The organism is Prochlorococcus sp. MIT 1327 (assembly GCF_047304785.1).
In the GTDB taxonomy this organism is placed as follows: Bacteria; Cyanobacteriota; Cyanobacteriia; order PCC-6307; family Cyanobiaceae; genus Prochlorococcus; species Prochlorococcus marinus_D.
The window spans coordinates 1,723,461-1,779,427 of the sequence record NZ_CP138972.1 but is presented as its reverse complement, the minus strand read 5'-3'; the positions used below and the strand labels follow the sequence as shown (position 1 = coordinate 1,779,427).

61 protein-coding genes, 1 tRNA gene and 2 pseudogenes (1 of these 64 only partly in view) are annotated in these 55,967 nt (G+C 47.3%); 34 read left to right on the top strand and 30 right to left on the bottom strand.

Annotated elements, in window-relative coordinates; translation table 11 throughout:
- Nucleotides 1-155: 155 nt before the first annotated feature.
- Entirely contained in the window at nt 156-428 is a 273-nt protein-coding gene (locus SIB80_RS08755; protein ID WP_231906008.1) for a hypothetical protein, read from the bottom strand.
- Between the two features lie 106 nt (nt 429-534).
- Here SIB80_RS08755 and SIB80_RS08750 point away from each other — a divergent pair, with 106 nt between their 5' ends.
- The gene (locus SIB80_RS08750) at nt 535-711 is read left to right on the top strand and encodes a DUF1651 domain-containing protein (protein ID WP_169246929.1); all 177 of its coding nucleotides are present in this window, start codon (nt 535-537) and stop codon (nt 709-711) included.
- A 205-nt stretch (nt 712-916) separates the two neighbouring features.
- On the opposite strand, the gene SIB80_RS08745 is transcribed toward SIB80_RS08750, so the two are convergent.
- Entirely contained in the window at nt 917-1,222 is a 306-nt protein-coding gene (locus tag SIB80_RS08745; protein WP_169246915.1) for a hypothetical protein, read from the bottom strand.
- Nucleotides 1,223-1,324: 102 nt separating this feature from the next.
- Between SIB80_RS08745 and SIB80_RS08740 the strand changes: the two genes are divergently transcribed.
- Nucleotides 1,325-1,579 carry a hypothetical protein gene (locus SIB80_RS08740; RefSeq protein WP_063418766.1) on the top strand — a complete coding sequence of 85 codons (255 nt, stop codon included), beginning with the start codon at nt 1,325-1,327 and terminating at the stop codon, nt 1,577-1,579.
- 754 nt (nt 1,580-2,333) lie between these two features.
- Nucleotides 2,334-2,456 carry a hypothetical protein gene (locus SIB80_RS08735; RefSeq protein WP_277346408.1) on the top strand — a complete coding sequence of 41 codons (123 nt, stop codon included), beginning with the start codon at nt 2,334-2,336 and terminating at the stop codon, nt 2,454-2,456.
- Nucleotides 2,457-2,507: 51 nt separating this feature from the next.
- Here SIB80_RS08735 and SIB80_RS08730 read toward each other — a convergent pair whose 3' ends face one another.
- From SIB80_RS08730 to SIB80_RS08715, 4 genes are all read right to left on the bottom strand, one after another.
- Nucleotides 2,508-4,112 carry a DUF4114 domain-containing protein gene (locus tag SIB80_RS08730; RefSeq protein ID WP_236065955.1) on the bottom strand — a complete coding sequence of 535 codons (1,605 nt, stop codon included), beginning with the start codon at nt 4,110-4,112 and terminating at the stop codon, nt 2,508-2,510.
- A 397-nt stretch (nt 4,113-4,509) separates the two neighbouring features.
- The gene (locus SIB80_RS08725; RefSeq protein ID WP_063419187.1) at nt 4,510-4,800 is read right to left on the bottom strand and encodes a SemiSWEET transporter; all 291 of its coding nucleotides are present in this window, start codon (nt 4,798-4,800) and stop codon (nt 4,510-4,512) included.
- A gap of 309 nt (nt 4,801-5,109) precedes the next feature.
- Complete coding sequence (locus SIB80_RS08720; RefSeq protein WP_063419185.1) at nt 5,110-5,310, bottom strand: hypothetical protein; 201 nt, start codon at nt 5,308-5,310, stop codon at nt 5,110-5,112.
- Nucleotides 5,297-5,431: a hypothetical protein gene (locus tag SIB80_RS08715; RefSeq protein WP_255454328.1), complete on the bottom strand. Its 135-nt coding sequence runs from the start codon at nt 5,429-5,431 to the stop codon at nt 5,297-5,299. The genes SIB80_RS08720 and SIB80_RS08715 overlap by 14 nt, the downstream gene beginning before the upstream one ends.
- Before the next feature lie 80 nt (nt 5,432-5,511).
- On the opposite strand from SIB80_RS08715, the gene SIB80_RS08710 reads away from it, so the two are divergent.
- Together SIB80_RS08710 and SIB80_RS08705 are read left to right on the top strand one after the other, a co-directional pair.
- Complete coding sequence (locus SIB80_RS08710) at nt 5,512-5,640, top strand: hypothetical protein (protein WP_255454329.1); 129 nt, start codon at nt 5,512-5,514, stop codon at nt 5,638-5,640.
- 210 nt (nt 5,641-5,850) lie between these two features.
- A complete protein-coding gene (locus tag SIB80_RS08705) occupies nt 5,851-6,129 on the top strand; it encodes a hypothetical protein (protein ID WP_063419184.1) in 279 nt (92 codons plus the stop codon).
- A gap of 409 nt (nt 6,130-6,538) precedes the next feature.
- On the opposite strand, the gene SIB80_RS08700 is transcribed toward SIB80_RS08705, so the two are convergent.
- Both SIB80_RS08700 and SIB80_RS08695 read right to left on the bottom strand, forming a co-directional pair.
- A complete protein-coding gene (locus SIB80_RS08700; protein ID WP_063419183.1) occupies nt 6,539-7,279 on the bottom strand; it encodes an amino acid ABC transporter ATP-binding protein in 741 nt (246 codons plus the stop codon).
- Nucleotides 7,276-8,304, bottom strand: coding sequence for an amino acid ABC transporter permease (locus tag SIB80_RS08695; protein ID WP_063419182.1), 1,029 nt, complete (start codon nt 8,302-8,304; stop codon nt 7,276-7,278). The genes SIB80_RS08700 and SIB80_RS08695 overlap by 4 nt, the downstream gene beginning before the upstream one ends.
- 231 nt (nt 8,305-8,535) lie before the next feature.
- On the opposite strand from SIB80_RS08695, the gene SIB80_RS08690 reads away from it, so the two are divergent.
- Complete coding sequence (locus tag SIB80_RS08690; RefSeq protein ID WP_063419181.1) at nt 8,536-8,772, top strand: DUF6868 family protein; 237 nt, start codon at nt 8,536-8,538, stop codon at nt 8,770-8,772.
- Between the two features lie 168 nt (nt 8,773-8,940).
- Here the strand turns inward: SIB80_RS08690 and SIB80_RS08685 are convergent, their stop codons facing one another.
- The 3 genes from SIB80_RS08685 to SIB80_RS08675 are packed head-to-tail and all read right to left on the bottom strand — an operon-like array spanning nt 8,941 to nt 11,429.
- A complete protein-coding gene (locus tag SIB80_RS08685) occupies nt 8,941-9,450 on the bottom strand; it encodes an HdeD family acid-resistance protein (protein WP_063419180.1) in 510 nt (169 codons plus the stop codon).
- A gap of 29 nt (nt 9,451-9,479) precedes the next feature.
- Entirely contained in the window at nt 9,480-10,373 is an 894-nt protein-coding gene (locus tag SIB80_RS08680; protein ID WP_063419179.1) for an ABC transporter permease subunit, read from the bottom strand.
- 6 nt (nt 10,374-10,379) lie between these two features.
- Nucleotides 10,380-11,429 (bottom strand): amino acid ABC transporter substrate-binding protein, encoded by a 1,050-nt coding sequence (locus SIB80_RS08675; protein WP_063419178.1) that lies wholly within the window; start codon nt 11,427-11,429, stop codon nt 10,380-10,382.
- Between the two features lie 557 nt (nt 11,430-11,986).
- On the opposite strand from SIB80_RS08675, the gene SIB80_RS08670 reads away from it, so the two are divergent.
- Nucleotides 11,987-12,244 carry a hypothetical protein gene (locus SIB80_RS08670; RefSeq protein ID WP_063419177.1) on the top strand — a complete coding sequence of 86 codons (258 nt, stop codon included), beginning with the start codon at nt 11,987-11,989 and terminating at the stop codon, nt 12,242-12,244.
- A gap of 596 nt (nt 12,245-12,840) precedes the next feature.
- Here SIB80_RS08670 and SIB80_RS08665 read toward each other — a convergent pair.
- The 3 genes from SIB80_RS08665 to SIB80_RS08655 all read right to left on the bottom strand — a co-directional run bounded on the left by SIB80_RS08665 (nt 12,841) and on the right by SIB80_RS08655 (nt 16,372).
- Complete coding sequence (locus tag SIB80_RS08665) at nt 12,841-13,230, bottom strand: putative quinol monooxygenase (RefSeq protein ID WP_063419192.1); 390 nt, start codon at nt 13,228-13,230, stop codon at nt 12,841-12,843.
- A gap of 332 nt (nt 13,231-13,562) precedes the next feature.
- A complete protein-coding gene (locus SIB80_RS08660; RefSeq protein ID WP_011130277.1) occupies nt 13,563-15,143 on the bottom strand; it encodes a SulP family inorganic anion transporter in 1,581 nt (526 codons plus the stop codon).
- 32 nt (nt 15,144-15,175) lie between these two features.
- The gene (locus SIB80_RS08655; RefSeq protein ID WP_169189871.1) at nt 15,176-16,372 is read right to left on the bottom strand and encodes an FAD-binding protein; all 1,197 of its coding nucleotides are present in this window, start codon (nt 16,370-16,372) and stop codon (nt 15,176-15,178) included.
- A 243-nt stretch (nt 16,373-16,615) separates the two neighbouring features.
- On the opposite strand from SIB80_RS08655, the gene SIB80_RS08650 reads away from it, so the two are divergent.
- Both SIB80_RS08650 and SIB80_RS08645 read left to right on the top strand, forming a co-directional pair.
- Nucleotides 16,616-17,689, top strand: a complete 1,074-nt coding sequence (locus tag SIB80_RS08650) for a sirohydrochlorin chelatase (protein ID WP_063419175.1) — start codon at nt 16,616-16,618, stop codon at nt 17,687-17,689.
- A gap of 389 nt (nt 17,690-18,078) precedes the next feature.
- The gene (locus SIB80_RS08645; protein ID WP_011130280.1) at nt 18,079-18,345 is read left to right on the top strand and encodes a DUF2811 domain-containing protein; all 267 of its coding nucleotides are present in this window, start codon (nt 18,079-18,081) and stop codon (nt 18,343-18,345) included.
- Here the strand turns inward: SIB80_RS08645 and SIB80_RS08640 are convergent.
- Entirely contained in the window at nt 18,326-19,981 is a 1,656-nt protein-coding gene (locus SIB80_RS08640; protein WP_063419174.1) for a GMC oxidoreductase, read from the bottom strand. The two genes, SIB80_RS08645 and SIB80_RS08640, sit on opposite strands and share 20 nt — an antisense overlap.
- A gap of 194 nt (nt 19,982-20,175) precedes the next feature.
- Between SIB80_RS08640 and SIB80_RS08635 the strand changes: the two genes are divergently transcribed.
- A complete protein-coding gene (locus SIB80_RS08635) occupies nt 20,176-20,454 on the top strand; it encodes a hypothetical protein (RefSeq protein WP_236069033.1) in 279 nt (92 codons plus the stop codon).
- 92 nt (nt 20,455-20,546) lie between these two features.
- On the opposite strand, the gene SIB80_RS08630 is transcribed toward SIB80_RS08635, so the two are convergent.
- Together SIB80_RS08630 and SIB80_RS08625 are read right to left on the bottom strand one after the other, a co-directional pair.
- Nucleotides 20,547-20,741 (bottom strand): hypothetical protein, encoded by a 195-nt coding sequence (locus SIB80_RS08630; protein WP_369818714.1) that lies wholly within the window; start codon nt 20,739-20,741, stop codon nt 20,547-20,549.
- 627 nt (nt 20,742-21,368) lie between these two features.
- Nucleotides 21,369-21,593, bottom strand: a complete 225-nt coding sequence (locus tag SIB80_RS08625) for a hypothetical protein (RefSeq protein ID WP_041384382.1) — start codon at nt 21,591-21,593, stop codon at nt 21,369-21,371.
- A 148-nt stretch (nt 21,594-21,741) separates the two neighbouring features.
- On the opposite strand from SIB80_RS08625, the gene SIB80_RS08620 reads away from it, so the two are divergent.
- From SIB80_RS08620 to SIB80_RS08605, 4 genes are all read left to right on the top strand, one after another.
- On the top strand, nt 21,742-21,924 hold the full coding sequence (locus SIB80_RS08620) for a hypothetical protein (protein ID WP_063400652.1): 183 nt from the start codon (nt 21,742-21,744) through the stop codon (nt 21,922-21,924).
- A 115-nt stretch (nt 21,925-22,039) separates the two neighbouring features.
- Nucleotides 22,040-22,489 carry a hypothetical protein gene (locus SIB80_RS08615; RefSeq protein WP_063419170.1) on the top strand — a complete coding sequence of 150 codons (450 nt, stop codon included), beginning with the start codon at nt 22,040-22,042 and terminating at the stop codon, nt 22,487-22,489.
- 251 nt (nt 22,490-22,740) lie between these two features.
- The gene (locus SIB80_RS08610; RefSeq protein ID WP_063419191.1) at nt 22,741-23,541 is read left to right on the top strand and encodes a prohibitin family protein; all 801 of its coding nucleotides are present in this window, start codon (nt 22,741-22,743) and stop codon (nt 23,539-23,541) included.
- 776 nt (nt 23,542-24,317) lie between these two features.
- A complete protein-coding gene (locus SIB80_RS08605) occupies nt 24,318-24,500 on the top strand; it encodes a hypothetical protein (RefSeq protein ID WP_063419168.1) in 183 nt (60 codons plus the stop codon).
- Nucleotides 24,501-24,973: 473 nt separating this feature from the next.
- On the opposite strand, the gene SIB80_RS08600 is transcribed toward SIB80_RS08605, so the two are convergent.
- Nucleotides 24,974-25,825, bottom strand: coding sequence for a carbohydrate kinase family protein (locus SIB80_RS08600; protein WP_063419167.1), 852 nt, complete (start codon nt 25,823-25,825; stop codon nt 24,974-24,976).
- Between the two features lie 223 nt (nt 25,826-26,048).
- Here SIB80_RS08600 and SIB80_RS08595 point away from each other — a divergent pair, with 223 nt between their 5' ends.
- Nucleotides 26,049-26,219, top strand: coding sequence for a hypothetical protein (locus tag SIB80_RS08595; RefSeq protein WP_169189866.1), 171 nt, complete (start codon nt 26,049-26,051; stop codon nt 26,217-26,219).
- Between the two features lie 299 nt (nt 26,220-26,518).
- Here SIB80_RS08595 and SIB80_RS08590 read toward each other — a convergent pair whose 3' ends face one another.
- Nucleotides 26,519-26,692: a hypothetical protein gene (locus tag SIB80_RS08590; RefSeq protein WP_011825888.1), complete on the bottom strand. Its 174-nt coding sequence runs from the start codon at nt 26,690-26,692 to the stop codon at nt 26,519-26,521.
- Between the two features lie 162 nt (nt 26,693-26,854).
- Here SIB80_RS08590 and SIB80_RS08585 point away from each other — a divergent pair, with 162 nt between their 5' ends.
- Nucleotides 26,855-27,040 (top strand): hypothetical protein, encoded by a 186-nt coding sequence (locus SIB80_RS08585; protein WP_063395317.1) that lies wholly within the window; start codon nt 26,855-26,857, stop codon nt 27,038-27,040.
- A complete protein-coding gene (locus SIB80_RS08580) occupies nt 27,037-27,312 on the top strand; it encodes a hypothetical protein (RefSeq protein WP_063419165.1) in 276 nt (91 codons plus the stop codon). The genes SIB80_RS08585 and SIB80_RS08580 overlap by 4 nt, the downstream gene beginning before the upstream one ends.
- Before the next feature lie 184 nt (nt 27,313-27,496).
- Here the strand turns inward: SIB80_RS08580 and SIB80_RS08575 are convergent, their stop codons facing one another.
- The gene (locus SIB80_RS08575; RefSeq protein WP_063419190.1) at nt 27,497-27,829 is read right to left on the bottom strand and encodes a TIGR02450 family Trp-rich protein; all 333 of its coding nucleotides are present in this window, start codon (nt 27,827-27,829) and stop codon (nt 27,497-27,499) included.
- A 337-nt stretch (nt 27,830-28,166) separates the two neighbouring features.
- Here SIB80_RS08575 and SIB80_RS08570 point away from each other — a divergent pair, with 337 nt between their 5' ends.
- Entirely contained in the window at nt 28,167-28,430 is a 264-nt protein-coding gene (locus SIB80_RS08570) for a hypothetical protein (RefSeq protein WP_236076884.1), read from the top strand.
- Between the two features lie 181 nt (nt 28,431-28,611).
- Here the strand turns inward: SIB80_RS08570 and SIB80_RS08565 are convergent, their stop codons facing one another.
- The 3 genes from SIB80_RS08565 to SIB80_RS08555 all read right to left on the bottom strand — a co-directional run bounded on the left by SIB80_RS08565 (nt 28,612) and on the right by SIB80_RS08555 (nt 30,839).
- Nucleotides 28,612-29,226, bottom strand: a complete 615-nt coding sequence (locus SIB80_RS08565) for an OmpA family protein (RefSeq protein WP_205909640.1) — start codon at nt 29,224-29,226, stop codon at nt 28,612-28,614.
- Nucleotides 29,227-29,269: 43 nt separating this feature from the next.
- Nucleotides 29,270-29,758, bottom strand: a complete 489-nt coding sequence (locus SIB80_RS08560; RefSeq protein ID WP_063419162.1) for a hypothetical protein — start codon at nt 29,756-29,758, stop codon at nt 29,270-29,272.
- Nucleotides 29,759-30,524: 766 nt separating this feature from the next.
- Nucleotides 30,525-30,839, bottom strand: a complete 315-nt coding sequence (locus tag SIB80_RS08555) for a SemiSWEET family sugar transporter (RefSeq protein WP_236070058.1) — start codon at nt 30,837-30,839, stop codon at nt 30,525-30,527.
- Between the two features lie 786 nt (nt 30,840-31,625).
- Between SIB80_RS08555 and SIB80_RS08550 the strand changes: the two genes are divergently transcribed.
- The gene (locus SIB80_RS08550; RefSeq protein ID WP_063415254.1) at nt 31,626-31,805 is read left to right on the top strand and encodes a hypothetical protein; all 180 of its coding nucleotides are present in this window, start codon (nt 31,626-31,628) and stop codon (nt 31,803-31,805) included.
- Between the two features lie 568 nt (nt 31,806-32,373).
- Here SIB80_RS08550 and SIB80_RS08545 read toward each other — a convergent pair.
- The 3 genes from SIB80_RS08545 to SIB80_RS08535 all read right to left on the bottom strand — a co-directional run bounded on the left by SIB80_RS08545 (nt 32,374) and on the right by SIB80_RS08535 (nt 33,764).
- Nucleotides 32,374-33,255, bottom strand: a complete 882-nt coding sequence (locus SIB80_RS08545; protein WP_063419161.1) for a DMT family transporter — start codon at nt 33,253-33,255, stop codon at nt 32,374-32,376.
- Nucleotides 33,256-33,304: 49 nt separating this feature from the next.
- Entirely contained in the window at nt 33,305-33,472 is a 168-nt protein-coding gene (locus SIB80_RS08540; protein ID WP_169276481.1) for a hypothetical protein, read from the bottom strand.
- Between the two features lie 100 nt (nt 33,473-33,572).
- A complete protein-coding gene (locus tag SIB80_RS08535) occupies nt 33,573-33,764 on the bottom strand; it encodes a hypothetical protein (RefSeq protein ID WP_063434858.1) in 192 nt (63 codons plus the stop codon).
- A 98-nt stretch (nt 33,765-33,862) separates the two neighbouring features.
- On the opposite strand from SIB80_RS08535, the gene SIB80_RS08530 reads away from it, so the two are divergent.
- The 6 genes and pseudogenes from SIB80_RS08530 (at nt 33,863) to SIB80_RS08505 (ending at nt 36,190) form a co-directional block, all read left to right on the top strand.
- Nucleotides 33,863-33,936 (top strand) — tRNA-Pro (locus tag SIB80_RS08530).
- Nucleotides 33,937-34,258: 322 nt separating this feature from the next.
- Nucleotides 34,259-34,438, top strand: a complete 180-nt coding sequence (locus SIB80_RS08525) for a hypothetical protein (RefSeq protein WP_063434681.1) — start codon at nt 34,259-34,261, stop codon at nt 34,436-34,438.
- Between the two features lie 21 nt (nt 34,439-34,459).
- On the top strand, nt 34,460-34,609 hold the full coding sequence (locus SIB80_RS08520) for a hypothetical protein (RefSeq protein ID WP_169246972.1): 150 nt from the start codon (nt 34,460-34,462) through the stop codon (nt 34,607-34,609).
- Nucleotides 34,610-34,703: 94 nt separating this feature from the next.
- Nucleotides 34,704-34,955 (top strand): annotated as a pseudogene (locus tag SIB80_RS08515) (Nif11-like leader peptide family RiPP precursor); the annotation flags it as partial.
- Nucleotides 34,956-35,651: 696 nt separating this feature from the next.
- Nucleotides 35,652-35,846, top strand: coding sequence for a hypothetical protein (locus SIB80_RS08510; RefSeq protein WP_063419153.1), 195 nt, complete (start codon nt 35,652-35,654; stop codon nt 35,844-35,846).
- Between the two features lie 32 nt (nt 35,847-35,878).
- Nucleotides 35,879-36,190 carry a Nif11-like leader peptide family RiPP precursor gene (locus SIB80_RS08505; protein ID WP_063419152.1) on the top strand — a complete coding sequence of 104 codons (312 nt, stop codon included), beginning with the start codon at nt 35,879-35,881 and terminating at the stop codon, nt 36,188-36,190.
- A gap of 193 nt (nt 36,191-36,383) precedes the next feature.
- Here the strand turns inward: SIB80_RS08505 and SIB80_RS08500 are convergent, their stop codons facing one another.
- A complete protein-coding gene (locus tag SIB80_RS08500) occupies nt 36,384-36,530 on the bottom strand; it encodes a helix-turn-helix domain-containing protein (RefSeq protein WP_169246971.1) in 147 nt (48 codons plus the stop codon).
- A 215-nt stretch (nt 36,531-36,745) separates the two neighbouring features.
- Complete coding sequence (locus SIB80_RS08495) at nt 36,746-36,883, bottom strand: hypothetical protein (protein WP_236076868.1); 138 nt, start codon at nt 36,881-36,883, stop codon at nt 36,746-36,748.
- Nucleotides 36,884-36,909: 26 nt separating this feature from the next.
- Between SIB80_RS08495 and SIB80_RS08490 the strand changes: the two genes are divergently transcribed.
- The 6 genes from SIB80_RS08490 (at nt 36,910) to SIB80_RS08465 (ending at nt 48,198) form a co-directional block, all read left to right on the top strand.
- On the top strand, nt 36,910-37,035 hold the full coding sequence (locus SIB80_RS08490) for a hypothetical protein (protein ID WP_413351585.1): 126 nt from the start codon (nt 36,910-36,912) through the stop codon (nt 37,033-37,035).
- A gap of 52 nt (nt 37,036-37,087) precedes the next feature.
- Entirely contained in the window at nt 37,088-37,402 is a 315-nt protein-coding gene (locus tag SIB80_RS08485; RefSeq protein WP_063434719.1) for a hypothetical protein, read from the top strand.
- A gap of 1,020 nt (nt 37,403-38,422) precedes the next feature.
- A complete protein-coding gene (locus SIB80_RS08480) occupies nt 38,423-46,312 on the top strand; it encodes an Ig-like domain-containing protein (RefSeq protein WP_413681483.1) in 7,890 nt (2,629 codons plus the stop codon).
- Complete coding sequence (locus SIB80_RS08475; RefSeq protein WP_413681482.1) at nt 46,228-47,373, top strand: hypothetical protein; 1,146 nt, start codon at nt 46,228-46,230, stop codon at nt 47,371-47,373. The genes SIB80_RS08480 and SIB80_RS08475 overlap by 85 nt, the downstream gene beginning before the upstream one ends.
- Nucleotides 47,291-47,599, top strand: a complete 309-nt coding sequence (locus SIB80_RS08470) for a hypothetical protein (protein ID WP_413681481.1) — start codon at nt 47,291-47,293, stop codon at nt 47,597-47,599. Before SIB80_RS08475 ends, SIB80_RS08470 begins: the two co-directional genes overlap by 83 nt.
- A gap of 140 nt (nt 47,600-47,739) precedes the next feature.
- Nucleotides 47,740-48,198 (top strand): hypothetical protein, encoded by a 459-nt coding sequence (locus tag SIB80_RS08465; protein ID WP_063419137.1) that lies wholly within the window; start codon nt 47,740-47,742, stop codon nt 48,196-48,198.
- A 643-nt stretch (nt 48,199-48,841) separates the two neighbouring features.
- Here the strand turns inward: SIB80_RS08465 and SIB80_RS08460 are convergent.
- Nucleotides 48,842-49,879 (bottom strand): annotated as a pseudogene (locus tag SIB80_RS08460) (carbamoyl-phosphate synthase).
- Between the two features lie 981 nt (nt 49,880-50,860).
- Between SIB80_RS08460 and SIB80_RS08455 the strand changes: the two are divergent.
- Entirely contained in the window at nt 50,861-53,305 is a 2,445-nt protein-coding gene (locus SIB80_RS08455) for a S8 family serine peptidase (RefSeq protein ID WP_413351579.1), read from the top strand.
- Nucleotides 53,306-54,605: 1,300 nt separating this feature from the next.
- The gene (locus SIB80_RS08450) at nt 54,606-54,881 is read left to right on the top strand and encodes a hypothetical protein (RefSeq protein ID WP_236065911.1); all 276 of its coding nucleotides are present in this window, start codon (nt 54,606-54,608) and stop codon (nt 54,879-54,881) included.
- Nucleotides 54,882-55,252: 371 nt separating this feature from the next.
- Here the strand turns inward: SIB80_RS08450 and SIB80_RS08445 are convergent, their stop codons facing one another.
- A complete protein-coding gene (locus SIB80_RS08445) occupies nt 55,253-55,594 on the bottom strand; it encodes a hypothetical protein (protein ID WP_063418748.1) in 342 nt (113 codons plus the stop codon).
- A gap of 361 nt (nt 55,595-55,955) precedes the next feature.
- Between SIB80_RS08445 and SIB80_RS08440 the strand changes: the two genes are divergently transcribed.
- On the top strand, nt 55,956-55,967 hold the 5' end (the start) of the coding sequence (locus SIB80_RS08440; RefSeq protein WP_063418747.1) for a cupin domain-containing protein. 429 nt of this gene lie beyond the right edge of the window; only the first 12 of its 441 coding nucleotides appear in the window; it begins with the start codon at nt 55,956-55,958; the stop codon falls past the right edge of the window.

Genomic DNA, 55,967 nt, shown 5'->3' with positions numbered 1-55,967 from the left:
AATTTTGTGGTGGGTCCCCATAGGGAAGCGGTCTCAACAGATATGAGCTGGTGTCGAGGCCGGCGTGACAACTGTCGAGTCGGCGCCTGAGGCCCACCAACAGTCACTGGAGAGCGGAGCCCCCTCGACTGGCAGCTTCGGGAGGCATTCTGTCTTTATCGAGCTTCGTCGTCTTCCGGAGGTATTGGCGGAGGAATTGTGCCTGAGCCTTCTAACGCGTCTCCGACCAGAGCAATCTCTTGAGGAGTACTCGGCAGGTGGAAAACACCAGAAAGCAGATCACACGCACGATCCCTCAAGGTGTCGTCACCAGTTTCTTCGCTAAATCGGACAGTCTCTTTGATCAGTTGGATCAACTCATCGTCAACCTCTTCGGCCGCCTGCCAGCGTTCGAACAGCTCAGCGAAGTCGGCCTCATTCATCGTCATGACCTTCTGAAATTTCGAAGGGGATCCCTGCTTCTTTCATCTCCATCTCCTGCGTGAGAAGAGACTCTTGATCAGAGAGCTTCTCAGTGGGGTCTTCAAATAGTATCTGCGCTTTAAAGATGTTCTCGGCCGTAGTTCCTTAGACCGCCCCATCGAAGTGATCAAAGGTCGCCAGAGGAAGGAAGAGCTCGCCTTACTGAAAACCAGATCGATGGATCCCGATGTGGATGACACAAGGGAGCGATGGAAAAGACTGCAAAAAGTGGGCTGGAGGGCCAAGTGAGCCGTGTGGTGAGGGTCGTTTCAACTCTTCTGCTCGTAGACCAGTGGTGGAAAGTTAGGCCCTTGGTTTTTGTGCGAGAAGTTCTTTCAAAATCTCCTTTTGCTTGGCGGCAGCGAGCCTGTAGCCCCTTTCGAGATCTGTTTCTGTGGGTTCCTCCTTGGGAGCATCTTTTTTGTTTCGACGACCGAACATCCCAGTTATGGACTTACTGAGCATTGAGGAGCTGGAAGGCTTGCTCAGCTGATGGTCTCACATGGCCAGCGATGGCAAGAACAGGTGCAAACGTGCGCAGCGTGAGAAGAAATAGCTCGAGAACCTTATTGCTGAATTTCAAGACAACGGCGAGGTTCAGGAGGTAAATGCGAGGCAGTTCTAGGTGATCGAGGAGTTCATAGCAGAGAAGCCTCCAGGCTTGAACCTTGCTCAAGCCATGCAACTCTTGTATTGCCTTGACGATGCACCTATTGATCGATGGATTTTGAGTCGCGAAAACCGTACCAGAGACGTTCACGACAGGATGTCTATCGCCGACCGGCCCTGGTTCTCACGACCTTTTTGGTTCGGTTGAACATTCTGGTGGAGCCAAACTGTAGGGGTCTTGAAGAGAACAATCATGTATTCACTATTCGATTCCGTCTTTGACGTTCCATTCGGCTACAGCATTCCTCGTGATCGCGTTGTTGTGATTCCTGATTCGCAGTACAACAAGCTGCGTGCGCAAGAAAACGAGCGCCAAGTTGCCAAACTTGAAGCTCGCAAAGAGCATCACTCTCAGGTAATTGAGCGCCTTAACGAGCAGATCGGAGAACTGCAAGCTGCACTACCAGCAGCTGAGCCAGACAAAGAGATAGCGGCCACAAAAGAGTGACCGCTAACGGCAGCTGGAGTGGGACCCATCTGCCGATATTTGCTGGGATACAACGGTACGTTCTACGGGGCCTGCGGGCCCCTTTCTCTTGTCTGAGTTGGCCAGTTGCTGACAAGTGACCGCAAGGGTTTCAACGGACAGAACCGGCTATTTAGATCGTCGTTAATAAGACAAGGCCTACCTGAATCCCCATCCAGATTCGGGCCGTTCTTTTTTGTGCTCTTAGAAGCAAAAAATGCTTGTGCGATCCAGCCCCTGAGTGGTGCGAAAGGGTATTGCGGGGGCATTTAGAGACGATTGATCAAAAGGAGCAATTCTTCCTACTGACGCCTTGTTGTTGCCTGCTTAGACCTAGATCAGGAGTCCGAGGACGTAGAAACCCTGAAAACCTGTCCTGGACTTGAGGGCATCCAACGCGGGTGCCCTTCTTCATGTCAGTTATTTGTGCTAATTGTAGAGAAAATGGATATGTTCTTGATGTTTGTGCTCAAGCTCACTGTTGGCATTGAGCCAGGTCACTGCATTTTCAAAGAGGTTGAGTGAATCTATTGATAGCGGTGAAGGATGAAAACAAAAAATCATCACCGCCCCAGGGGGGAGAAATCAAATAAACAAAGGCCTCGCATCATGGCGGGGCTTTTTAATGTTCAGTTGTTGAAGTTCCTCAGTCTCCTTTTTCTGCAGTAGATGTGGCCTGACAGCTGCAAGCAAAAATATCCGAGATAATCAAAGACCTTTTAAGCGTTCAATCCCAGTGCAGCGTTCCCTTCGTCTTCCTCTGTCGCTTCCTGGTGCTGCTGCTCTTGCCTCAGTGAGTTCTCCGATCCAACCAGTCGCTGCTCAAGAGGACGGCAGTGCAGCAGATCTTTATGTATGAGTGAACGCTTAATGGAAGAACTACAGCAAAGCGTGACTTAACTGTTGAGATTCAGACTGTGATCGTATATCGCACGATCATGTCGGCGAAATCCTTATCTCTACCACCAAATAGATCCTCTACACCGAAGCCATTGGGACCAAGAGCAGTGAAATGCGCGGACTTGTCAGAGTTAGCGCCAGTGAAGGCAAAATACTGTTCACAGGTTACTTCGTTGATCAGCAATGGTGCATAAATCTTTCCGGCCTCGGCATTGAACTGAAATTTATTGATTTCCTTATTTTCGATTTTCAATGAACTATTTTTGCTGGTAAGCAGATTGCTCCTCGCCACATAGTTGTAGCCGCTTTCATTGGGCATCAGCGTTCTGCCAGTAACAGGGTCAACTACGCCACCATCGGGTCCTGCTACCTCATAAAACTGCAATGTTGAGCTGTGAGATGCTGAGCGACTAAATGACCCGGAAATAATGATGCTGGAGTTGGTCGCAAAACCTGTTGTGTCGATCAGGTCAATCGACTTCGGCGTCAGAAGGTTGCTAGGAAGTGCCGATGCTACGTCTTTGGAGGCTTCGAAACTTGTGTAGAAACGACGTCCATAGGGATCTTCGTACGCGTAAATTTGCTGGCCGCTGACCGTGTCTTCCACTGCTACTCCTAGCAGCTTTCCAACCGGCAAGTTACTCAATGGATTTGTCAGTACGGCTCCTTCGATTTCGACATAGGTGGCAGTCATCGCACCATTAAGGTCGTTGATGATGGCAATGGTGTGATCAACGCTCGGCATCGTAAACGGGCCTGGTGCTGCAGCCTTTGCATCCGGATTATTACCGGGTCCACCAGGGTTATAAACGGCCTGGTAATTACCACTTGATGGCATACGAACACTTTTTAGTCTCGTAATTGCACTGAGATCACCTTCTAGGATGATGTCGTAGTAATTATCATGATCTTCCACATAAGCGGCATTTTCTATTGTTCCTGCTGGTGCTAAATCTGCTATTCCTACAACTTTGATGGAACCATACTTGCCTATAGTGTAATCCTGATTCGATTTAGTAAGTGAAATTTTTTCGCCGTTATCGCCTTTCGCTTCAAGAATAAAGTATTTATTGAACTCGCTGGGTTGCAGGCTTGCAATACCATCTGGTGAGAATCCTGCACTGGTATAAAGGCGTAGGCGATATTGGGCTTGATCCCCATAAAGATCGCTCCCGCTGTTGCTAGCTGAAGTGGCGCCAACGCCAATAGGTCCGCCTTCTCCAAGCGGACTGAAGGTATTGAGTTTGGCCGCAACCAGCTTCGGGCCATCACCTTGAACATAGGAGTTGCTGCTATCGATGGACAGTTCTGTAGCAAAGACAGGCCCTTTTGCTGAGAGCATCTGCAGGGGTGTGCCGTCATTGACGATTCGAACCGATACCGGATAGCGGGCTCCTTCACTTTCGGGGTTGAGGCGATTGCCGAAATCACCTGCCACCACAATCGTTTGGCGTTCATTGTATTCGAGGTTTGGCAAGAATCCTGCAAGGGCAGGCGATACGATCGAACCATCGTTCAGGGTGATCTCAAAATCGCTTCCATCACCATCTAAGGTTGTTGGTAAGACTGGATAACTGAACACCAATGGCATGGTGTCTTGCAACAAAAGACTCATGCCATAAACAGCTTTAGATCCAACAATGCTCGCTGCACTTGTTAGCGCACGGAGCGTTGGACTAAGATCTGGATCAACACTTTCCCAGGCAACATTGTGATGCGCAGCTGCCTGCTGGCCCCCTGGCCCGAGTAAGCCTGGTACTCCAATATATCCGTCAAATCCATAGTTGCCAGTGAAAAACTTTGCCTCGTTAGCAAATAGATCTGCGTTGTAGTTGATTGGGCTTAGTAAGCTTGATGCTCTACCCGATGTATTTTCTTGATCTTTGTCTATGTAGGCTATCAGAGGATCTGCTAGAGAGCTGTACCGGATAGCCATAATTAATAATTTTAGCTAGTGAACATAGTTTAGACCTTTGAAAATATATTTTAGCAAGAGCTGATACCATCTGCTTTTAGCCTGCTGTAGTGGGTTGTTTTCCGTAGATTAACTTCAAGGTAAGGATTGTCACGTTGAGGATGAAGGTAATGATGTTTGCAATAAGTACAGGAAGAGCATTCGTTGCTATTGCATAGATGATCCAAAATAACAGACCAGCGATAAACATCAAGAGCATCACTATTGATACATCATCAGCCTTCTTGCTTTTCCATGTCTTTATGACCTGAGGTATGAATGCAATGGTCGTTAATGCAGCAGCTATAAAGCCGAAGGTGTTAGGAGTTATGAGTTGATCAATGCTCATTTAGAACTCTAAGAATTAGTTTCTAGAAAATAATTCCCTCAGTGTAATTGCACACCAGCTTTGCCTGTCTAGATAGGCACACCCCAGTAGCTTTTGGGAGTGCTTTGGCAAGACGCTCCTTGCTTAGGCGCTCCTCTGCAACAAATCCCTTATCGGCTGTGCTCAACCCAAAACGCCAACAGCTGTTCATATAACTGAGCGAGTGGTGCTTTGTTTTCGATAAGGAAATGGATGATGGTTGCTTCCTTGTGTATTTGCTCCGTCCAGTGAGAGCCATGCGTGACGCAATGGCTTTAAGCTCTTTTACCTTCAGCATTTAGAACGACTCCTTCTTTGCTGGAGATAACGACCTAAAGGCTTGAGGGGAAATGCCTTGGCCTCCACCTCATTCTTCAGAGCCTCAAGCGTGCGGGCCTGGGAGTCGATGTGCTCCCTGATGTCACGAGCCAGCTTCTTGTCGAGGTTGTTGACCTCCTCAATGGCTGCAAGTAACCCATCAGCGATCGGCATCGACCACCTCCTTGGCGGCCTCACGCTTAGTAAGCCGTGCCTCCTTCGCTTGATCCAATGCAAGGCGGAAGGTCTGGGTGAATCCCCGCACAGTCTCAACCAAGCTAGACCCAGAGAACACGCCCCAAGAACCGTTCTCCTCAAAAGCCTCTTCTAGAGCTTCTCCTGCGTTCTCGAGCTCCTAAGCACTTGGCCATAACCATGGAGGATCTGGTTCAGCTCTGCCTTCTGGCGCAGGCTGAGATCCATTCCGAAGGAAGCCGAACAGGTGATCAAGAGTTGGATCCAACTCCATGGCAAGCTCCCCCAGGATTAATTGCAGTTATCTGATCAGGGCTTCCAGGCCTGATCTGTAGGAGGAATGGCTTGAAATGCCATTCGCTGACCATTAAGCCCCCCTTTGGGGAAGAGCAAACGTGAAGCTGCAACCAGCAATCAAGAGCTGAATGATCACTGACCAGAAGATCATTTACTTACCACCTCTGGCCATGCGAGCTGATCAGAGGTGTGCAAGGCTGCAGGGATGGACATGTGATCTAGATGGAGACGCACACTGCTCTACTCACGTTGATCTCAATGGCGGTGTTGGTTGGCCTTGGTGTTGGCTATTTGGCAAAAACTGCGATGTTTAAGAACGGCCCAATCGAGAGAGGTCCACTCGGGCAAATGAAGGCAGGAGGGCTGTTTGACTTCGGGGCTGGGGAAAAGGTCAGCTTTCAACGAAAGCCGCCCTATCAAACGAAGATCAGCCAGGACGAGACAATCAAAGCGCGATTGGAGAAGACTTTTGCTGATAGCGCATCAGGAAAGGACGATTGAGAATGACCGTTGCGCAATGAATTAACAAGCATTATAACGAAGTTATTGTTCTTGCATGATCCAATTGGTTGTGTAGCAAAGGCATCAAAGTAATGGCAAAGTAAAACTCTCCTTGATTAGTATTTTAATAAGTCTTGGTTTTAACAAGTCTTGGTTATCATTGGTTGAACGGAGACTTCTCTTGGATGTTTGGGTTGAACGCAGATAATGACAGCAGGCCGGTGAATACAGGCGATGTTGATACTTATATCAAGGGAGCTCACTCCGTTAGTGATAACCGTGATGTCTTCTTCTCGTATGTTGCATAAGGACTAGAAGCTTTCAGTAACAGCTGGAATTTCAATGCCTATGCACAAGTTTCAATCGCTGAAGTCGAAATTGCTTCAATCCTAAAAATCCTTGGAGAAATTCACATCATTTGATTGAGAAAACGGCGGCTGCGCTCTTCACGAGCATTCGCGAAAAACTCATCTGGTGATGAGGTCTCCACAACCTTGCCCTCATCCATAAACAACACCCGATCTGCTACCTCACGGGCGAAGCCCATCTCATGGGTGACAACCACCATGGTCATCCCAGCATTCGCTAGCGACCGCATCGCATCAAGAACCTCCTTGACCCGTTCCGGATCGAGAGCGCTTGTCGGTTCATCAAAAAGCATGATTTCAGGTTGTAGTGCGAGTGCACGTGCAATGGCTACTCGTTGTTGCTGCCCTCCACTCAGCTGGCCAGGGTATTTACCTGCCTGCTCGGCAATTCCCATCTGAGTTAATAAATCATTAGCGCGTGCCTCCGCCTCCTTTCGAGGCCGACGTTGCACACGAATCGGTGCAAGAGTGATGTTGTCGAGGATGGATAGATGCGGGAAGAGATTGAATTGTTGAAACACCATGCCCACACGTTTACGGATACGTCGTATCTGACGTTCATCGTGGTCTGCATCTAAGGGGATACCAAGCACTTCAAGTCGCCCTTCATCAAGCGACTCGAGTCCATTGAAGGTTCGAATCAAGGTGCTTTTACCAGAACCCGAAGGACCCATTACGACCAAAACTTCTCCGCTTTCAACATGCAACGACACCTCATCAAGAGCTCGCTGATGATCACCAAAGGATTTAACAAGGCCCGTGGCTTGAATGGCTGGAATCATCGCTTTGAAGTCGCAGACCTTGTGGGGCTCAGTTGATGTTCAAGATGACGGGCAAGTAAGGCCATAGCAGTGCAAACCAACCAGTAAACACCTGCTAGCCATACATACACCTCCAGATACCGACCTATGAAATCAGGGTTGGCCAACAGGCTGCGACTGATCCCCAGGAGTTCCACCAAACCCAAGATGGCCATCAGGCTGGTGTTCTGAAGTAATCCAACTGCTTGGTTGGTCAGGGCCGGTAGAGCTGTACGAAGTGCCTGCGGCAACACCACAAGTTGAATTATTTGCTTAGGACTCAGGCCCAGCACAGCAGCAGCTTCACGCTGGGTTCGTGGGATCGCTTGCAATCCACCTCGTACGTCTTCAGCGATGTATGCAGCAGCAAATAATGCGAAGGCCAATACAGCGCGCAGGACTCGATTGACTTCTAGATGCATGGGAAGGAAAAGGGGAATCAACAGCTGACCAAAAAACAACACTGCGATTAGAGGAACAGCCCGCATCACGTCGATATAGACGCTGCAACTTCGTTGGATCACGGCCAGCCTGGTTTGACGTCCGAGTGCCAGAAGGATGCCCAGCGGCAGGGCAAGAGCACCGCTGCAGGCGGTTAGCAGCAGGGTGAGGGTTAGGCCACCCCAGGCATGAGAAGGGATCGGCAGTAAACCGAGGCCACCAGCAAGAAGAACCACACCACAGGGCACCATCGCAATCCATACCAAAGGCAAGGCCTTCCGAATCCAACCCCGACGTGGCCCCAACAGCGTTAAAAAGGTGAGGCCTATCAGCAGCGCAATCCAAAGAAATGGGCGCCAACGTTGATGAGGTGGATAGCTACCAAAGGCATAGAGCGGAAGGTTTTGGCTAACGACTTGCCAATCCGCATCAACAAAAAGCCAATGCAGGGTTGTGGTCGCAACCCAACCAAGCAGGGCAAGCAGCAAAAAAGTAATCAAGCCATCCAAAGGGGTGGCCAATAGGTGCCGTTTCAGACGTTTAAAAGGGCTTGGCCCAGACTGCATCAGGATTTAGCAGGTGTACTCAGGAGAACTAGAAACTCAATTCGGACCACTTCTCTTGGGATAGAAACGATCAAGGGACAGGCTCAAACGCATAGGCCATCGATGCAGATCATCAACGTAAGCCCCTTTGTGCATCCTGTTGAAACAGAGGTTCTGTTGCCCTTGTTGAGCCAAGCATGGACAGAAGCAAAAGCCATTGCTATTGCTTAGAGATCAACCAAGATCTAGGCAATGGAGAGAGCTGAATTCGCTGAAATCTTTGCCAAGGCAACGGTGCTGAATTTCGCACTCTTGACCTTCTGGCTGATTGCTTTCATACGGCATCGTGAATCGGGCTACCGCTGGCATTCACGCTGGTTCATCGATCTCAGCAAGAGAAGCTTTGACCGCATCCACTATGGCGGGATGATGCTTTACGAAATCATGATCATCCTCTTCTGCTTGACACCTGCTTTGGTACTTAGGTGAGGTTAATGATTCTTTTGGCTTCTGCATTGCCTCGGAGTACATTGTCTACAGCTAAGTAGTAGTAGTGCAAATATTGAAGGATTCTATGCACCCCTATGGGAATGTTGAGATCTCACCTTACTGTTCAAATTGGCGATATTTGCTGATCTCGCCAATGAGATCCACTTGCTAAGTGGTCTCAGCAGGCTTAGGGCCCCTCAGCAGGTTGATTGCAGATAGGAACAATGCTGCCCCGAACAATGTTCCGAGAGCCCAAATACTGTCTGATGGCCATTCAATAACAAGCAATAGACCGAAGATTGCTGTAATCACTCCATCGAAGACCACCAATCCACCCAAAGGGCTTGGAGATGCAGCACCTCCAGCCAATTCCATCAAGCCTTCTATTAAAAGTAGGACGCCTGCAAACAAGGTAAGGCTGATTTCACTATCAACAGGGTCGATCAAAATCCAAACAGAAGCTGCGATATAAAGCACGCCACTGAAGCCTCTAAATACTTTGCCCTGCAGGCTTGCTTCACCGCCAAGACGCAATAATTGGCCAATACCTGCGGCACAGGCAGCCCCCCCGAGGGCAATGGTTAGCAGGGTGGCCGAGGCAAAAGGCAAAAGGATGGCAATGGCAGCTGCAATAAACAAGAGCACTGCTGCGATGCGCCGTTGAAGTAAAGAATCCATGAAAAACCTAAACCTCATTTAGCTTAAGGCTATTGCTGGGATCTGATCACAACCCGATTGAGAAATTCCATCCCTCCAGTGATCAGAAGATTAAGCAGCAAAAAACTGATCAACAACAAGAGGAATCCTTCAATCGCTCTGCCGGTCTGTGTGATTGTCGTATCACTTATCGCATAGACATCGGCATAACCTACGGCGATCGCCAATGTGCTGTTTTTGGCCAAATTGAGATATTGGCTTGTTAGGCCAGGCAGGATGGCTGGTAAAGCTTGAGGTAACACCACTCGACGTAACCCAAAACCTTCTGGCAAACCAAGACTGCGAAACGCTTCCCATTGACCACTCGGAACAGAATTCAATCCACCGCGGACAATTTCAGCAATCGATGCTGCTGTGAAGACGCTTAGGCCCACTAATAAAGCCGAAAATTCAACGCTCAGATTTAGACCAAGCAATTCGATCCCTTGGTTCGAGATACGGATCAAGCTTCCCAATGGCGCCAAGGGGGTCCCGGAAAGGCTTAAGAAAGCAACGAAATACCAGAACAACAGCTGAAGCAACAGAGGGATCTGCCGGATCAAGGCCACATATCCGCTAGACAGTGCTCGTAACAGCAGATTGCGGCTACTTCTGGCAGCCCCTGCAAGCACTCCAATCACTGTTGCCAGAACAAGGCCGCAAAGGATGACCTTGAGGCTGTTTAGCCAGCCCATGCAAAGAGCCCAGGCATAACTATCCGAAGGCCTATAAGACAGCGGATGTTCAGCTAGAGCAAAGCCTGCCGGTCGTCCTAACCAAAGAAAGCTGAGCCCCATGTCCGTGCGGATCAGATTCACAGCGAGATTGTTGATCAACACGCCAAGAATGGTCAGCAGAGCGAGAGCGACGCCAACTTGCAAGCAAAAGTGCTGCGAGCGCTTCATAGGGGGTTAGTTAAATGGTGGCGCGATCAGCAAGCCACCTTGCCGATAGGAGCGATTTAGGCCTCTAGGAATTGGCACAGAACTGTTTGGGCCGAGGTGGCGGTTGTAAATCTCTCCATAATTGCCTGTGGCTCGGATCACCTTGACAACGAAATCATCTGCCAGACCAAGCTTTTGACCAAGGCCAGCATCAACGCCTAGAAAGCGTCGCAACGACGACATCTGTGGGTTTGACTTGGCTTGTTCGAGCTTGCTGTCGACATTCTCTTGAGTAATACCAAATTCTTCAGCGGCAAAAAGAGCAAAGACCACCCATCGGATGGCATCAGCAAGACGCTGGTCTCCACCCACTGAAGCCGGGGCAAGCGGTTCCTTACTCAGCACAACATCAAGAATGATGTGCTGTTCAGGATCAGGAAAACCAGATCGGGCCGCCGCAAGTTGAGAACGATCGGAAGTCATCGCTAGACATCGACCCTGGAGATAACCGGCGACAACCTGATTGAGATCTTGATACTTGATCGGCGTATAAGAAAGCTTTCGTTCCTGAAATGCATCGTTGAGGTTCTGTTCCGTCGTGGTGCCTGAGCCCACACAGATGTTGCTGGCTTTCAAATCCTGAAGGCCCTTAATTCCGCTACTTCGCTTGACCATCAACCCCTGGCCATCGTGAAACACCACAGGTGCAAAGGTGAGACCATTACCTCCTGCTGCATCCCGGCTGAGATTCAATGTTGTGTTACGTGAAAGCAGATCAATTTCGCCTGTTTTTAGAGCGGTGAATCGTTCGGGAGCTGTAAGAGGGCGATATTGCACTTTCGTGGCATCACCAACAACTGCAGCGGCCATAGCGCGGCAGATATCAACGTCTAGCCCTTCATAGCGACCATCGCCAAGTAGAAAACTAAAGCCTGGAATTTTGCCGCTAACGCCACAATTTAATTGACCTCGCTTATTGATTAAATCAAGCCGAGAAGAATCCTCTTGATCAATGGAGGCGCATCCTGCGGTTAATAAGACCAAGCTGGTCAGAGCTGTGGCCAGAAGCTTATTCATTGAGCAAGAAGATGGATGGTTGTCATTTTCACATACTTTGGATGGCGAGATAGGTAATCTAAAGATAATTGCAAAGAAAGTTAGAATTGTCTAAATAAAAAGGTGTCAATTTGGTCAGCTATTTAGCTATCATTAGATCAAGCTAAAGGAGTGAATAAGCATCTGTTAAATCAAGCGAAAGGATGGCGTTGGATCTGTTGCCACAAGTGAAGCAAAGCATTGTCACAAGTTTATAGGTAGAGTCAAGAAAGGATTAGAGGCAGCTTTGCTTCAAGTGACTTCTCATAGATACAAGAAGGAGTAATTCAAGGCCAAAAGAAGCCTGGCGGTTGACTGATTAAGCCTTTTTGAAGGATTAGACAATGAAACAGAAATATGTAATTATCTGTTCTTGCAAGTCAAGCTGATATAGCCTGGAAAGTACTAATCTAAAAATGACACTCGACTGGCGAGCCCTAGATCCAGAAGAATAGAGAGAGGCTTTTAATATTGAGGATTTAGACGAAGGTTATGATTCATTATCTGATAGGTCAGATGCATATGCCAACCATGGCACCTTGTCTAAGCTAAAAGAAAATCCTGGTAACTATGATTATGGCTATCACGGTATCAACGGCAAAGAAGATATATATAGCTCGCCAATTGATGACATTATATATGCTCATGGAGGCTGGGATAGATTGTATCTAACTCCTGGTTTTGATCTTGTCTTGACTGGTACAGGTAAAGATACGCTATATATTACGGCAGAAAGTGTTCTTGCTACTAATTCTTATTCTCTTGTTGAAGACTTTGATCCTAAAAAGATCAATTAGAGTTTGAAGATATTGATAAGTTTATCGATTATTTGAGCATTGTCGAAATTGGCAATTGTGCTGCAATCGTTTTTGATTCCGCACCAGTGGCAATTTTTAATGGAGTTACTCTAGACGAATTTATGCAGGCAGATATTCCTAGCTCATTTTTAGTCTGAAGCAATTCAAAAACTTGGAGACCTTTTTGAAATCCAAACATAGTTTTGATCTGATCAGATAGCTAAAATTCACTAAAGATACTTGCTTAAAATTTCTAGCTTGCCTCGCTCTCTACTTTCAGAAATTGATATTAATGTTCGATTGCTTGCAAGTTGATCAAAGGATATTGGTAGAGGGAAAGTGTTGCTTATAAGCTAGTAGATAACAAGGAAGGCTGTATTAAGTTATTTCAATCGAAGGCAGTTGCGTCTAAATTAAATCATAACTCGAACCGTAGTGAATACGATTTAGATTTAGCGAGCCGAAGGATGTGCTCTGTTTGTAAATCTAACAATATAGATGATGCTGGTCAGTCGTAAATAATAATAAATACCTTTAACTTGTCTAGTTGATGAGCATAGCTTGCAAAAGCTAGACTGAAAAACTATTGATAAGGCTCAACAACGACTGTATCCACATCTTGTCTCGAAGATTTTTAGGGGTAATCCAGTTGCTGCCATTGCAGCTCGACACTCAGCGCCAATGGTTCCATAGACCTCAACACTAAAACCATCACCAAGTTCTGCATGCTTAGCGAGATAGTCACCAACGATGGGGTTCGATAGATGAGCCAAAAAGGCTGCATCATTTGCATAGACCTCAGACCAAACAAAAGCTAGGGGATCATCTGGATCTTGATCAAAGGTGTGATGCAACATCCCAGGCTCAGAATCTTTTACCCCTGCATCTGTCGTCGCAGCCAGTGAAAGATAATCGTCAACACAGCCTGGTTTTACATGGATGCGGGCCAGCAGAAGAAAGGGCGTAGAATCATCGAAGTTCGCCATGAAAAGCATTGGTGAGCTAAAGAGTTATAGCAGCTCAGAGAAGGTGTATGAGTGAATTTCAAAATGAACTAAGACATCTTTTTTTTAGCAGCAAATCAAACTCATGATTTTGTAAAGTAGCGCGTTTTATGGTTGGTGAAATATACAGCCCGACTGGAATATTCCCAGGAAGTTATTGCATTAACAAAATATCATCGTGTATAAAGAATCAATGATTTAGATGAATCTAATATCTTTAAGCCAGTTCAGGATTTGAAATCATTGGCGCTGCAAACAACTCTAACGATAAGAAGGCTTAGAAAATCTTGGGCATCATCTCAAATACAACCCTTCTAGATATGAGCAGGCTCTTGATTGCCGCCTATGCGTTCAAATAGATCAAGACTTTCCTTGTTAAGGCCCACCACCTCGACTTCTGATCCTCCAAGGCGAAGCTTGCGGATCACCTGATCCAATGCAGCAACTCCGCTTTGGTCCCAGATGTGTGCTCGCGACATATCGATCGTCACTTTGGCAGGGTGCTTGTGAATGTCAAAGCCCTGTAAAAAATAAACCTTGCTCACGAAGAACAATTGTCCACTGACTTCATAACGAAGCTCATCAGGGTTGACTTGAATAACACTTACACGGATTACTTTGGCAACTTTACGGCTGAAGAGTATTCCTGCGAGTGCAACACCCGCTAAAACTCCCAGCGCCAAATTATGGGGTGTGGTGAGCATGGTGACGGCAAAAGTCATCAGCATCACAGCTGTATCGCTACGAGGAATCTTTTTCAGCTGTCGGAGTCCGCGGATATCAGCAGTGCTGACAGCAATCGCAATCATCACAGCCACTAACGCCGCCATAGGGATTTGTTCTAACCAGACTCGACCCACCAAGATCATTAACAATAAACTGACGCCAGAAAACAATGTTGAAAGTCTGCTACGCCCACCATTCTCTGTATTCATTACCGATTGGCCGACAAGTGCACAACCGGCCATTCCTCCAAAAAGAGAGGAGACAACGTTTGCGATTCCCTGGCCTCGAGCCTCAACATTCTTGTTTGATGTGGTATCAGTTAAATCATCAACGATGTCTTGGGTGAGGAAAGTCTCAATCAGCCCAACCAAGGAAACCGCGAGAGCTGTGGGTAATACCAATCCAAATGTTTCGAGGTTGAATGGCACTTTCCCATCTGCTAATGACCCAAATGGAAGTGTGAAACTAGGAAGACCAGTTGGGAGATGTCCTAAATCTTTAACGGTTGGAATATCGAAGCCGAAGCCGATGCTAATGATCGTCAAAACAATGATGGCCACGAGCTGAGAAGGCAGCAGGCGAGTCAAGCGTGGTAAGCCATAAATAATCACCAAGCCAAGGATCACCAACCCCCAAACCAAAGGGATCTGTCCACCAGTAGGCAAAATCTGGGTGGCATGATCGCTAACTACAGCTTCTCCGTAATGCAGATTCAGGCCTAATTGGGGTAATTGAGCTTGAAAAATCAATAAGGCGAGTGCATTCACAAATCCACTTAGAACCCCTTGAGGAACAAAACGCATTTGATAGGCAAGTCTCAAATAACCCCAAAGGATTTGCAAGAGCCCAGTCAATAGGCCTGCTGCCATCAAATAGGCAAGGCCTAGGCCTTCACCAACGGCATTACCAGTCGCCACAAGCCCTGTCATCAACAGTGCTGTCGAGCCAGTCGCTGAGGTGATCATCCCCATACGTCCGCCGACTATGGCGATGGTGACTGAAAGGCAAAACGCTCCAAAGAGGCCCACTTGCGGATCAACACCAGCGATGCCTGAAAAGGCAATCGCCTCCGGGATCATTGCGAAGGCAACCACCAGCCCGGAGAGGAGATCTTTTGGAGGGTTGCCTAACCACTGTTTGATCAACGATGGTTCTGACCGGTTAATCATTAAAAAGGCTGGCTTTGACGGCAGACCTTATCTCAAAGCGACGGCAAAATACCGTTTGGGTCATGACGAGCCTTAAGTTCTTGAAGACCTGGTAACCATTCGCCGAATGCTGCTTTCAGCTCCCGCTGATGCCATGGCAGATGCGGATGCATCTGAGCCAGATGAACTCCTGCGCAATAAGGCTCAAGCGTTGCCCATACCTTCTCTAGCCAGTTGAGACTTAGCGCTCTGATATGGCTATCTCCAGCCGGCCAGGCTGCCGTGATCCATGGTTTCCAGATCGCCTCACGGTGAATCAAAGAACTGACATCTTTACGTTGCCGACTGGCGACTCCGCCGAGTTGTTGAACAGCCAAGGAACACCTTGGATCTGGGCGTTCTGCCATCAGTTCGGCAAGGGCCGTGATCACTCCCTGACAGGCAGACCCCCAAGCAGGGCCAAGCAATGCAACGACTTCAGAGTGGCAACGCCCAATCACTGCGTTTGAAACAACAGGCAATGCAAATGGTGGCAATTCATGTATGCCAGCAACATCGTCAATTTCAACAACGTTTGTGCAGAGAGTTGTTTTTTGCAGCTGATTGAATGTCGCAACAGCGGCAGCATCGTTCGCAAGCATCACTCCGTAAGCGTGGATTTCATCCCCCCAGATCCACTGCAGGCTTAACGAATCAGGCCAGCTTTCAGCCTGATGGATAAGCTCCAACAGCTGTTCAAACGTCAAACTTGATTGCCAGATACGCAGCGGTTGCAGCAGATGTGTCTGAAGCTTGAGGTCTGTGATCACAGCCAGAAAAGGAGCTGCTCCGCAGAGGCCACGCCAAGCCAATTGATCTTCAGAGCAGCAAGCAGCTTCCGGCTTGGAGCGAACAAAGCTTTCTCCATCGCCCCATACACCTTTGATCTCAAGGATTTGATCAATTGCTAATCCTTGACTGCGACTCAAAGGGCTGACTCCTCCAGTGAGGATGTAACCGAGGCCTGGCAGTCCTGATAGCCCTGTGGGAAAACTTCGTCCGTGCTTGGCGAGTTCCCTGAGAAGACTCTCCATTGTCTGACCAGCCCCAATCTCCACGTGTTGGGTGCTGGGATCGAAATGGATCTGGCGACAGCTTTGGCGCAGATCCAGGGTCCAGTGTCCTTCAGCTGCACAGCGACTGGTTGTGCCTCCGCTGCAAACCATTAAGGGTTTACGTTTGAGCTGTAGCGAGCGGATCAGCGCAGGAATGTCATCCGCTTTGGGATTGAAGACTCCTGCGATGCAAGCATCCTCTGCAAGTGCGTTTGGAACATGGAGGCGACGATGAATGGCGGCCTCTTAACCCTCATTGATCAGCGTAACCATCTCTGTCTTGAGGAGAAAGCCATTGCTCATCAGGCTTCAGTCAAGATCTCATTGAAGACATCGAACTTTGCTTTGGTTCTCTTGCTTCACGACAACAGATAGGGTCTTTCTAGGTCGCTCTTCACTGTGAATTCTGCATCCTTAGATCATCCAGATGGTCATCTCGGCATCCTGATCTGTGGGCATGGCAGTCGGAATCGCTTAGCCGTTGAGGAGTTTGCCCAATTAGTCAAAGCGCTCAAGCCAAAATTCCCCACAATTCCCGTTGAATACGGCTACCTGGAATTTGCGCGTCCAGTGCTCAGAGAAGGCCTTGATCGGCTACTTGAACAAGGCGTGAAGAGGGTTCTTGCAGTCCCGGCGATGTTGTTTGCCGCAGGCCATGCCAAAAATGACATCCCCTCCGTACTCAACAACTACGCAGCTGAAAAGGGGTTAATCATTGATTACGGACGCGAACTCGGCATTAACGACTTAATGATCGGTGCGGCCGGCGCCCGCTTGAAAGAGGCGCTTGAATCTGCTCCTGAAGTCCCACTTTGCGAGACGCTCCTGGTGGTCGTAGGTCGTGGCTCCTCAGATCCTGATGCCAATTCCAATGTGGCCAAAATCACCAGGATGTTGGTGGAAGGCTTCGGATTCGGTTGGGGTGAAACCGTGTATTCCGGCGTCACCTTCCCCCTTGTGGAGCCTGGCTTGCGTTACCTAGTCCGCCTCGGTTTCCGCCGCATCATCGTGTTTCCTTACTTCCTCTTCTCAGGGGTGTTGGTGAGTCGGATTCGAGAGCACACAAAGCGGGTTGCAGATGATCATCCCAATATTGAGTTTCTTGCGGCCAAATACCTCGGAGACCACCCCCTTGTCATCGAGACCTTCCGGGATCGGATTGACGAGATCTTGCGTGGCGGAGATACCGCAATGAACTGTTCGCTATGTAAATACAGGTCTGAGCTACTCGGCTTTGAAAACGAAGTTGGTCTTGCGCAGGAAAGCCATCACCATCACGTCGAAGGCCTTACAGAGAGCTGCACCTTGTGCAAAAAGGAGTGCACGGGTGCCTGTCAGCCCGACGGCATACCAGTGTCCCTAAAGGAAAAGGCTCATGACCATGACCACAGTCATGGTCACTACCCCTATCCCCATGCTGAACATCCATTTGGTCCAGTCAGCCTGAGAAAATCAAGCAAAACTGAAACCTAAACTCACTTATGAAACGCAAGGATTGTCAGTAGCTTTCTCACTTGCGATAGACGCGACTCGGCTTGGATAAGCAAGGCTTATCAGTCGACAGGGGGGTGCTTTCTTCAACTGCTTTCCACAGTTCTACGAGGGTTTTCCACGGTCTGTTGGGCAACACTCTTGATGGGGAGATGGTCCTGTGGTTTAACAGCTTTGTTACTGATCTGCGTTACATCAGTAAGCCTTGGACTACGTTCGGCTCCCTGCTCAGCCCAATGAAGCCTGAACGCCTGTGAGCACATGAGTCTTGCCTTCCCACGGGACAGCTTGCTAAGTGCTTGCAACGATTGACGCTAAGCCCAAGAGTGTGGCTTCCTGGTGTCAAGAAAAAAACTCGCTGAAGGCGTTCTATGGATCGAAATCACCTCGAGCGCTGCGTTGAAATCAATGATGCTTGCCAATCAGTTGAGGCCACTTCCACCTATGTGAGCCTTGAAGCAGAAATTCCAGAAGTGCTCTATCGAGGCATGAAGGAATTCATCGGGTCACATCCCAACTGGGACCAATACCGTGTGATGAGTTCAGCCATCGCCCATTTCCTGTTTCAAAACGGCTGCGGGGATCGAGCCGTTACTGAGCGGTATCTCAATGACCTTTTTAGCCACGCCGAGGCCTAAGGGCTTCTAGACAAGCCCTTCTTGTAATCGCCATCATTGTCAGAGTGGGACTCTGCCAGGCGGATGTTGGCCAACACGCTCCATCCACAACAAGCACATTTGGACATCGCCAAAGACGGTTCCAACGATCCACCACACTGCAATCTTCACTTTCTCCCATCGCAGCACCGCCAACTTCATGGATGTAATACCCCGGCGGAGGAGACGTTTCACTGAGAGCTAGCGCACCATCGAGAAGGGGTTCGAGAAACATCAAATTAATCAGCTCCTTGAGCGGCAACATTGTTCCCCCAGCTGACTGGATCGCTGCCTTGATCGTGCCTTGCATGTGATCAACCATGGCCTGCTCGTTCTCCCCCCATCGACAATCGATATGTGGTACCGGAACACCCCAGCGATCCAAAGTGCTTGAAAGCGTCACTTTGTTGTGAGCTGAAGGCAACACTTCACCATGCCCAATCAGGAAACCTGTAGCCGTCTCTGGTTTACGTTTCAACCAATCTGGGGGTTCAAAGCGATCAATCCCTCCCCAGAGTCCATAACCCCGCAAGAACTTCAACTGATTTTTAGGCTCTAAGCAAGCACCGAAAGGAAGAAAAAAACTGCCAGCTCCAGAAAGCACATTCGCTGTTGAGTCAGTCTCAGACACCTGCTTCACTTGGCTACGTGGCAGAGCAAAGAAACGACAGGTGGAGACGTGGTCCATCAAATAGCAACCGAGGTTGCCCGAGGGGTCAGTAAACCCCTCGCTGTGATGGTTCACTTCGGAACTCAGCAGGAGTCGAAGACTCTGAATTGTCGATGCACAAAGCACCACAAGCTCACCTTGGAGCTCTTGTCGGTTGCCGTTGTGCTGATCAATCACCAGCACCCCTCGGGCTGCTTCATGATCTGGATGCATCAGCAACCGCTCAGCCTTGTGGTTGCTCAGGATCTCTACCTTGCCTGTGGCAAGTGCCATCTGTAAGGTGCTGCCCGGACTGCTTGAACGAGGCCAAGGTCCATCAACTGAAGGCTGGTGAGGTCCAAACCCTCGTGAATGAATGACTGGATAACCAAGTTCCGTATCAACAGCGTTAGCGAACTGTTGTTCGCTAGCTGTGAACGGTAATGGGGCGATGTAGTTGCCATCCGGTAACTGTTCCAACCCATCCACATGACCATGAACCTTCAAGCGCTCTTCTAGGGCGGAGTAATGAGGGGCTAACTCGCTGTATTGCAGTGGCCATTCAGGCCCATACCCATCTCTGCGCGAAGCCTTTAAGTCCTGATCTGAAAGGCGAAGAGTGATTCCACCCCAAGTGAGGCTGCGCCCCCCCACCTGATGACCCTGGGTCCAGATGAAGGGGTGTTCAGAAGGATAGGTATAGGGATTCTCTTTTTCATTCGCGTAGAGCAACGGATTCGCTTTCCAATAGCCAGGATGTTGAGCCTGAGATCGATGCTTGCCGCTACATAAACCATCCAAACGTCTAAGGGTGTTTCCAGGTTCTGAGCCCAGGGCTTTTTGAGCAGACAAAGCTGGCCCAGCTTCTACCACGAGTACACGTACTCCAGCTTCTGCAAGGGTTAGAGCCGCAACCCCTCCAGTAGCACCAGAGCCGATCACGATCACCTCATAAGGGTGCTGAATCACGCTTGCATAGACAACATCAAGACAGTTTCGCCCCTCACGTGCATAGACACCATCTGGATCTCAAAGACCTGCGCGTTGTCTTGATGCCTTGGAGAATGGATGTGCTGCTGCAATAGGGAGTTGAAAGTCTCGTGCTCGCCTTAAAACTTGCGACGGGAAGTACTCTGAATGGAAATGTCTATGTTTCCAATCCATTGAGTCCGATTGTAGGTAGCCACTCAACTGAACCAGGTGTCCCTCCACAAGAATCTCAGGACCGCTGGTTTAAGTCAGATTTACTTCGACGGGAGGTGAACCTCTCAGAGTTGTACGAACTCTCTCAGGGTGAACTTGATCTCCTAATGGCCGAAACCGCAACGATTCGCAGCGACCCAGACTCTAGTCGAAACAATCGTGGCAAGTTTGTAGTCGCAGGTTACGTTCTGGAGCTGGCCAAAATCATCAGCGATCGTCGAGCTAATCAATCATCTTGATTGGAGCGGCTATGAGCTAGGCAAACTTAGATCCTGAAGGAGATTGAGAAAGTACTCTCCCACTTCCTTATCAATCAAGCGGTACATTCGCATTAACGACGCAGCACTCCTCTTCCTCCGCCAAGGAAACCAATATCAAACAGAATGCCCATTGCAAGAATCAACAATCCGCTAAAGCTGCTGAATCCACCATCCAGTGCGATTGCCCAACAATAAGCAAGGGTCGTTGTTGGAAGCAAAAACAGCCCTAACAATGGCCAGATCCAAACGCCAGCAAATGGGCCCATGATAAATGGATGATAAAAGAACCAAAGTGCAATCAGCACAACTCTTGGGGCTAGAAGTCCAAGCAAGCCGATTAAACACATGATTCATTCACCACTCTTCTTTCAATAGATAGCAATTCCTGCTTCAACTGGTTGAGATGGCTGGCGAAATCCTCACCAGAGTAAAAACTCAAACTCAGCAAATAAGTTAAAGCCAAGACTTGCCCATAGGCAGCTAACGGCCGCTTGCTCTCCTTATCAGAATTTTCAAGAACCCAAGACTGCCATGAGATACCGACCTTCCTGCAATGGCCAGGTTTCTGGGAGGTCAGACTTAAATTGTGCAAGGCACTAGCCCAGTGTCGACAGAGGAGAAGAAACCCTGATGTTGAAAAGAATTTATGCAGATCGACAAAGTCGAGTCAAGCAAATCTTTGATGGTTAGACCAAATTAGGGAAATCAAAAGGAGTAAAGATTTGAGCCTGAGCCAATTGATTGAGATGTACTGAAGCGAGATCAGAAAAAAAACAGTATTTATTTCTAGAGAGCATGAGCATTATGAAGACGTTATGGCAATTCCCTCCATGAACCATGGAGGGCCATTTCAGGCTGAGCCCAGTTAGATGCTCGCTTTGTGAAAAGAAGGTTCAGCCTTCTTTTTTGACGAAGACTTGCGTGGCAAGCAGGAACAGTCCTCCAGCGATAAGCAGTGCTATCTCGGGACGGATTGAGGGGCCGACTGCTGAGGCAAAGAGCACTGCAGGCATAACCACGTCCATGACGTCCATTTCAAAATCGCTGCCACTTCTAGCACTGAACAACCCCCCTCGTCCATCAACGTCATCAAAGGCCATGACAACCAATGCACTCAAGTCAAACCTGCTGAAACAGCTGCAAAGACACGCAGAGGGAGCCCCTAGAAGGCAAATCTAAAGAAAAGCTGAGTAAAGGTTAGGTAAGAATTGAGCTTCAGCAGTGCTTCTCAGGCTTATATGTATCACCCGATACAGGGAGCCAATCATGAGCACCCAAAACTCCAGAACACCAAAACCCGACAAAAGCCCTCCCCAACGCAAAACCACCTTCAAGTGGAACAGCAATGGAGAGTTGTCTGCGGTGGATATGGCACGAGTACTCGAGCGATTGACCAACCCAGCGCTGACCCAATGCGATCTTGCCTGTGAACTTGATCAAAATACTTAAATCAACTTGATATTGATTCAGGCTTCATGTACTGCCTGATCACCTTGGACAGCTACTCGTGCCATTGAGCCAAGCCCAGCAGCTGTGGCACCATCATCAAGACAAATAGATCGCCATGACAATTCTCAAGACCTTCATGATCAGGCTGAAGAGAACAGCGACTCTAATAGCCTTACTAGCACTTGTTTTGACAATATTCTCCCCTAAAGTAATCTTCGCTTCTGAGATTGTTGATGTAGAAGATCCTACGCCATTAGAGCTCAAAGTCGCACAAGGCTATGCAGGCAAATTTTGCAATGGAGTTGCCATGGGCCTTACGCAAGAAAGTGCTCTTAAAATTGCAATTGCTGAAAATCGCAAACCCTCATTCAATCCCTCGTTATGGACTGCTGTCATCTCCAATGACAAGCAGCTAGAAAGTATAGACGAAAACAAAATTGCATCCCTTGTTACATCAATCGTTGTCGATAAATGTGGTGACCCTCTTGGGCTAAATAGCCAAACTGATGTGGATGAATTTACATCCTATTTCATATCTACGCGAGAAGACTCATTGAGTAATTGATGAGTTCTGACCATCATTGAAATGTCCATGACAATGCAGGTAATCCCCCAGATAACTCATCCTTAGATGAATGCATTCGGTCACCTGCGGCTGCAGGGTCGATGTATTTAAAGGAGTCCACCAGAGTTTCGTTAGATCTACTGCTTGGCTGAGGGCCAAAGAGCTCAATGGTGTTGAGGTCCTCAATCGAAGCGCCCAGTATCAACAAAATGCAGGAAAGCTCCATAGGCTTTGTCAATCGCGATCTAGACATGGAAACCCCCTTTCGTAACGTCACTCCCAATACCCCCGGAGGTTCGGCATCACTTCTGATCGCTCTCTTGTTTTCCAGCTTTATCTTGATCACGCAGGCTTTGTTCGTCGTTCCAGCAGGTCAAGTTGCAGTTGTTACCACGTTGGGCAAAGTGAGTGGGGGATCTCGTCTGCCAGGGCTAAACCTCAAAATTCCGTTCATCCAAGCAGTAGCGCCCTTTGATGTTCGCACGCAGGTGAGGCCTGAGAAATTCGCGTCCCTCACCAAGGATCTTCAAGTCATTGAGGCAACTGCCACGGTGAAATATGCAGTACGGCCGAATGAAGCCGGGCGTGTATTCAGCACAATCGCCAGCAATGACCGCGAAATCTATCCACGCATCATTCAACCCTCCCTGCTCAAGGCACTTAAATCAGTGTTCTCCCAATACGAACTGGTCACTATTGCCAGCAAGTGGAGCGACATCTCAGAGCTGGTGGAACGGGCTGTCGCTGATGAACTCGATAAGTTTGACTACGTAGAAGTTCGTGGCCTTGATCTAACTGGCCTTGTCATCGCTGAAGAGTACAGAGCCGCTATCGAACAAAAGCAGATTGCAGAGCAACAACTTCTCAGAGCGCAAACTGAAGTTAAAATTGCTGAGCAGGAAGCACAGCGATACGAAACCCTCAACCGCACCCTCGACGACCAGGTGCTTTTCAAACTGTTCCTTGACAAATGGGACGGCAGCACGAAGGTTGTGCCCGCTTTGCCAGGATCAAAAGGAGGCGGGACGCCTGTGATCGTAGGGGGACGTTAATCATTAGTCAGATCAGCCTAATTCTCAACTGTGGTAAGAACTGAAGACAAAAAATCACCACCAGATAAAAAGCCAGTTAAAAGCCAATAAAAGCCCTGATTAAATATCCATGTATTTAAGCACTATGTTGAAGCGCACTCCAATACACACTATTGCCGTCAAATTGATTTCGATAACTAGCACGGTAATCAAAAAGACAAGTTCCTGAAGATGCGATTGAGCTTTCGAGGGTTTGGAATCATTGGCTAAAGCTGCAGGGGTTTGACGGAACTAAAAATAAAGTTTATCAACACTGGGTTGAAGGAATTGCAGATGAGGGAAAATAATGGCGCCAACAATATCAACCGAGCAATAGACAAGACTTGACAGTTGCCTAACCAATTTAAGATCGATATCCTGGAAATATGTATGTCAATGATAGTGCTAGAATGCGCGACAACTTTAATTAGGAGTCAGTATTATATCCATAAAAAATGACAAAAAAGAATCAAACCACTGATCAGATTCAGTCAGTTTGATCAAAGGGTGTTCTGTTTAGAGATCAATAACCCAATCGTTTTTGTAGCGAAGCAAAATCTAAGTACAACCATCTGCCACAACCTGCCTCTCTCTTGATCTAGTCAGGATTGCCAGCCTTGGTCAGGCCAGAAGGAAGGGGATGAAGCTTTTTCCTAGCGCGAGGCGGCGACACCCTCAACCGTGAAGTCGGTGCACTGCTGGACAATTGATGGGCATGTGGACCCCATTCGGGGATAGGTGCAGGTTGTGCATTCCGATTGACATGCGTTGAACGGATTGGAGTTAACGATGAGCGAGAAGGCTTTATCCGTCGTTGGGAGCGCGATGCAGTCAAGGTGATCAACAATGCGATTGCGCTAATAAATACGGGGCGCAAAGTAAAAACTGAAAAGCGCCCTCCGAGCAATAGGGCAATGCCAACAACAATGGTCAGCTCGTAAGGGTGTGGAGAGGATCTCATTGATCGTCTTCCAATTCGGTAGTACTCAAGCTTCTAACGCATTGATCTTCTTGTCGCAAGGATTGCCTCGCTCTTCGAAAGTCCTGATCCAGCAGCTGAGCTGCCCATCGGTTGAGAACAATGCAAAGGGCGAATGGGTAGATGCTCAATTGATCAAAGCCGATAAGACGTCTTGCTAACAAGCAAAAAAGTGCTCAGGGACCGCGCAGATCTTGGACATCAATCAGGTGTGATTTCTTGGATTTATAGGCTGATCATCCTCCCGGCCAATTGCCTCTGCAAACCAAGCGCCATCTTTCTGAATCAAGCTGAGCGCTATCTCTAATTTTGCTGATAAAGATCTGATCGCGATTGCCTAAGTGAATCAGGTTGATCCTCACTTCAAGCTGCTCACAAGCTATTGGCAGGCTTGCCTTCAAGTCTGAAGGTCGAATCAACGCCCAACTCTCAGACTCACTCATCACTGGAGTATGGCCCAAAATGAGTTGCACAGCTTGCACCGCAGTGAGCCCCTAGGCTGATCGCCTGTTCATCAGTCCAACCAGCAGCCAAACCTGCAGTGACCCCAGCGGCAAAGCTATCGCCACAGCCATAGGCATCCACGACTGGAGACTTCAGTGAAACAGCCTGATAACGTCCTCCAGGCCATAGCTGACCACCTAAAGCTCCTTCAGTCGCAATTCTCAGCCGGGGAGTTGGAAAGAAAGCTGTATCTGGAACGTGTTCGCCTGGATCAAGACCACTACCAATCAGCGCATCAAGCTGAATATTCGCCTGCTCAAGTGTCTCTAGACGAACGCGAGGAGTAGCTGCCATCACACCAGCATGACGACAATGATGCAGTGCAGGTGCATCTGCAGCGGTCACAAAAACACCGTCGTAACCAGCAAGGGCTCCCCAGCCCAGTGCATCTTTTGCTCTGGGTTGTATACGCTCGCCAATCACTGTAATTGCCCGTTCCCCATGAGAATCAACAAGGCTGATCGCCCGACGAGTGGGTTGATCACGCCAAGCCACAGTCAGGCTTAAGCCAAGCTGCTGCAGTCTTTGAAAACTCTTTTCGCCGTATGAATCTCGACCTAGAGCTGTTATGAATTGAACGGGTTGTTTAACGAGCCGAGCCAATTGCACCGCGACGACAGCTCCACCGCCAGCGGGCTCTTCAAAAGAATGATCTGCATGGCTGATTACCCCAGGCTGGGGTAATTGATCTGTAGACAGGAAGGTCACCCATTCAACGTGGCCCACAACGGCCAACTTCAGCTTGGGAAGATCTGGCAGATCCTGGGGTTCCAAGAGATTCATGGTGATTGATTCACTCAATAGAAAAAGGATGCATCAGTACGGCATGGTCAGGCCGATGGGGCTGTTGGCTATCGATTTGACTAGTAACAAGCCTGGGCCGCTCGCTTAGGCCATGATCGTTGCAGGGCATGCAAAAAGCCTTGGCTGATTCGTGGCCTTAGAAAAAAGGAGGACTGGCGAATGGCGTGCCTCTTTGCTATCCCTGGGTAACTGCCAAAGCACAATGGCAACACTGTTACAGGCAACTGGGGTGGAGCTAGAGCCATGCCTTTGCGAGCATTGCTGTCAGATTCGAAGTCAACAAAAGGAAGCCCAGAGAGTCTGGCAACTTCCGAAATTCCAAAGCGGTCGCTGGCAGCGTCTTGATCTGCATCATTCCAGCAAGGCCGCATAATCTAAGAATGGCAAGCAGATGATCGACAGAACCAAAACCCAGTTCTTCAGGCGAGCTTGGTTGGCCATCTCCTGGTCATCTCAGCATGGTGATTCGCACTGTTCACTGATGTAGAGAGTTCGCATTCAAGCTCTCAAAAGAGGGCCCAAAAGCCTTTCGTAAATGATCGTTATCGACAAGAGTTTCCTTCATTGAATGAGTAGGAAACCAGTCTGCTCGAAGGGCCTTGTAGAAGAGACGATAGGGATAAGGTCTGACCCGTTACGTGATCAGCTTGATTAAAAACGGCTTGAGACCATTCAAGACCTGTGCTGCTCGCGATTGAGTTCGAGCAAGACCTGATCCTCAATAGCGTTCCGAAGCCATGAGGCAATAGAACGACGCTCATTTCTTGCCAAACGTTCAACTTCTGCCGCAAGCGAAAGCGGAAGGTTGACAGCCAGTCGCCTGGTGATGGTGAGATTGACAGGCATTGCCCTGAAGCTGCATCAGTCAACACACAATAGCTACAAGGGATCCAAAGTGAAGCATAGGGGTATCCCTACACACAAGGGGTTGCACCTTGTAGTAGAAAAAGTCGATGATTCGGATGCCGACAAATTCCGGCATTAAAACAACTCAATCGCAATGAGTAAATGAACAACACAATCAAGAGAACTTCAGCAACGCGTGGGCTGACAAACATCCACACGATCAAGTTGGCAGTGCTCGATGCAATCGAATATGCAGAGCAGCGAGGTGATTTAAACCTAGCTCTCGCCTACGCCGCTTTCCTCAAGAAAGACCTCGACCCATTGATCAAAGAGAGGCTAGGACTATGAAACTCACAAATGTTGTAGCAAAACATGGATTCGTTCCATCTGCTCTTGCCCAAATCAACAATGCCAAGCTCTATGAGCGCAACAACTCAGACGGAGTGACAGAACTACTTTGCGTTCAGAAGATAGGCAAGGGCATGAGAGTTGACCGCATGCCCTTGCTGATAGCGTCTGGTTTTATCATCCCTATTGGGGAGGCAGTGAAACAGATCCTACCGATCTCAGAGCTCGAGGGATTTCTAGACATAACACTTAAGCCGGCTGGGTTCGATTAAGCTGGTTTTCATTGAACAGCAAAGCTCTAGTTATAAAGTATGCAAGCACTAAGTGGTAAGCGCTTAAGAGTGGATAAGAGGCAAATCTAGGAACAAGCAGATGCCAATAATTAGAGAGGGGAGTAAATGGTCTTTGATTCAATCATCTATCAATAGAAAAAGAAAAGTCAGGCATCTAATCAGCTCAACTTTTTTCTTGATCAAACCACGGCCGATCATCAAAATCTTCAGAAGGATGCAGACAAGCCTCTTGCGTGTTTTGGTCTATTTGTTGATTAACTATCTGACCATCAGGTGTTTTGGCCTCAAGCTTAGGTAGCTGTTGCCAGCCACTGTTCCACATAGAGGAGTCTTTCATTTCCTGCCAAGACACACGTAATCGTGCTTGGCCATCAAGCACAGAAATGAGATTCACCCATCGATCTGAGCCCTTACCACCGTAGTTGATTGCAACAAAATGGCGAAAACCAAGCCGAGAAGTTGTGCTTGTCCAAGCTTTGTTGGGTGGCCAGTTCATAGGTAGACTAAGACGATTTAAAATCGGAAAATACATTTTTACCAAGAATTCGGAGTCGATAGAAAGAATCTATAGCTTTAGTAACGAAACAAAGACAGGAGATTCTGTTCTTTAACCAGGATAATCCTAGAGCTATCTTGAACAAAATCATGGGATTGTAGTGGGATTATGATCTACCCAGCAGGTTAGTCTCGCGGCAATCACGCTCTTTTAAACCATGGCTAGCTGCGAGCATGCTGCAGAGAACGGAAGCCTAGGGAATCAATGGCTTGCGTAAAGTGGTGTCAAAGATGACGACTATCAATTGATTAGAGACCCTAAGCGTCTAAATTTAGACATGGCCAAACTCAAGACCGACAAATCAACACCTTGGCCCTTGTTGGTGATCAGCTTCTTCATCTCGTTATTTGTCGGCAGCCAATTAGGGCTGGTTGGCCAGATGCTCTTATCTGATATCAGTGAGCAAATGAATTCTAATGGAAGTAAAGATCAACAGTATAGAACTGAGAAAGAAGAGCCAAAGACTCAACAATCGAGCTGTATCCAGCCCGCAGATGGTGGCCCAGCTTTGAATGAAAACTTCGAGCCATGCACAAATTAGAGTTTGATTTCATTTGATTGAATGAACATTCTTCAGACGTTTAATACAGCAAGGCCGTTAAGTAAAAAAAACTGGTTGATTTCTATTAAAAAACATATTCGAGCCATATTCTTAGTAAGGCAAAATAAATAACAAGATGATTGACTGATTGCAATCGGATGTAAATTCTGATTATTAGAGTTTAGTCTACGGTTTTAATGATAATCTCAACACGTCGATTACGTTGCCGTCCGATTGGGTCATCTCCACCATCCTCTTTTGTGTTCGAGACAACTGGCTTCAGTTCCCCAAAGCCCTTGGTGACGAATTGAACATTGCTTAGGCCACCATCAGAGACAAACCAGTCTCGAACAGAAATTGCACGCTTCTCAGAAAGCGTTTGATTGTATTCATTCGAACCCTTCGAGTCAGTATGACCCTCGATGCGAACATCCCCCCGTGAAGACTCATGGATGCGTTTGGCTACAGTCTCAAGAGAAGTAACAGCTGATGGCTTGAGGTTGGCTTTATCGAAATCGAAGAGAACATCAGCAGCAAGTTCAATAAGAATCTCACGTTCTTTCTCAATAACAATGTGTAGATCTTCAATAGAGTACTCAATCGTATTTACGTCAAAAACCAAATCATGGGTTTCATGCAAAAGTCTGTTTAGTTTTTGCTTGGTTTTATAAGTTGGGTTTTCGAGCTTACTGGATTTACTAGTTGCTATAACAGGCATGGGTTCCTGAAAATCATATACCCAAGCCTGGATAGGTTTTATACTACCTGATTGCATTAGAGCAACAGAAAAGGGCATTAAATAGAAAAGACGTTGATACCTAATTGGTAAAGACATTGGATCAACCTTCTATCCGAACATCCTCTATTGGTGCTGTGCCAGGTATATAGATCGAAACACTCTCTACTTCAACTGGTGGCGCAGGGAACTTAGCCCAAACTTTATAAGAGCTTCCGGGGTTCAACTTTGTTGGACGGTTGACTTTGGTAGTCATAGGGTTTTTATCTGCTTTAACAACAAGATGTTTCTTCTGGTTAACATTATCAACTATGTATGAATCCGCGAGCCAACTGCTTCTAAGATTTGTCCAACAATATGAGTTGCACAATGTCACCTCCTGATCTGTGTTATTAATATAGCGCCATTGTAAAGTAAGTGTATTATCGCTTGATCGCTTTACCCTAAGAAGGGCTACGTCGAGTCCATTTTCATGCTCTTCTAAAGCCAAAACTTTCTCATTTCTTGGAATGGGTTCTCTGGCAATCTTTTTCTTTTCTTCTTTTACCGGTTCTTTAGCTGTTTCCAGCTCCACTCTCTCCTCAGTACTCATGTCTCTAGAGGATTCCTGAGGCTCACTGCTCCCTAAGCATCCACTACAAAGGATCATTACAAGGGATAAACTAGTCAAGGCAAGTGGGGCTGATTTTTGGTTGCTCATGATGCTGGATTTTGATTTGGTATTTGAACAATGGACTTAATTGACAATTGTATTAGTATTCTTAACTTGTTTATAACTGACTCATGAAAAACAGGCAAGCCAGTGTTACGAAAATGAACCTTTCATTATCCATGCATTTCTCAGCAATCAAATGATGGGGCAATTTTTGCGAAGACTTGCTTCATTTAAAATGTTTAGAAAACAAAAAGTGGGCTTCATGATGACGGCATGATTCGTTAGGTATTTCACGCGTTTTAAAATCTGTGCTTGTTGTTGTTTTGCACTAACGGTGTTCATCGGTCTGAAATAAGTGAGAAAGCATAAAGCTCTCAATGTTGATATCTTCTTCCAAAAATGCCTAATCAGGAGTGTTCAGAGACAATATATGCTGTGAGTCTGCTCACACAAATATTTATAGATACAAAGGCTTCGAGTCGTAAACGCAAGAGATACACTTTGATTAGGTCAACCCAGGCAATGGTAAATACTTATAAGCTGGTTGCAATTGAAACACTTTGCATCAAGTATTGAGTTGTGTCAATGTTGTATGGCCACTCAATCTAAACACTTTTACGAGCAGGGTATGGCCATTGAACTGTTATTAGACCTGTCTTTGCAATAAAAACTAATTAATGAGTGAACTCGTCACTCATTAATTTTATTTTGATGTCTCCGTTGCCTCGCCAGCTGGTCTGTCAAAGACAAACTTAAGAATTAGGATTGCCAGTCCTAGTATGAAGGTGATTACGTTAAACAGGATTACTGGCATAGAGTGTATGCCCCAGCCATATATTTCCCATAGGATGATGCCGGCGATAAAAAGAATGAACATCACGTAAGAGATGTCTTTTGCTGATTTAGAACGCCAAACCTTTACTAATTGAGGAACAAAAGCAATTGTGGTTAGTGTTCCAGCTATTAATCCCAAAACATCCATAGAAGAGAGAGAGTCCATCAGGGCCTCCTGAGCCACAAGGATAGTTTTTGGCTAAGCCTTACAGACTCTATTGCAGTGGCCTCACGTCATCGCAACATCAAGACAACAAATGAGGACAGCATTCGTATAGCCATTCCCTTGCCTGCCACGGGTAGTGAATGTCTTACGTTGCTACAAAGCGCTGGCTGTTTCCTTGTTCTGATATGAGTCGATCTGCTCTGCTCCGCTCTACGCAGCAATGCTTCTAGAAGCAACCTGCTGAGCCTCAGGGTTGTCGATCCACAATTAATGAGAACGGCTAGGTTGTTTGCCCGCTTTTAGGAACACTATCGGCTCGGACAAGCAAAGCCCTTTGCCGGTCATGCAATTTGGCAGTCAAACCCTAAATAGAAAGCATTTGTCTGGTGATTTTCTCAGGGCTGGTCAGGCAAGGCCTTGCTTCTCTCTGCAGTGATTGACCATCGTCTCACTCAAACCTATTGCTGTACAGAGCTTTAACGAATTTCACTGGGCTCCAAAAACTCAACCAGGCAAAGCTGGGTCGACTACAAGGTAAGACACATGTTTCAATGATCTTCACAAACAAACTGACGCTTGTGGGATCCCTGTCTCATCTAGCCTCTAGCGCAAAACAGCATTGGGTATGACTGGTCAAGATCATTGTCAGGTCAGATTGCTGAGCTAGTTCAAGGCTTAAGGCAGAATTCGCCGGCATCTTCCATTTCAATCAAGACATTCAAGCAACGTCTCCCTTCAAAAATTCCACCAAGGGTTTTTTCTTGGTTGATTGTTTGCTGTAATTGGATGTTCTCAATTGATCTGATGACAACTGTTCGAGACCGAATCAATGCTCACCTCCCTATCGTTCTGGAGGTTCTGCGCACTGGATCCTTGGTTGTAATTGCCCTAAGCACGATCTGCGCTAGTCAGTCCCTTAAGCAAATGGCTGGTGGTCACGATGCGCCCTCTGAAGTCAGTGCGACCCATAAGGGGCCTAACTGAAGCCAAAGCTGAGTAGCTCTTTATCGACAGCGATTGAGCAAATATAAAAGCAATGCTCATTCGTCGACTTTCCATTTGAAGGTTGCTTTTGCCCTAGCTATGGCCGATGCCAAACGTTATGAAAAGACAATGAGCGTCTATTAGCAGGGCAGTATGGGCATTCATTGATAATTCGACAATTTAGATTCGCTGGCTGTCTTCAAGCGACAAGAGACACCTTGCTTTATTAAGGCTTCTCAACATCTCATGCGTTCATTTATGACATCCAGAGTTTATACATGGCTACCTAGTAAAAAATAATGCTAGCTTAAGAGCTAGAGTCAAGACTTGACTCTTCTCATCAGACTTTCGCCAGGTTTTATCAATAAGTTGAAGAACAACTTCTTCAACTTATCTGAGTTTTTAACGCCTAACCTTTTGATTAGAACCTGGCAATCTTTAAGACACTGAAGCTAACTCTGAGATCTTTGATAGACACGCCCTCTTAGGTAATGGTTGATCCCGTGGCGAGCCTGAGTTGGTTGATAAAATAAAAGGATTCTATTTAATAGAGTTAAGGTTTTTGTATTTAGCTAGTTACTGCAAGCCAAATTCCAAAAACTGCCATAAAAGATGCAGCTATTCCTCCAATCCTTAGTCTATCGCCTTCATAGCGGCAAAGAAGCAAAGCCATTACAGGTGAACTGCTCAGTAATGTCACCCCAATCCCTAAGGGAAGCTTTTGCAGAGCTAGTTGTTGCAAAATAATCCCAAGGTTGGTTCCCAACAATGTCGCAAACAGAATCCTGGGCCAACGGATTTGCGACGGGCGTGGATAAGGAACTGACCGAATGCATTTTCGAAGCCAAGGAATAATGAGCAAAAATCCTCCTAGCAGGCGAATCGCAGCACTTTGCAAAGGTGTGATCTGTCCTAGAAGGAGTACCTGACGTGAAAGTGCGGCACCACTAACGCCGCAAATCACACCAGAGAGAGCAAAGAGAAGCCCCAAACGTTGAGACGAGAACTGTCGATTGAAACCCACTCGCTTTTCCGGCGGTTGCTGAAGGGCTGCAATTACGACTGATGTGGTAACAAGGACTGCTCCAAGCAAAGACCTTAAATTTATCGTCTCAGCTAAAAATGTCATTCCGTAAAAGCTCGCCAAAAGAGGCCCTAGCGCTTCAATCGTCAATGTTCTTCGTGTTCCTAGTCGACGCAGTGCAGCGAAGTAAAAGCTATCTCCCAATGCAATACCTAAAGCACCACTGGCCATCAACAACATCAAGCCATTGGTCTGTTCAGACCATGGCAAGAATAGAAGTACAGGGCACAAAAATAATGTGGCAATGACGATCTTAAGACCATTTAATTGCCAGGCAGTTAAAGACGTTTCGATTGAGCGCCAAAGACTACTACTTAATGTCCAAGCAAGAGATCCACAAAGCGCTGCTAAAACACCAACAACCATTGAATGATTCAATCAGAATAGAGAAGGAAAATCACAACTTCTCTGTAAGCTAGATATTCCTATTGGGGCTAGGTGATGGCAAACCCCATGTTGGAATCGGTGGTGGTTCTGCCCCAGCTGCCAATGATTGTTGCCTGCCTTCTAGCCAGGCTTCCATTTCTTTTGGAGTCAGCACTCGCTCCAAGCGGCGAATCAATTCTTGTGGAGGGTGTTGCATCACTATGTTCCTGAATAGTCCGTGCCAAAGCTCAAATTTGTCTCTGCTCGACCAATCTCCATCATTAGCTTCTGAACTTTTAGTCCACTTAGATATAGCTCTACCAGCATGAGGTGATTGTGATCATGGATAGTCGCTCGAGTTTTGAAATCATGACTATCGCAACGCTGCCTAGGTGATCCCTGCCGACTCTTGCTGAAACGGCTGCGCCATCCAAAGCCATTGGGATTGTCGCCGCCATTGTCAGGGCATCAAGTGGGCAAATCAGGACGATCGGCTGAGTGAAGCCCACGCCACAAACGAACTCAGAGTGAGTCTCTACAAAAAGGCCCAACCTATTGGGGCAAGGTTTTACTGATAAGCACCCCAGAGATTAAGATTCTTTCGTGGCGGGGCGTGGCGCAGCTTGGTAGCGCGGGTGCTTTGGGAGCACTAGGTCGCAGGTTCGAATCCTGTCGCCCCGACTTGAATCTCAGCGAATAGGAAAAGCAGGTTTGCGCTAAGGCTGCGCTAGGAGAGGTTGCTGCCACGGCCGTAGCGCAAGGCTTTCGATCAAGCGACTCAGCAGCTGTTGACTTATTTCAGAACCAGTTGGTAACTTTTGGGTCTCCGTAAGAGAAGAGCGCCTCGGGTCCCCAGAGCTGCTCTCCGCCAGGGTCTGCCTGGTCCCTAACCAGCTCCATTCATGAGTTGGCTCACTGGAAGTAGTGAGGGCTTCGCTTTAGAAGTTTGTCGAAAGGACGGTTCTGTTCACCCCCTTCTGAGGAAGATTCAGCAGAACTGTCAATGTCCCGCAATCGTTACGCCAACAAAGCTCGCAATGAAGCCCGTATTCATGGGCAGACTTTGCGTGGTAAGCAAAAGCATGATTGCAGCCCACAGGTCACGCGTTTGATCATGGCCGGGAGGGATGATCAAACGCGTGACCTGATGGCTGCAACCAAATACATCCCAGATAATGAGTGACCTTTTAAGCGTTCAATCCCAGTGCAGCGTTCCGTTCGTCTCTCCTTATCGCTCACTGTTGCTGCTGCTCTTGCACTAGCTAGCACTCCCATCCAGCCAGTCGCTGCTCAAGAAGATGGCAATGCAGCAGATCTCGGCGTGATGGAGATCAACATTAAAGATACCAAATAAATCAAATCTTCTAGTGCATGCATTCAACAGCCTTAGATTGGGCTATACATAGGAAAAAGCGACCCAACAATCAATGAGCTAAGAACAACTCAAAGCCTTTCTCGAGAAGGTCAAAGGAGACGTCAGCCTTCAGGATAAACTCAAAGCCGCTGCTGATGCTAATTCTGTTGTTGAGATTGCGAAGGCAGCGGGTTTTATAATTTCTGCTGATGAACTCCAGAAAGCTCCAGACTTTAGAAGCTCCTATTCTGAAATTTCTGAAGAAGAGCTGGAAGCCGTAAATGGTGGGACAGGCTGCCCTGGCGGAGAAACCTGCCCCACTGGCTATCCAGAGTCGACCCTCTAAACAAACTGCAACTACTGCAAACTGGTGCCCCAACCCCCTCTATTGCTCAAAGCCCCTGCAAAGCCAGGGGCTTTTTATTTCTTCAATGACTTCCCTATTCGCTTAAAACGGCATCCGATACCTGGCACGTTGACTTGCAGAAAGTTGTCGTGATGTCTTCTTTAGCAGGCAATAACCAGCAATAGTCTTTCGTATTCATCACAAATCTAACGTCAATTTTACATACCATAAAACTACTTATATCCCCAACTTAATCACCACAGCCTGAGAGTTTGATCGCCATCTCTAATTCCATTTGTTTTTCTAAATCTCACCGCTACTTGATGCCAATCCTCAGGGATTTGGTTGAGGCGTACATCCCAAGCCCAAGGCAGTCGTTGTTGACCTGGAGAAACCCTCTTTTCTTGCCCGGCGTCGGAGTACCAAGGCCTATAGCAGCGTGATCCGGAACACCTTGGTAAACCGATCGTCTGCCGAAGTGTTCTTTATTGAGCCTCTAGCAGTTCGGCTTACGAGCTGTTGGTTTAGCAGGGAACGGTGATTGAGGAAGATGGATTACCGCCATGGATAACCATGATGGTTTTGGAGGGGACACCATTTTGGGTGAAGTAGGTAATCCAGGTGCCGTTAGTGAAAGGCATGAGAGAGGTAGTTAGTAAGACCAGGTTAAGTTGACTGAGCAGACCTTGTAGACGTATGGGTTCTATTGCCGAATTACGGGAAGAGATGCTGGTGTTGGAGAAGTATTGGGAGCGAGGCGTTGAGCTTCATTCTGTTGGCGTATTGGACGGGGAAGAATTTGGTGAATGGGGAGCTGTCTGTATGAGCGCGATGGTGTCGATGGGAATTGGTGGTTTGGAGTTTGTGGCGATCATTCACATCAGAGCTTAGAATTTAATATATCCTGACGAAAAGAAGAAATTATGAGCAAAGAAAATCTTGAACGGTTTATGGTTGAGGTTGCAGAGAGTCGATCACTACAGGTACTCATTAGTGACGAGATCAATGCAGAATCCTTGGTTGCCTTAGGTGCAAAACATGGCTTTGACTTCAGTGTTGAGGACATACAGCACTCATCTGAGTTGAGTGAGGATGAGTTGAGTCTTGTAGTGGGAGGAGTTAAATCCCGGGGAGGCCAAGGAAGCATGGCTATCGCGTATAACCCGAAATACGGACGAAGCATGTATCACTTCAAGTGCAATATCGGACTTGATCTGCCTCTGGGCATGCCTTAAATCATAGGAAATGCGCTGATTGAGCCAGAAACAGATACAAGAGAGACGAACGTGGCACGAACTTGAGGTAGATCAGACCATTAAGTAGTGGTCAAGTGCAAAGAAATTGCCAATACCGCTGTGTTTCTGGCCTTATTGACTATCTATCTGTGTGTTGAAGACGAAAGGGGAGCGGTGGCTCCCCTGTATCGAACTAAGCGTCTGCCCACCTCCTAGCCGTATTAGCTGAGCAGTGATAGCGATCAGCGATTTGTTGCCAGGTGTAGCCCATACGTCGATAGCGATGAATTCTGGTGTGACGTGATTCTTTAGCCCAGAGAAGGATGAGGAGAGGGAGCAAGACGAGAACTGCTGCCTATGCCAAAAGACAAGTGAAAGTTATTGGTTTTAAAAGCTTGTGGGTGTTTGTAGGAGGTGGCTCAAAGCAATCGCTGCCGACAGCCCTTCGCTACAGGAAATCCACGTAGACGTGATTGGTGCGCTTGCTTCTGATTTGAGGGGAGTGCTCCACACTGGTCGTCCATTGAGAGAGCCATCTCTCTTCATCGAGCTTCGTTATAGGCCATAGCCATTGTCTTCAGGAGGTATTTCAGGAGGAGCTGTGCCTGTGCCTTCTAACGCTTCCCCGATCAGAGCAATCTCTTGAGGAGTACTCGGAAGGTGGTAAACATCAGAAAGCAGCTCACCCCACAATCCCGCAAGGTGTCTTCGCTTGTCTTTTGGGTAAATCGAACAGTGTCTTTTATCAGTTGGAGCGTTTCAGCATCAACCTCATCGGCCGCCTGCCAACGTTCGAACAGCTCGACGAAGTAGGAAATTTACCTCCATTGCCTCCATTGCGCTGATTTACACCCCAGCAATATTCTCTTCATCTTCTTTTCTGCCAGAATCCAAAGCATGGGTAAGAAATGCACCAAGTACGAAAAAGAAAAGCGCGTCCTGCAATTCGTACAGATGCTCTCTAAAGGTGCAGTCAACTCAGAGTTGATTCGATATGCCTCGGATGAATGGGGTATCGGAAAACGACAAGCTGAGGACTATCTCGCAGAAGCACGGCAGGTTGTTATTGATGACGTCAACCATGACCGCAAGATTGTGGTCGCTGAGATGGTTCACATGATGAAGGCCGTCATGAAAGAAGGCTTTCGTACAGGACAACTGAATTCAGTTATTGGAGCCGCCAATACGTTGTCGCGTGTGGCCAAGCTCTAAAAATGCTTCCCTGCTTGCTTAGGGCCTTAGAAGAGCAAGGTTGCGGGGATGCCGAGGTGAGGACTTGCAGCAGTGAACCCTGGAACTGAAAGCTGATACTTCCAGCCCTCGGGTTGAACGAAAGAGATCTTGTTGGGGCTGTTGTTCAAGCCACGAAGTGATGTGGCCAACTAGCAAGAAGCTCTAGCTCCTGGCAGTGCACCTACTGGAGAGGGTTATAGAGCCCTAGAAGCGTTGCGGGGATGAACGCAGAGGTTTAGAGATTCAAGGACCTGCCCTTTGCACGTGTCTCGCCTTGATCCAGGTCATGTACTGAGGGTTTTCACCTAGGCAAAGAGGGTTTTAGCTATTGAGTGGCGGTTCAATGCATCTGTGGCACGAGAAGATTGCGCTAAATACCTTCTACTAAGAGGTTGATCTGGCTTCTTTGATAGAGAATTAAAAAGAAACACACCAGCCAATAGCAATGCCGCCACGGGATATTTGCTTGATACAGATGAACATGGCTCTCAATACAATTGCCAAGCCCTCGATGAAGCAAGAATTAGATAAGAGATAGATACAAGCTCTTAGACGTGATTGAATAGGCTGCGTGCAAAGATAATGGGACCATCAAAGGGCAATTAAGCGGGAAAACACTGCTTTCTTAGTAGGTACTTACGCCTATGTGAGTGTGTAAAAAACTTGCGGAGAAGCTAATAATCCGATTTCCGTCAAATGCTCTAATAAAATAATGGCAAGAGGAAGATAGTGGGCCTTTAACATGCTTTCTGGCAAAGCCCTTGACCCAACTCTAGCGCAGTATAAATACTCAAAAACCAAGTGGCTTGATGTGGAGGCGGTGAATTGGCAGTTCAATCTACTGAGTTTAATAGAAAACTTTAAGAGATACACTTGCAATCGATTGGGAATAAATACCCCACTTAAATCTATTCGTTTTGCTATCAGTATTGTTAGCAAGAATAAAATTAGTGATAGCACTCAATTGGCTGCAATAAGCAGCCGGAAGGGTGTTATCTCATGACCAGCACCTATCCCAAAGGGTTGCAACCTCAACATGAGTGGACAAGTTACCTTGATTATGAAGGGTATCTTCAAAATGCTGCTATTGGTAGCGATGGATCTACTTATATTTCCAGTACAGATATTGTTGAGGATGCAACAGGAAATGGATACTCTACGCCTAGATATCGAAGTGTGCCTTATCTGACTAAATATAATTCAGACGGGAGCAAAGCCTGGGAAATAACAGAAAATATTCAAGGAATCGATGGCTGGGGTACTCTTTATGCAACGACTAGCGAAGATGGATCAATCTTTATTGCACAGAATAACACAAATTCAATTCAAGTTGCTAAATATATCCCTGAGACTGATTACGATTGGCTTGGACAAGCTATACCAATAACTTATGATTGGGATGTTAGCATAAATGGAACAAAAGTAGCTGGGAATGGTTACACCACCACTTCACCAGGCAACCCTTGGATTCAAGGAATAACGTCTGGCAGTGATGGCTCTATTTATATTACAGGCTATGTATTTGGTGGGAATTTAGAGAAACAAGCTTCTATAGGCACTGACATTAACGATCGCGATGCTTTTATCAGCAAAATATCACCAATTGGGGAAAAGGAATGGACAAGAATATTAGGGTCTGAAGAATATGACTCTCCCAATTCAATTGCCACTGATAGTAATGGTTCAGTTTATATCAGCGGGGTGACTCGCGGCGATTTTGATGGAGAATATAATCCCAGTAAAGGTATTGATTATAATGGTAGTGGTTTTGTTAGCAAGTACAAGTCTAATGGCACTAAAGAGTGGTCCAAAGTGTTGGGCACTAGTGGATACGATTCGGTAACTTCGATCGCGATAGACAGCAATGACTCTCCATATTTCATCGGATATACCAACAGTCAGTCTTTTATTACTAGGTATAGCAGTGATGGCTCAAGAGAATGGACAGAATTAGCAGGCGAAGGCGAGGTTGCGGCCCAAGCAGTAACAGAAGATGTCGATGGGTCTATGCTTATTGCTGGAATTACAGGCGGTGGGTACTACACACCGAAGGACGCTGTTATTAGCAAGATAAATGATGATGGCGGGTTTGATTGGAGTAAGACAGTTGGCTCTCTTGGCATTGGAGGAGCAGTAAAAGATATTAGTGTAGGCAATAAAGGAGAAATCTATATCATTGGCCAGGATTACGATTCTGTAAACCACCGTGCGAATCATTTTTTGAGCAAGTATGAATACAAGATACCCGACTATAAAGTAACAACAACTCATTGGAACGACAACAGTCAAACCTCAATAGATGAAGGAGAGTGGATAACGACAACAGTTAGCACAGAAAATGTCAATCAAGGCACCGAGCTTTACTGGGAAGTTGAAGGAGTGCAAGGAGATATTACTTTGTCAGATTTCTCTCAAGGGGAATTAAAGGGATTTAGTCCAATTTATGGCACATTTGCTGATGGTGGGTTCTCTATTCCCCACCTCATTGCAGAAGACCTAACAACAGAAGGTCTTGAGAGCATGGTTATCAAACTCTTCTCTGATCAAGCAAGAAATGAACTGCTTGCTCAATCATCAACTGTAGAGATTAACGATAGTTCAAAAACCCCTCCACCCTCAATCCCAGATCTCATCGCTACATCTGATAGCGGTATCTCGAATTCAGACAACATCACAAGCGATAACACCCCCACATTCTCCGGCACGGCAAAAGCAGGATCCAGCGTTGAACTCTTTGCTGATGGAATATCTCTTGGCAGCTCCATAACCGATAGCAATAGCAATTGGGCTTACACCGTCGCGAATGACTCCCCTCTTGCTGATGGCTCAATCGCTATCACCGCAACCACAACAACAGAAACTGCAACCAGCGCTTCTGATCCATCGGATCCTCTCAACCTCACCATTGATGCCACTGCTCCTGCCTTCTCCTCTGGCGAGACAGCTGCCCCGATAGAAGAAAACAGTGGCGCAGCTCAAGTTATCTATACCGCTGCTGCAGATGATGCATCAGATGTTTCCTACAGCCTCAAACAAAACAACAGCGACGATGCAGCCTCCTTCTCTATTGATCCATCAACAGGAAAAGTAAGCCTCAAAGACGATCCAGATTATGAAAACAAAACCTCCTATTCATTCTCCGTATCTGCCACCGATTTAGCTGGCAATAGCAGTGAGCAGGATCTGAATCTGGGCATCCTCAATCAACCCAAAGCCTCAACTCCAGACCTCATCGCCACCTCTGATAGCGGCATCTCGAATTCAGACAATCTCACCAACGACAACACACCCACATTCTCCGGCACGGCAAAAGCAGGGTCCAGCGTTGAACTCTTTGCTGATGGAATATCTCTTGGCAGCTCAACAACAGATAGCAATAGCAATTGGTCTTACACCGTTGCGAATGACTCCCCTCTTGCTGATGGCTCAATCGCTATCACCGCAACTTCAACAGAAACTACAAGTGATTTAAAACGCACGGCGATACCTGTGGCTGCACCAGGCCGGACTACGCATGAGTGGCGCAACAAATACGCTTTCGCGGCATTAAAAGACGACGGCTCCGTTGTTACTTGGGGGGACTCCGAAAAGGGTGGTGATAGCAGCAGCGTTGATCTTGAGCTCAGCTCTGGTATCAACCAGATCTTCTCTAACCCCCATGCCTTCGCGGCATTAAAAGACGACGGCTCCGTTGTTACTTGGGGGGACTCCGAAAAGGGTGGTGATAGCAGCAGCGTTGATCTTGAGCTCAGCTCTGGTGTCAACCAGATCTTCTCTACGGAACATGCCTTCGCGGCATTAAAAGACGACGGTTCCGTTGTTACTTGGGGGGCCTCCGACTACGGCGGTGATAGCAGCAGCGTTGATCTTGAGCTCAGCTCTGGTGTCAACCAGATCTTCTCTGCGAATATGGTATTCGCGGCATTAAAAGACGACGGCTCCGTTGTCACTTGGGGGATATTAAACCAGGGCGGTGATAGCAGCAGCGTTGATCTTGAGCTCAGCTCTGGTGTCAACCAGATCTTCTCTACGAGTGGTGCCATCGCGGCATTAAAAGACGACGGCTCCGTTGTCACTTGGGGGGACTCCGGCTACGGAGGTGATAGCAACAGCGTTGATCTTGAACTCGGCTCTGGTGTCAACCAGATCTTCTCTACGAAAAGTGCCTTCGCGGCATTAAAAGACGACGGCTCCGTTGTGTCTTGGGGAGCCTCCGACTTCGGCGGTGATAGCAGCAGCGTTGATCTTGAACTCAGCTCTGGTGTCAACAAGATCTTCTCTGCTAAACACGCCTTCGCGGCATTAAAAGACGACGGCTCCGTTGTGTCTTGGGGGTTCTCCGACTACGGCGGTGATAGCAGCAGCGTTGATCTTGAGATCAGCTCTGGTGTCAACCAAATCTTCTCTACGGGGTATGCCTTCGCGGCATTAAAAGACGACGGCTCCGTTGTGTCTTGGGGGGCCTCTAGAATGGGCGGTGATAACAGCAGCGTTGATCTTGAGCTCAGCTCTGGCGTTAGCCAGATCTTCTCTACGGGGTATGCCTTCGCGGCATTAAAAGACGACGGCTCCGTTGTCACTTGGGGGGGGGGGCGCTCCGGCGGTGATAGCAGCAGTGATATCAGCAGCGTTGATCTTGAGCTCAGCTCTGGTGTCAACCAAATCTTCTCTACGGAAACTGCCTTCGCGGCACTAAAAGACGACGGCTCCGTTGTGTCTTGGGGGAGTGGCGTTTTGTCTTCTGGGGACCCCAACAAGGGCGGTGATAGCAGCAGCGTTGCTGCTGATCTCAGCTCTGGTGTGGTCTCCTTCGCGGATCCGTTCCACGATGATCGCCTGATCTTTGGCACCATCACTTCTGATCCATCAGATCCCCTCAACCTCACCATTGATGCCACTGCTCCTACCTTCTCCTCTGGCCATACAACTAACCCGATAGAAGAAAACAGTGGCGCCGCTCAAGTTATCTATACCGCTGCTGCAGATGATGCATCAGCTGTCTCCTACAGCCTCAAACAAAACAACAGCGACGATGCAGCGTCCTTCTCTATTGATTCATCAACAGGAAAGGTAAGCCTCACAGACGATCCAGATTATGAAAACAAACCCTCCTATTCATTCTCCGTATCTGCCACCGATCTAGCAGGCAATAGCAGTGAGCAGGATCTGAATCTGGGCATCCTCAATCAACCCAAAGCCTCAACACCAGATCTCATCGTCACGTCTGATAGCGGCAACTCTGATTCAGACAATCTCACCAACGACAACACTCCCTCATTCTCAGGCACGGCAGAAGCAGGATCCAGCGTTGAACTCTTTGCTGATGGAATATCCCTTGGTAGCTCCATAACCGATAGCAATAGCAATTGGTCTTACACAGTTGCTAATGAAGCCCCTCTTGCTGATGGCTCAATCGCTATCACCGCAACCACAACAACAGAACATTCAACCAGCACTTCTGATCCATCAGATCCCCTCAGCCTCACCATTGATGCCACTGCTCCTGCCTTCTCCTCTGGCGAGACAGCTGCCCCTATAGAAGAAAACAGTGGCGCAGCTCAAGTTATCTATACCGCTGCTGCAGATGATGCATCAGCTGTCTCCTACAGCCTCAAACAAAACAACAATGACGATGCAGCCTCCTTCTCTTTTGATGCATCAACAGGAAAGGTAAGCCTTAAGGACGATCCAGATTATGAAACCAATCCCTCCTATTCATTCTCCGTATCTGCCACCGATTTAGCTGGCAATAGCAGTGAACAGGATGTAAATCTGGGCATCCTCAATCAACCCAAAGCCTCAACACCAGATCTCATCGCCACGTCTGATAGCGGGATCTCTGATTCAGACAATCTCACTAACGACAACACCCCCTCATTCTCCGGCACGGCAAAAGCAGGATCCAGCGTTGAGATCTTTGCTGATGGAATATCTCTTGGCAGCTCAATAACCGATAGCAATAGCAATTGGGCTTACACCGTTGCTAATGACAACCCTCTGGCTGATGGCTCAATCGCTATTACCGCAACAACAACAGAAACTTCAGGGCGCGGTCTAATCCAACGCACGGCGATACCTGTTGCTTCACCAGGCCGGACTACGCATGAGTGGGGCAACAACAGTGCCTTCGCGGCATTAAAAGACGACGGTTCCGTTGTGTCTTGGGGGGACTCCAGGTACGGCGGTGATAGCAGCAGTGTTGATCTTGAACTCAGCTCTGGTGTTAACCAGATCTTCTCTACCAAAAAGGCCTTCGCGGCATTAAAAGACAACGGCTCCGTTGTTACTTGGGGTGACTCCAGCTGGGGCGGCGATAGCAGCAGCGTTGATCTTGAGCTCAGCTCTGGTGTCAACCAGATCTTCTCTAATAATTACGCCTTCGCTGCAGTGAAAGACGACGGTTCCGTTGTTACCTGGGGTGAATCCGACTGGGGCGGTGATAGCAGCAGCGTCGCTGCTGACCTCAGCTCTGGTATCAACCAGATCTTCTCTTCATATGGAGCCTTCGCGGCAGTTAAAGACGACGGCTCTGTTGTCTCTTGGGGAGACTCCGAGCGGGGCGGTGATAGCAGCAGCGTTGATCTTGAACTCAGCTCTGGTGTCAACCAGATCTTCTCTAATGATTTCGCCTTCGCGGCATTAAAAGACGACGGCTCCGTTGTGTCTTGGGGGCACTCCAGCAACGGCGGTGATAGCAGCAGCGTTGATCTTGAGCTCAGCTCTGGTGTTAACCAGATCTTCTCTACTACGTTCGCCTTCGCGGCAGTTAAAGACGACGGTTCCGTTGTGTCTTGGGGGGACTCCAGGTACGGCGGTGATAGCAGCAGCATTGATCTTGAACTCAGCTCTGGTGTCAACCAGATCTTCTCTACTGAGTACGCCTTCGCGGCATTAAAAGACGACGGCTCTGTTGTTGCTTGGGGAAACTCCATCTGGGGCGGCGATAGCAGCAGCGTCGCTGCTGATCTCAGCTCTGGTGTCAACCAGATCTTCTCTACTGATACTGCCTTCGCGGCAGTGAAAGACGACGGCTCCGTTGTGTCTTGGGGGCACTCCGAAAATGGTGGTGATAGCAGCAGCGTTGATCTTGAGCTCAGCTCTGGTGTCAACCAGATCTTCTCTACTGGTAGCGCCTTCGCGGCAGTTAAAGACGACGGCTCCGTTGTGTCTTGGGGGTCCGACTACGGCGGTGATAGCAGCAGCGTCGCTGCTGACCTCAGCTCTGGTATCAACCAGATCTTCTCTTCATATGGAGCCTTCGCGGCAGTTAAAGACGACGGCTCTGTTGTCTCTTGGGGAGACTCCGAGCGGGGCGGTGATAGCAGCAGCGTTGCTGATCAACTCAGCTCTGGTGTGGTCTCCTTCGCGGATCCGTTCCACGATGATCGTCTGACCGTTCCTACCAGCACTTCGGATCCATCAGATCCCCTCAATCTCACCATTGATACCACTGCTCCTGCCTTCTCCTCTGGCGAGACAGCTGCCCCTATAGAAGAAAACAGTGGCGCAGCTCAAGTTATCTATACCGCTGCTGCAGATGATGCATCAGCTGTCTCCTACAGCCTCAAACAGGGCAACAGCGACGATGCAGCCTCCTTCTCTATTGATCCATCAACAGGAAAGGTAAGCCTCAAAGACGATCCAGACTATGAAACCAAAACCTCCTATTCATTCTCCGTATCTGCCACCGATTTAGCGGGCAATAGCAATGAACAGGATGTGAATCTAGAAATCAAAGACATTCATGCTTCATACATACTTTCTACATCTAGCGACTCCCTCAATGAAGGCGAGCAGCTAACGAGCACAGTCAGCACTCATGAAGTTATTTCAGGGTCTGAAGTTTATTGGTCACTTTCTGGCACTGGTATCAATCAAGGAGATTTTACAGAAGGGGATTTGTCTGGTTCAGGTCAAACCGATGCTGATGGAAAATTCTCGTTCTCCCATACGCTCAGGAATGATCAAACAAGAGAAGGCCCTGAAAGCTTAGACGTCAAACTATTCACTGATGCCTTGCGCACTGAGCAAGTAGGCAATACAGCCTCTGTAGAGATCAAAGACACATCAATGTCAACTCACTACGTACGCCGTGGTGAATCGGCTTATGTCATTGTTGATGGGCCTTCATGGCAAGAAGCAGAAGCCTATGCGCAAAGGATTGGCGGCAATCTGGTCACGATTAATGATGAAGCAGAGAACCAGTGGTTACATCAAGCATTCCAAATAGAACCAAAGCCAGATAGCATTGCCAATCCATTAACCGAACCAACTTGGTTATATACAGGCTTTAATGATGTCGATAGTGAGGGTGATTGGGAATGGTCCAGCGGAGAGGATGTTACTTACACCAATTGGTGGGGCAGCGACTGGCCAGCTCCAGAGAAAGGATGGTTATCTAATACTGCTGAAAACTATATGCACCTCGGCTTTATTCCTCCTGACAAATGGAATGACACTGCCAACAATGGAACGATTCAAAACAGAGGAGGCATCGCCGAAATATCCCTAGCCAGAAGCAATCATGATATTGCCAATCAATGGACGCCTAATCCACAAGCCACAGCAGATAGCGACCTTGAACTTAGCTATAGCCTTCATTCAACCAATGGCACTGACACGCAAACTGATCTCAAGCAATTGGCAGTTCTTGGTGATTCTGTTGATTGGCAAGACAGCTATCGCCTAGACATCACAGCCAAGAGCCTTGCAGAAGGCTATGACTTAGAAACAGCCGATATCACGATCAACTTTGATCCTTATCTCTTTAACGAGATCAAAGCATCTGATATCAAGCATCGGCGGTGCAGCTGCCCATCGCCAATGCGGTACGCATCGATAATGATGTGGGCACCATCCGTATTGCAGCATCAAGTCTTGGAGATCTAGATCCAGGAGATCTCTATGGAAACCATCTAGCCGATGCCGGATCGCGTATTGGCGCGGATGGTGGTGTTGTGGCATCGATTGAACTGGATTTCAATGAGTTCCGCCTCGATACGCTCACGCAAAACTCCAATGGCAAGATCCTTGATCCCAGCACACCACTCTTCTTTGGTTTAAGTGCCAATCAAGATGAAACCGTTTTCTCTAAAGCCTTAGATGATGGCAGCGGTTTGGCAAACCGTGAAATCAAGAGCTTGCGCGATCTCGGTGGTGATTTGGCTGTTGATGGAACCAAAGTCACCCTGTATGAGGCCGCCATCAACCTAGAAGAGCAAGGTGATGGCTTGATTCTTAGTACTGAGCGTGTGATTGGTAGCTATAACCCCATCTCTACAAATTTGGTTCGCTCAGGTGCCACCATCTCAACAACAAGCACCTGGACCAATGTGGGCAATATCGAGGCGCAAAACATCCAAGTCACAGGCATCACCAACAGCAATGCAGAACTGGTAGAAAGCGATAGTTATTTTGCATACCAAGGCATCGGCGCAAACGGTGATCAGGTCACGCGCAACAGCCTCAACAGCGGCAGCTTTAGTTCAGACACAGGAGAATTCGAATCAGCAGCGCAAGAATCTGGCCAGTTGCATGCAGCGATCAAGATCACTGGCGCTGCAGGCAATGTGGTGGATCTCGGCTTAGGTATTGCCAGCTTGCAAGCTGATGGATCAGATCTCTTTAGCAACCAAAAGGGCTCCAAAAACCTGATTACTTATCAAGGCGACCTCAATTACGACGGCAGGGTCTCAATGAAAGATCTGGCCTATCTCAATGCTGGTGCAGCAAGGCAACAACAAATCAGTGCTGCTGACAATGCAACTGAGGTTGATGCCAACAATGATGGCTTTGTTGATGCCAGTGTGGCCACTGCCGTTGATGCCAACTTTGATGGCCAAATCTCCATGGCAGATCTGGCCGTGATTGGATGCCGATTGGGGCCAAAGCCTGCATCAACAACCAATCAATGGCGCCAATGGAACACAATCAAGCTTTACCGGTTCTGATCAAATCTCCTGGGATGAACTCGATAATCAGGGAACAACAGGCGATGCAGCCTGGGATAACCAAGCGTTTAAAGATCAAAATGCTGTAGAAGCCAGCAATGACTTTGTTCAATCACTCGAATCACCAACCGCTGTGGGTGTGATCGGCATGAATGGCAACACTATTAACAACGATGTTCCAGAAGGGGGAAAAGGAGATTCTCAGGATGAATCACTAACGTTGTAACCGCTTAATGCAGCAATCAGCACTGGCGCTAGTGAAGCAACAAGCGAAGGCTTTTTCCAGCCAACAACGATTGGCTTGGGATTGAGATGGAGATGTCTTTATCTATTGCGGCAGCATTAAAGAACAACTATAATTAATAAATGAAGATTACCTACAAAGGAAACACCTACCAAGAGCTCCTTGATTTAACCGGTGACAAAGGTAAGACATCTTTTGAAGTTCCAACAAGTGAAACTGAGTTAATTGAGTTTATCTATAAATCAGGTTATGTGGATGAGGATGACTGTGATTGGCATGAAGATAAGTTATTCTTTGACATCCCTTCTTGGTGTAAGTTCTCACCCAACTCTTGGGAGATTGATGAAGATGGTTGGGGTGAAGGTGAGGACAAAGATTATTGGGATTGGAAAAAAGTTGAAATTCTTTACCCTCACAAACCTGAGCATTATGAAACTCTTATGTATTTAACTGCCTGTCAATGGTTAGAGGGCGACTGGGACGATGAAGAGATTAATTCCAAGAGGTGTAAAGAAGAGATTGAACCAATCCTTCCATTTGTAAAACAGCTATACAAATACAACAACGGTATTGATAGCTAAACCCATCATTCTTTGTGGCAGGTTTAGTGTTATTTCCTTTCTTTCTATTTGTAGTAAATGATATTCATGGATTATTCATCCCGTGATTGCTTTTGCACGTTTTCCAAACCAGTTACAGCAAAGGTTCTGAGGACACATTCCAAACTCATTTGGGTGGGTTGCTTGATTTCTACTAAATCCCTCCCATTATTCTAACTTTCCTCTAACCCTGGTTTCATCCTAAAACACCAGTATGTGACCAAAGGTACCAACCTTTGTTGGTGGTAAACCATCTTCTGCAATCACCGTTCCCTGCTAAACCAACAGCCGCCGGTCAAGGAAAGCATGGTGATGCGCATCACCTTGAACATCATGCTCCGGAGAACTCTGAACCAGCGTGTTGCGTAACACTCTGAAGAAAGGCTGTCATTGACCGTGCCCTTTACGCTGCGCAATCAGCCTTAGCTCTTGAAGGCGAGTGGGCTAAGAGTGGCGACAACCGGCACACCCTGGCAGATTCTAGCCTTGATATTATCAAGACCACATCTCAGGGAGAATTAGTCTAATAATATAAGACTTAAGCCTTAGAAAACTGTGATAAGGTCACGGTAATAAGTCTAACAATGTAAGACTTAATCCTTAGATAACTTTGATAATATTAGCCTTAATGGCAATCACCCGCAATCTCGGGACAGTGGGCCTTGCACCATTCCACCGATCCCACATAGGGTCCTGCCATCAATGACCGCTGACCTACGCAGATTAGGGTCCAGTAATCGTGCACTCTTACATCTCGATTGTCTGGTGTTGCAGATAACGCTTGAATTGCAGGCATTACTGCTGGTTCTTTCTTGCTAGGTGCTCCATACCCATTACTGCCAAAGTGATATTTAATGTCTGCCGTAAAGCGAGTATCAAAGGCTTCATCGTAAGAAAGATTGGTGCCAAGCGTTAAACCATTGCTGATGCTGTATGCGAGTCTTCCTTTAACACCAGAACCATCAGCATCATCGAGATCACCTTGCTGGTAGTAATTACCAACAGAAGCATTGAGATCAGGTGTGATGCTGTAGCCAACATCTAATCCGTAGGTATCAAGAGAACCGCCTTTGTAATGGCTATTTAGGCGTTTCTCGACATCACCAATAGGAACCAGTGCATAGGCATTGAAGTTCCAAGTGTCTGAGACTGCTTCTAAGCCTGCAGCAACCTGAGAGAAGAAGACCTCACGCTTATCAAAGATATTCACGTTGGTATCAGCATCACCTGTATTCATCGGCCGGCTCTCATGGCCAGCATTGATGCCATACATCCAAGAGCGGTCACCATTCAGCCAGCGATAACCCAAACGGGTTGATGTGCTGATCGAGGTACCAGCAACCTCTGTATTGATGATGCTGCTTTAGCCATCAAAATCAGAGAAGTTGGCATTGGCTAAAGCATCAATAAACCAAACGCTGTTCTCACCAACAGCAATCGGAAGAAAGGCTCCAATGCCGGCTTGATTGGGTGTGCCTGCTCCTTGAAGTGCTCCTTGAAGACCCCAGTTGAACTGCACAGCATCTTTGAGGTTGATCTCCATCACGCCAAGATCTGCTGCACTGCCTTCGTCTTCAGAAGCTGCTGGCTGTATAGGAGAACTAGCTAAGGCAAGAGCAGCAGCACCAGCAAGCGACAGAGGAAGACGAACCGAACGCTGCATGGGGATTGAACGTTTAAAAGGTCATTCATTATCTGGGATGTGTTTGCTTGCAGGTATCAGCCCACATCAACTGCTGTAAAAGGAGATGGAAAAACTTTGATGACTAACCATCAAAAAACCCCGCCATGGTGCGGGGCCTTTGTTTATTTGATTTCTCCCCCCTGGGGCGGTGATGATTTTTTGTTTTCATCCTTCACCGCTATCAATAGATTCACTCAACCTCTTTAAAAATGCAGTGCCCTGGCTCAATGGCAGCGGTGAGTTTGAGCACAAGCATCTATAACAGATGCGTTCTCTCTGCAAGTAGAACCAACAATTGACATGAAGAAGGGCACCCGCGTTGGATGCCCTCAAGTCCAGGACAGGTTTTCAGGGTTTCTACGTCCTCGGACTCCTGATCTAGGTCTAAGCAAGCAACAAAAAGGCGTCAGTAGGCAGAATTGCTCCTTTCGATCAAGGGTCTCTAAATGCCCCAGCAATACCCTTTCAAACCAATGGGTTCAGGTCTTTTTGTAGCTGCTAAGAACATAAAAAAGAACCATTCGAATCGGGATAGAGGGTTCAAGTAGGCGTTTCGTTTTTAAGCGGGTTTTCCCAGGCCCGCTGTATCCCTCGCAATCACGCCAGTTGGGTCCCATCCACCTAGCGACAGCGATTATTGATCAGCAGTCACAACAACTGCAGCGACAACTACAAGCACAGGTTACAGAGGCTGTCATTGACTGAATAAGCAAGCCGCAACTAAATAGAGAGCTAAAAAGCAAGGCTATTGATAGGATTAGTCACAAGACTGATCTAGAATAATCAGATTCACCATCCAAATCACTTCTAATCAATCGATATGCACAAATAAAGGTGTGACCTACGTCACGATTGAATGAGAGCAAGTTCGCGGCTCAAAAAGTTCTAGATCACATCTAAAGTCATGACATTGAGCGAAATTGATTGAGTCATTCAAAAGGCATAGCCTTTTCTCTAGTCATGAAACGGCTCTTCAGAAGTATCCGCTCAAATAACAAGCAATCAGAGCGCAGAGACTTCATCAGTGAATCACTAAATTTAGCAAAGCAAATAGACAGTCAGAACACTCATCTTGGCGCGGGGCATTCAAGCCACTATTACTCCAATAGTGGCGAGATGACTGAACAAGAGCAGCCCTTTGAACTCGAAGCTAAGGGCGCCTCAAATGCAAACAACACAACCAAAGATTATCCTCGCGATAGCAGACTATCTTTTGAGAGGCAAGAAACATTCAATGTTCATTATTCCACAAGTCTGGAAGATCCGATTACAGGGAATCAACATGGTCCAAATACAGTTGGCCGACACCTAAGACAGCCATTTGCTTCATTCAAGCATAAAGGTTTCTCTTCCAGTGCAAATCAGCAAGATCGCGATGAATCAACTGATGAATTCAATCATCAAGGCCAATTTGAAAGAAAATCAAATAGGTTTTCCTTCGGAAGGCTAAACTGGATAGCAAGAAAAGGCCAACAGGATTTACCAGAAGATCGTACAAATGGTGAACATGAAGCTGGCGAAGAAGGTGGTTCACACAACCCATTTAGCAAAGGTTTTGATCGACACTCTTTCAGGCATAACCCACGACCATACGATGTCGATCTAAACGATGTCGATCTAAGCATCAGCATCAAGCCATGGGACTTTAGTGTAGAGGGTCTATTTGATTATGGTTATACCCGTATTTATGATGCATCACACGACGGCACGAAAAAAGAAGTCTTTGAAGATGGTGCTATCAGAATCAATTATGATGGTGATTTCTTAAATGATAATAGGTTGGATTTCTCAGATATTTTTGGCTGGAGTTGGGGCCCATTCTCAACAATAAAACTTGGTAATGTTGAAGCTCAAGTCAATGCAACCCATACCACGACAGGAGAAAGTGTTGACCTTGGAACATACACACTAGATCTCTCAGAAGATCGATTCCTTGTCGATCTTAACGACAAGATCGATGCTGCAGAAAGCTTCTTTGATAGACGCAGTAACTGGGACTTTGATGTAGATATTGATGCTGTCTTCGGAGGTATAAGGGAAAATATAGAAGACTTTGATGAAAGATTAACGATGATTGATGCTCTTGACTGGAGTACATTTGATGGTGACATTGAAGCCAACACTTTTACTTATAATGATCTGGATGCATATTCATGGGTAGGCTCACAATATGATTCAGGCAGAATTTACAAAGCTCGTGGTGGAACCGACGAACTAATACTTAATGGTCTTGATAGTGCAGACATCAAGAGCTTCAATGGCGAAACCTTCAGCGGTCTGACTGATTACACAACAATCGGCGAACAGGCCATTTATCAAGGCACAGCTTTCGACATCTTGAGCCTCAAAAATGGAGATGAGATTTATCTACAAGGTTTTGAGAAGATTACCACCGAAGACGATAGCTACCGCATTAGAGAAGGAATGAGCGACAGTACAAAAGAACAATGGAATCTACAAGCCATGGATGCAGGAGGTGCTTGGCGATTCAACAAAGGTTCAGAAGATGTTGTTCTCGTGTCTCTTGACAGTGGGATTACTGACACAACAGGAGCACACGATGAGATTTCCCATGTCCAAATGCAAACGGGTTTAAACGACTCTGGTTCTCAGCATGGGCATCATGCGATGAGCATTATGTCAGCAAAGCATAATTCAGCTAACATTGCTGGCATAACTAAAGACAATCCACTTTGGGGATACACAATAGGAACATGGCGAAATGGGGTGGATATTTATGATGCAATTGAGGATGCAAAAAGCAAGCGTGAATGTGGCCAGCGGCTTGTTTTTCAGAATGGTTCTGGCAGTGGATGGGGCGATTGGGGTGCCACTGAAGCAGAAATGCGAACTTCAATTGAAGAAACAGCAGATTATGGTTTTTTCTCAGCATCTGCTGGCAACGACAGCGCCACAGATGGAGTTGCTGGTGCAGGTGGAATAGCACCATTCCAAACAGACTTTGACAACGTTGCCAGTGTCGGTGCTCTGGAATTTACAGGTACAGAAGAAATAGATGCCATTATTGGAGGATCACTTACTAATGTAACTGGTACGCAAATAGCCTCGTATTCCAACGAAGGGGATGACCTAACCATGGTCGCGCCAACTGACAGTAAGGCGATCAATGGAAGCGGAAGTATAACAACTTTTAATGGTACATCCTGTGCTAACCCAAACCTTGCTGGTGCAGCAGCTTTAGTTTGGAGTGAAAACCTGTCTCTATCTGGCGGCGAAGTTAGAGAAATTCTGACAACAAGTGCCATGGATTTGGGAGCTACAGGCCGTGATAATACCTTTGGTGCTGGAACGGTAAATATTGAATCTGCAGTTCGTCGTTCTCATGCACTATCAGTCGATAATGAGTTAGCTAGTCTCTATAGCAATACGGAATTTCTAGCTTGATTCAAAACGCTTTCTAATCTCTTCTACTTTCATCGCCCTGGGCATATGTCCAGGGCTTTTTTAGGTATTAATGAGCCTCAACGCACTTCCACTCGATCAACAACAACAGGAATACCGCTGCCTAGCACCATTCAGCTCATCAGCCAACCACTCAAACTTCAGAACGGCACCTCGCTTCCCTTGCAAGTTGGGTCTCACTTACTGCAAATATCAAACGACTCAGTGGGAACTATTAACAACTACTGCTGGGACAGCTCCAGAGCAAAACCGATTCACTCAGGCAATTGTGAACTAAATAAAAGACTATCAATATTAACTGCAACAACAGCAGGGCAACAATAAGCACAGCTACTGCAATGGCAACAGTGCTTGGTGTTCTCAAGGTTATTCATTGCACGGTTCAAACAAATCCTCCTGCCTCCGCAAATACAACCGAACCAAAAAGGTAGTGAGAACAAAGGCTGGTCGGTGATCGACATCCCGTCTTAAACGTCTCAGGTACAGTTTTCGCGGCCGCGATTTCCTCAATTGAATAAAGGTGGCTATGGAGCAGTCGACAGGTCTAAGGATTTTTAGATTCCTTCAGCCAGCGTTTGCGTCGTAAGCCAAGGAAAGACTCGCACTTACAGAAGAAGTCCAGGGAATAAGCTCCCCTACGACAGAAATCTTCCCTCGCCCACTTTGAATGGAGCGTGAGAGGCATGCTTTGAGAAAGTTGATCGTTGGTTGGCTGTAGTTCTTCCATTAAGCGTTCACCTGTGCATAGAGGTCTGCTGTTGCATCTGGTGTAAAGCGTGCATAACTACTTAAGTGCACCTCAATCGTGTGCCCCATTGCTTGAGCGATATTCGCTATTGGTAGCCCTGCTGCATGTGATGCTTTGGCGTAGCGATGGCGAAAGGTATAGGGCTTTAATACCTCACCAGCATGATCAGCGGCTTGTCGTAGTTGCTGCCATATCGCCTTGCGCTTGAGATAAGTGCCAAGTGCCTCACCAGCGTTGCCTTGTTGTCCTAATGGCGGCAGTTGTTCGCCAATCTGTAGACGGCCTTGCAGGTTCCAGTCGCTAGGAGTGCCATCTGAGTCTTTGACTAGCAGGGCATTGAGTCGACGAGGGTCAGTGCGTTCTCCTTTTTTGCCACCTTTACTCTTTCGGTAGATGGTCCATAACTCAGGCCCTATTGGTCCATCCTTTTGACCTAGATCTGCACGATTTGATTATTACGTAGGTGTAACAGATTGATTCGGCACCTTAAGGTGACGCATCACCAGGGATCCCCTTTTGAAATTCTTGAGGGTGATGACGATGAATCAGACCTACTTCGACGAGCTGTTCGAACGTTGGCAGGCAGCCGATGAGGTTGATGCTGAAACGCTCCAACTGATCAAAGATACTGTTCGATTTACCCAAGAGACAAGTGACGACAGCTTGCGGGGTCATGCCCGTCAGCTGCTTTCTGATGTTTACCACCTTCCGAGTACTCCTCAAGAGATGGCTCTGATCGGGGAAGCGTTAGAAGGCACAGGCACAGCTCCTCCTGAAATACCTCCTGAAGACAATGGCTATGGCCTATAACGAAGCTCGATGAAGAGAGATGGCTCTCTCAATGGACGACCAGTGTGGAGCACTCCCCTCAAATCATAAGCAAGCGCACCAATCACGTCTACGTGGATTTCCTGTAGCGAAGGGCTGTCGGCAGCGATTGCTTTGAGCCACCTCCTACAAACACCCACAAGCTTTTAAAACCAATAACTTTCACTTGTCTTTTGGCATAGGCAGCAGTTCTCGTCTTGCTCCCTCTCCTCATCCTTCTCTGGGCTAAAGAATCACGTCACACCAGAATCCAGCGCTATCGACATATGGGCTACTCCTGACAACAGATCGCTGATCGCTATCACTGCTCAGCCAATACAGAGAGGAAGTGGCCCGCTACCTGACTCGACTTCTCAATGGGGGGTAGCTAACGCCTCCAATCTCGACTTGATCACAAACTGCATCCCATCAAGTCCCATCATCACCATCGCACTCATACATGCAGCTCCCCACTCTCCAAACTCTTCCTCATCCAATACACACTCACCCCTGAACTCGATCCCTCGCTCCCAATACTTCTCCATTACCAGCATCTCTTCTCGTAACACGGCAATAGAGCCCATACGGCTACCAAGACTGTTCCTGGAACTTAACCTGGTCTTACGACCAACTAGTTCATGCCTTTCCCTAACGGCACCTGGACGACTTACTTTTCCCAAAGCGGCATCCAATACAAATCCATCACCTTTATTCATGGTGGCAAATCCTCCTCCTCAGTTACCGTCTCTTACTGAGTCAACAGCCGCGGGGCAAGAAAAAGTCTTTGCCAAACGTCACCCTTTCTTTGACTGAAGTCCCTGGCTTGGCGTCACAATTGCTACGCTAAGCAGATAAGCCTGGGCTTAATTAGCCAACGATTGTCGGGGAATTCCCAGCACTAAAAGCAGCCTTCGAAGCCGGTATTGGCTCAAGAACTAACGAGATCAAGAGTCTTTTCCTTTCTTGGTTGCTGTTTCCATCGGAGGAAGTCCACCTTGCTCTTACTTTATGTGTTTGTAATTATATTTTCAATATATACGCTACAATTAGTTCAGGAGATTAAAGGATGAACAACTAATGAATGAGAAA

Coding starts and splice junctions, on each gene's coding strand:
- SIB80_RS08755 (WP_231906008.1), bottom strand. CDS start 428: ATGACGATGAATGAGGCCGACTTCGCTGAGCTGTTCGAACGCTGGCAG.
- SIB80_RS08740 (WP_063418766.1), top strand. CDS start 1,325: ATGTATTCACTATTCGATTCCGTCTTTGACGTTCCATTCGGCTACAGC.
- SIB80_RS08730 (WP_236065955.1), bottom strand. CDS start 4,112: ATGAGTCTTTTGTTGCAAGACACCATGCCATTGGTGTTCAGTTATCCA.
- SIB80_RS08725 (WP_063419187.1), bottom strand. CDS start 4,800: ATGAGCATTGATCAACTCATAACTCCTAACACCTTCGGCTTTATAGCT.
- SIB80_RS08720 (WP_063419185.1), bottom strand. CDS start 5,310: ATGCCGATCGCTGATGGGTTACTTGCAGCCATTGAGGAGGTCAACAAC.
- SIB80_RS08710 (WP_255454329.1), top strand. CDS start 5,512: ATGGAGGATCTGGTTCAGCTCTGCCTTCTGGCGCAGGCTGAGATCCAT.
- SIB80_RS08705 (WP_063419184.1), top strand. CDS start 5,851: ATGGAGACGCACACTGCTCTACTCACGTTGATCTCAATGGCGGTGTTG.
- SIB80_RS08700 (WP_063419183.1), bottom strand. CDS start 7,279: ATGATTCCAGCCATTCAAGCCACGGGCCTTGTTAAATCCTTTGGTGAT.
- SIB80_RS08695 (WP_063419182.1), bottom strand. CDS start 8,304: ATGCAGTCTGGGCCAAGCCCTTTTAAACGTCTGAAACGGCACCTATTG.
- SIB80_RS08690 (WP_063419181.1), top strand. CDS start 8,536: ATGGAGAGAGCTGAATTCGCTGAAATCTTTGCCAAGGCAACGGTGCTG.
- SIB80_RS08685 (WP_063419180.1), bottom strand. CDS start 9,450: ATGGATTCTTTACTTCAACGGCGCATCGCAGCAGTGCTCTTGTTTATT.
- SIB80_RS08680 (WP_063419179.1), bottom strand. CDS start 10,373: ATGAAGCGCTCGCAGCACTTTTGCTTGCAAGTTGGCGTCGCTCTCGCT.
- SIB80_RS08675 (WP_063419178.1), bottom strand. CDS start 11,429: ATGAATAAGCTTCTGGCCACAGCTCTGACCAGCTTGGTCTTATTAACC.
- SIB80_RS08665 (WP_063419192.1), bottom strand. CDS start 13,230: ATGGCGAACTTCGATGATTCTACGCCCTTTCTTCTGCTGGCCCGCATC.
- SIB80_RS08660 (WP_011130277.1), bottom strand. CDS start 15,143: ATGATTAACCGGTCAGAACCATCGTTGATCAAACAGTGGTTAGGCAAC.
- SIB80_RS08645 (WP_011130280.1), top strand. CDS start 18,079: ATGGATCGAAATCACCTCGAGCGCTGCGTTGAAATCAATGATGCTTGC.
- SIB80_RS08630 (WP_369818714.1), bottom strand. CDS start 20,741: ATGGGCCCATTTGCTGGCGTTTGGATCTGGCCATTGTTAGGGCTGTTT.
- SIB80_RS08620 (WP_063400652.1), top strand. CDS start 21,742: ATGAGCACCCAAAACTCCAGAACACCAAAACCCGACAAAAGCCCTCCC.
- SIB80_RS08615 (WP_063419170.1), top strand. CDS start 22,040: ATGACAATTCTCAAGACCTTCATGATCAGGCTGAAGAGAACAGCGACT.
- SIB80_RS08610 (WP_063419191.1), top strand. CDS start 22,741: ATGGAAACCCCCTTTCGTAACGTCACTCCCAATACCCCCGGAGGTTCG.
- SIB80_RS08600 (WP_063419167.1), bottom strand. CDS start 25,825: ATGAATCTCTTGGAACCCCAGGATCTGCCAGATCTTCCCAAGCTGAAG.
- SIB80_RS08595 (WP_169189866.1), top strand. CDS start 26,049: ATGGCAACACTGTTACAGGCAACTGGGGTGGAGCTAGAGCCATGCCTT.
- SIB80_RS08590 (WP_011825888.1), bottom strand. CDS start 26,692: ATGCCTGTCAATCTCACCATCACCAGGCGACTGGCTGTCAACCTTCCG.
- SIB80_RS08585 (WP_063395317.1), top strand. CDS start 26,855: ATGAACAACACAATCAAGAGAACTTCAGCAACGCGTGGGCTGACAAAC.
- SIB80_RS08580 (WP_063419165.1), top strand. CDS start 27,037: ATGAAACTCACAAATGTTGTAGCAAAACATGGATTCGTTCCATCTGCT.
- SIB80_RS08575 (WP_063419190.1), bottom strand. CDS start 27,829: ATGAACTGGCCACCCAACAAAGCTTGGACAAGCACAACTTCTCGGCTT.
- SIB80_RS08570 (WP_236076884.1), top strand. CDS start 28,167: ATGGCCAAACTCAAGACCGACAAATCAACACCTTGGCCCTTGTTGGTG.
- SIB80_RS08565 (WP_205909640.1), bottom strand. CDS start 29,226: ATGCCCTTTTCTGTTGCTCTAATGCAATCAGGTAGTATAAAACCTATC.
- SIB80_RS08560 (WP_063419162.1), bottom strand. CDS start 29,758: ATGAGTACTGAGGAGAGAGTGGAGCTGGAAACAGCTAAAGAACCGGTA.
- SIB80_RS08550 (WP_063415254.1), top strand. CDS start 31,626: ATGACAACTGTTCGAGACCGAATCAATGCTCACCTCCCTATCGTTCTG.
- SIB80_RS08545 (WP_063419161.1), bottom strand. CDS start 33,255: ATGGTTGTTGGTGTTTTAGCAGCGCTTTGTGGATCTCTTGCTTGGACA.
- SIB80_RS08540 (WP_169276481.1), bottom strand. CDS start 33,472: ATGCAACACCCTCCACAAGAATTGATTCGCCGCTTGGAGCGAGTGCTG.
- SIB80_RS08525 (WP_063434681.1), top strand. CDS start 34,259: ATGTCCCGCAATCGTTACGCCAACAAAGCTCGCAATGAAGCCCGTATT.
- SIB80_RS08510 (WP_063419153.1), top strand. CDS start 35,652: ATGGGTTCTATTGCCGAATTACGGGAAGAGATGCTGGTGTTGGAGAAG.
- SIB80_RS08505 (WP_063419152.1), top strand. CDS start 35,879: ATGAGCAAAGAAAATCTTGAACGGTTTATGGTTGAGGTTGCAGAGAGT.
- SIB80_RS08485 (WP_063434719.1), top strand. CDS start 37,088: ATGGGTAAGAAATGCACCAAGTACGAAAAAGAAAAGCGCGTCCTGCAA.
- SIB80_RS08480 (WP_413681483.1), top strand. CDS start 38,423: ATGACCAGCACCTATCCCAAAGGGTTGCAACCTCAACATGAGTGGACA.
- SIB80_RS08465 (WP_063419137.1), top strand. CDS start 47,740: ATGAAGATTACCTACAAAGGAAACACCTACCAAGAGCTCCTTGATTTA.
- SIB80_RS08455 (WP_413351579.1), top strand. CDS start 50,861: ATGAAACGGCTCTTCAGAAGTATCCGCTCAAATAACAAGCAATCAGAG.
- SIB80_RS08450 (WP_236065911.1), top strand. CDS start 54,606: ATGACGATGAATCAGACCTACTTCGACGAGCTGTTCGAACGTTGGCAG.
- SIB80_RS08445 (WP_063418748.1), bottom strand. CDS start 55,594: ATGAATAAAGGTGATGGATTTGTATTGGATGCCGCTTTGGGAAAAGTA.